This window comes from Corallococcus aberystwythensis (assembly GCF_003612165.1).
Lineage (GTDB): Bacteria > Myxococcota > Myxococcia > Myxococcales > Myxococcaceae > Corallococcus > Corallococcus aberystwythensis.
Genome location: NZ_RAWK01000016.1, coordinates 1 through 56392, shown reverse-complemented (window position 1 = coordinate 56392; position 56392 = coordinate 1). Strand labels below are relative to the sequence as shown.

Below are 56392 nucleotides of genomic sequence, written 5' to 3'. Positions count from 1 at the left end.
TGGACGGCGAGCCGCGCCTGGAATTGCCGGGCGGCGCGGCGGTAGGCCCGGGGCGGCGCACGGTGGAGCTCACCAAGGGTGACGCCGTCCTGGTGCGGCGCGAGGTGGACGTGGCCCGGGGCGACCGCCTGCCCCTGGAGCGGCTGCTCGCGGACGCCATCCCGCGCCGCGCGCTGTCGCTCGTGGGCGGCATGATCTCCTTCGCGGACGGCAAGAGCCAGCGCGAGCTGTTGCCCGCCGCGCCCCAGGTGGGCGTGGTGCTGCGCCTGGAGGACCTGCCGCTCCAGGACCTGGGCCTGATGCTGGACGTGGGCGTGGGACACGGGAGGAAAAAGCTCCAGGTGGCGCCCGGCAGCGAGGTGCCCTTCGGCTACACCGCGCTCACGCTGGGCGCGGCGGTGCCGTACCTGTGGCGCTGGGAGCGGCTGACGCTGTTCGCGGGCCCGCGTGTGGCCGCGCTGTACCTGGGCAGGTCTTTCGACGTGGAGGCCTTTTCGGGAGGCCAGCGCTACTTCACCGTCAGCCCCGGTGTGGTGGGCGGACTGGCCTGGCGCCTGGGTGAGCGGTTGGAGCTCACCGCTCAGGGCCACGGGATGTTGACGTACGTGGTGGTGGACGGACAGGGACAGGCCGTGGGCTTCATCGGCGGAAACGCCGGCGTGGGGTACCGCTTCTGATGCGTCGCCAATGCCTGCTCCTGATGCTGTCATCGCTCGGCCTGGGCGCATGCGGAGGCCTGGACAACGAGCCCTTCCGCGAGGGCACCGTGCGCGGCCGGCTCACGGAGTTCGACCCCGCCGTCGCGCTGGTCTCCGTGGTGGGCGCGCCGGACGTGCGCAGCGGCGTGGACGCTCAAGGCCGCTTCACGCTGAAGGGTGTGCCCGCGGGGCCCGCGGAGCTCTTCGTCCTGGCGACGGAGGACAAGGCCGCGCGCGTGCCGCTCACCGTGCAGGGAGGCCAGTCCGTGGACGTCCCGGACGTGGCGCCTCGTGCCGCCGGGATGTTCTTCCTGAAGCTCCACGCCAGGGGCAGCCTGAAGGTGACGGACGCGAAGGCGTCCGTGGACGGCACGCCCATCGAGGCCGCCTCGCTCGATGACAGGTCCCCCCGGCGCCTGGGGCCCCTGCCGGAGGGCTGCTATGGCCTCAGCATCTCCGCGCCCGGCTTCGTCTCCACCGCCCTCCTGGGATGTGTGGATGCGGGCAAGCAGACAGCGCTGAACGTGGAGCTCGTCCCGGAGGAGTCCTACGTCCAGCAGGGCTGCGCGCGGACGGGCTGTGCCGATGACAGCCATTGCGCGCCGGATGGCTGCTGCGTGGAATGCGTGGACGACAGCCATTGCAGTGCGTCCGAGGCCTGCAGCGGCTTCCGCTGTGAAGCAAGCTTTCCGTAACGCCCCCTCTTTCAATACAACGCGTGTCCGCGCCCTGCTCCGCGCGTCTGGAGTTGTGGCCACCGCGCGAGCCCCCGGGTCTTCCTGACAACGAGGCACTCCCGCTCATTCAGGGGAACCCCCACCGCCTCGTCTCACAGGAGAGATGAAAATGCGTAACCCGACCGCTCCCTCTTCCGCGGCATGGATGGTGTTGTGCGCGGCGCTGCTGTCCCTGGGCTGCGGCGGCGGCCCCACGCCGTCGGAGGATCCGTCGCTCGGCACCGGCGATGACAACCTGGGCGGCGCCCCCACGGAGGCCCCCGCCACGGATGGCGGCACCGCGCCGGGAGGCGATGGACGCGTCACCCTCTGCCACATCCCGCCTGGCAATCACGCCAACGCGCACACCATCACCGTGGGCGCGCCCGCGATGGCCGCGCACCTGCACCACGGCGACACACTGGGCGCCTGCGACGACGGCGGTGAAGCGCCCACGGATGGCGGCACCTGCGAGTCCGACGGCGGCACGACGGACGCTGGCATGGGCGGCGGCATCGACGCTGGCCCCCAGTGCATTCCCGAGGGCGGTGAGTGCCCCAGCGAGGGCGAGGAGAACTGCTGCGGCTCGCTGGCGTGCATGGAAGGGCAGTGCTGGCCGGTCATCGGCTGAACCACGACGTGGCCACTTTGGACCCTGACGGGTCCTGGGTGGCGTTCCCCTTGATTCCAACAAAGGCTCTTCCATGCGAAACCTGCGTCAACTGACCTCCACCCTGCTCCTGGCCACCGGCCTGCTGTTCGTCGCGGCCTGCGGCGACGGTGGCAAGGCCCGCGTCACCCTGAAGCTCACCGACGCCCCGGGCGACACCCTCGAGAAGGCCGTGGTGACCATCTCGAAGGTGTACCTGAAGGGCAGCGTGGACGGAGAGAAGGACGGCAAGGGCGACGTGGTGCTCCTGAGCGAGCCCGTCACCACCGACCTGCTCACCCTGGCCAACGACACCGCGGACCTGGTGAAGGACGCGGAGGTGCCGCCGGGCACGTACAAGGAGCTGCGCTTCGTCATCACCGGCGGCTACATCCAGGTGAAGGGGGACGGGGGCAGCCGCATCTTCGCCACCTCCAGCGACTACGAGGGCCTGCCCGACGGAGCCCAGGTGGACGGCGAGCTGCACATGCCCAGCGCCAGCAGCTCCGGCCTCAAGGTGAAGTTCGACAAGGACGCCGACGTCACCATCACCAGCGATGACGACCAGAAGGTCATCCTGGTGGACTTCGACGTGGCGCAGAGCTTCGGCAAGGAGGCCGGCGGCTCCGGCCGGTGGGTCATGCGCCCCATCATCAAGGGCGCGGACCTCCAGTTCTCCGGCAACGTGGAGGTGACGCTGGAGGCAGGCAGCGTGTCGCTGCCCATGGGCCCCACGCAGCTGGGCAGCTTCTCCGCGGTGCTGATCAACTCCGACGGCAGCCGTGAGACGATGGCGTTCACCGCCCGCACGCCCACCCAGTACGTCGCGGACTTCAAGTACCTGCTGCCCGGCACCTACCAGGTGGACCTGACGGCGGCCGCGGGCGTGTCCTTCAGCACGGACATTCCGCGCCCGGCGACCGCGACGGTCAGCTCAGGCGCGGAGTCCGATGTGCACTTCGTCCTGACGTCCTTCAACGTCGAGTAGGACTCTCGGGCTTCGCGGGTTCAGGCCGCCTTCTCGCCCGTCTGCGACTGGGCGGCCTGGACCTCGAGGGCGATTTCAATCTTCTCACCCACCAGCACGCCGCCCGCCTCCAGCGCCTGGTTCCACGTCAGGCCGAAGTCGCTGCGGTTGATGGACGTCTTCGCCTCGAACGCGGCCTTGGTGTTGCCCCACGGGTCCTTGGCGATGCCCAGCTGCTCGGCCTCCAGGACGACCTCGCGGCTGATGCCGCGGATGGTGAGCTGCCCCGTCACCTTCAGGTGCTTGCCGGCGGGCTCCACCTTCGTGCTCTGGAAGGTGAGGGCCGGGAACTTCGCCACGTCGAAGAAGTCCGGCGAGCGCAGGTGGTTGTCGCGCTGCTCGACGCCGGTGGTGATGCTCGCCGACTCGATGGAGACGGAGACCGCCGAGGCTGCGGGGTTCGCGTCGTCCAGGGTGATGGTGCCGCCGAACTTCGTGAAGCTGCCGCGCACCTTCGCGACCACCATGTGCCGGACGCTGAAGTGGATGCCCGTGTGCGTGGTGTCGATGTTCCAGGTGGTGGTGGCCATGGTCGTCTTCCTTGTCGTGAGCGCCGCGGCAGCGGCGGTGTGTTTCAACGAGGCGTAAGGTAGCGGCCCCCCACGTTCCGGATTAGACGGGACGGACAGGAAGCACTGTTCCACCGCTGGAACAGTCACCTCTCCGCGCGAGGGCACGGCCATGGACCTCAACGAACTCCTCGTCTTCGCCCGGGTGGTGCAGGCAGGCAGCTTCACGGCGGCGGCGAAGGCGCTGCGCATGCCCAAGTCCACCGTGAGCCGGAAGGTGTCCGAACTGGAGGAGCGCGTGGGCGCGCAGCTGCTCCAGCGCACCACGCGCACGCTGCACCTCACGGAGGTGGGCCGCGCGTACTACGCGCACTGCGAGCGCATCGTCGCGGAGGCGGAGGCCGCGGAGCTGGCGGTGACGCGCCTGCAGGCGGGCCCGCACGGGCTCTTGCGCGTGACGACGCCCCTGTCCGTCCATTTCCTCGCGCCACTGGTGTCGCGCTTCATGGAGCAGTACCCGGACGTGCAGGTGGAGCTGCTCTGCACGGACCGCGCTGTGGACCTGATGGAGGAGGGCTTCGACCTGGCGGTGCGCGCAGGCCGGCTGCCGGACTCGTCGCTGATGGCACGGCGGTTGGGGGACATCGAGTGGCTCGTGGTGGCTTCGCCCGGGTATCTCCAGGCGCGGGGTGCCCCGAAGACGCCAGCGGACCTGGCGAAGCACGACTGCCTTTTCTTCGGCAAGTCGGTGCAGGGAAACGTCTGGACGCTGCATGCGGGCGGGCGCTCTGTCGACGTGAAGGTCTCCGGGCGGCTGGTGGTGAACGAGCCGGACATGCTGCGCGCGGTGACGTCGTTGGGCGCCGGGGTGGCGCTCATCCCGGGCCAGCAATGCATCGAGGACCTGGCGTCCGGGCGGCTCCAGCGCGTGCTGCCGGACTGGAGTTCCGCGGGCGCGCCGGTGCACGCCGTCTACCCGCCCACGCGCCACCACGTGCCCAAGGTGATGGCGTTCGTGGAGGTGCTGCGCGAGCACTGGCCCCAGAACAACCCGGAAGCACCCAAGCGAGCGAAGCGCTGAGACAGTGCGGACGTTTCGTTCCGTGGATGGAACGATGTGTCCCGAGGTTCGCGTCTGGTCAGGTGGGCTTCCGGAGCGCATGTTGTGTCTCGAAAGGAAGCACACACCATGATGAACGTTCGCCCCTCCGAAGCACGCGGTCACGCCAACCACGGCTGGCTGGATTCGCATCACACCTTCTCGTTCGCGAGCTACTTCGACCCGGAGAACATGGGCTTCCGCTCCCTGCGCGTCATCAACGAGGACCGCGTGCAGTCCGGCGAGGGCTTCGACACGCACCCGCACCGGGACATGGAGATCATCACCTACCCGCTCAGCGGTGCCATCGCGCACCGGGACAGCACGGGAGGCCAGGGACTCCTGCGCGCCGGAGAGGTGCAGCGCATGACGGCCGGCACGGGCGTGATGCACAGCGAGATGAACGGCTCCAACGAGGACGTCCACTTCCTGCAGATCTGGATCATCCCGGACAAGAAGGGCCTGAAGCCGGAATATGAGCAGAAGTTCTTCCCGGAGAAGGACCGGCAGGGACGCTGGCGTGTGGTGGCCAGCCCCGACGCTCGCGACGGCAGCCTCACCGTGCACCAGGACGTGATCCTCAACAGCACGCTGCTGAGCCCGGGCGAGAAGGCGGAGTACACGCTGCCCAAGGGGCGTCACGCCTGGGTGCAGATTGCCCGCGGCACCGGCACGCTCAACGGCGTGGCGCTGAAGGCCGGTGACGGCGTCGCCGTGACCGACGAGTCGAGCCTCGTGCTCACCGCCTCCGAGCCGCTGGAGGCCCTGCTGTTCGACCTGGCCTGATGCGCCGGGCACGAAGAAGGCCCCTGGATCCCTGAGTGGGAACCGGGGGCCTTGTCGTTTGCAGCGGCTTACGGCGTGAACGACGTGGGGTTGGGGACAGGGGGAATGGCGACGGCCTGTCCGTACACCAGCGTGTTGCCTGTCACCGTGCCGGTGGCGTTGAGCTTCGCCGCATCCAGCAGCGTTCCCCGGAGGCCCTCCGCGTTGAACGTGCACGGGGACGACGATGAGCAGTCATAGGCCACGAGCTTCGCGGCATTGCTGGAGTACACGGCGATGTCCTTCGCCGTGGTGGTGCCGGTGTGCATGAAGAAGTGGCCGTCGCGCGGCTGGTAGCTGCTCACCCCTTCGACACGCGGGCCCGGCGTGACGGACTGCCACAGCCGGAAGTTGCGCTTGCACTCGGCGGCGACGGTGTCGCGGATGAGCATGTTGCGCACCTTGGTGTCCACGCAGCCGTCCTCATGGCCCCGGAAGTAGCTGTCCTCCAGGACGACGTCGCTCGCGGTGCTCTCCCCGTCGATGCCGTCCCCTTGCGTGTAGCCCGTCTGCATCCCGGTGACGTTCAGCACGGTGGCGCGGCGCAGGGTGACGTTGTGGGTGGTGTCGTAGAGAGCGATGCCCACGGGGTAGTCACTCCCCTGCCCGCCAATCTGGTCCGGCTCCATGTCCACGTAGACGTCCTCCACGAGCGACTGGTTGGTGCCGGACGCGAGGAAGATGCCGCCGCGCGTGAACTGGAGGATCATCGCGTCGCGGATGGTGAGGTCCGTGAAGGCGGTGGTGCTGGAGCGCTCCACATCCACGCAGGTGGCCACGTTCTCCGCGCGGAACCGGCTGAGCGTCACGTGAGACACGGACGTCGCGGCCTTGAAGCTGAAGCACGTGCCCACGTGGCGGAACTCCAGGTTGTGGAACACCAGGTTGCTCGCCTTCACCGTGAAGGCCACGGGCCCGGACTTCGCGCGCGTGGAGGCCTCGAAGGTGGACTGGAAGACGGGCCGGCCCTCCACGCCCTTGAGGGTGACGGGAGCGCCCACTGCGCCGCCCTGGGACACGGTGGTGCCGGTGCCGTAGGTGCCGCCGTGGATGCACACCTGGCCGCCAGGGCCCACCGCCTGGATGAACGCGTTGAGGTTCGCCAGGGTGCCCGCCGTTCCCGCCGTCAGGCCATCCCTCGTCCCCGCGCCGGTGACGGTGATGTGGCGGACGGCGGTGCCGGCGCATTCGTCCGCGGTGGGCGTGGCGGACAGGCCGTTGGAGTACCCGGAGGTCGTGTCCCCCGTGGAGCCCTTGATGCGCACGTGGAACTCGTACTTCGTGCCGTTGGTGAGCCCGGTGACGGCGTAGGCCGTGTTGTTCCCCGCGCCCCGGTACACCCAGCTGCCGGAGCCCACGCGGAAGCGCACCTGGTAGCCCTGGGTGCCCGTGGGGCCCGCCGTCCACTGGAGCGTCACCTGCCCGTCGCCGGGCACGGCCTGGAGCAGCGTGGGGGCCGCGAAGGCCGCCTGGGAGACCTCGCCGGTCTCATCCGGCTCCAGGGATGGGTCGCCCTGGGGACCACAGGCCAGCGACCACAGCAGGGCTCCCGTGAAACACAGCATGCCCTGTCGAACAGGAAGGAATTTCTTCATTTCCCTGTTTTATCAGGGCTCCCACTGGATGCGGTAGGAGCACGCGTGGCCGTCGAAGTCGAAGGGCTCCACGCGCAGGTTCCTGGCCCCCGCCTTGGCGAGGCCCGCCTCGATGATGCCGCGCAGGTAGCCGGGGTTGCCGTTGCACTCGCTCACCCGGAGCACGTGGTGCGCGCGGCCCTGGGTCTCCAGCTCGGTCCGGATGTAGTTGTTCACCGTCGCGAAGCTCTCCTGGATGCGCACCACGACGCGCTCGGGGCCGAAGATGGGCCACATCGCGACGAGCGCCTTGCCCAGCAGCGTCTGCTCCACGCCCTGGATGATGCCCACGCCCAGGCGCCGGTAGCCCTCGTCGATGCCGACGTCGGGGTACAGGTGCTGCGCGGTGATACGCAGCGCCTCCGCGAAGACCACCCGCGGGGTGTTGCGGGGGATGGGTGCGTCCAGGTCCAGGCCGCTCTGTTTCAGCTTGTCCTTCAGCTCCGGCGTGAGCCGCCTGCCAATGGAGCGAAAGAGCCCTTCAATCGTGTGACGATAGACAACCTGCTCGGCCATGGATCCGTCCAGGGGTCGGATGTGATTGCGCGCGGCCCTAACGACAGCCTGCCGCGATGTCATCATGAATCCACGGACGGCCGCCAGCCGTCACGTAACTCCAATCAAATCCATCTGTCTTTCCCAGACAACACAACTGAGTGAGTGTTCTGGGGTTGCCCGGCTCCAGGGGACTTCCCGGGTCCGGCGGTCAGCCGCCCCACCGGATGCGGTAGGAGCACGCGTGGCCGTCGAAGTCGAAGGGCTCCACGCGCAGGTTCTTGGCGCCGGCCCGGGCAAGGCCCGCTTCGATGAGGCCGCGCAGGTAGCCGGGGTTCCCGTTGCACTCGTTGACGCGGATGATGTGGTGGCCGGGGCCCTGGGTGAGCAGCTCCGACCGCATGTAGTTGTTCACGGTGGAGAAGCTCTCCTGGATGCGCACCACGACGCGCTCCGGGCCGAAGATGGGCCACATGGACACGAGCGACTTGCCGAGCACGGTCTGCTCCATCCCCTGGATGATGCCGACCCCCAGGCGCCGGTAGCCCTCGCTCACGTCGAGCTGCGGATACAGGTGCTCCGCGGTGACGCGAAGGGCGTCCGCGAAGATGGCCCGAGGTGTGTGGTGCGGAGACTGCGCGTCCAGGTTCAGGCCCACGTCAACCAGCTTCGCCCGGAGCTCCGGAGTGAGACGGTCACCGATGGAGCGGAAAACGCCCTCCACCGTGTGGCGATAGACGATCTGCTCTTCCACGAATCACCCCAGCAACGGCCCGGCGGTCCCATTCCGCCCGGTCACGGTGAAGTGTAACCCATTCTCATCGTGAACCCTAAGCCCCCCTGCCCCGCCGCCGGATCAGGGACGTGCAACCCGTGTTTCACGGCTGACCGTGATGATTGAGAATACATGGATTACACGTCCTCAACGGCTCAGCGGAGGTGGGTGACCTCCGTGATTCCGTCCGTGGAGACGTGGAACACACCGAAGCACTCGGGCCCCTGTCGCACGCTGGCCAGGCAGGCCACGTCCGACACCTGGCCGGAGGAGTGCGGGATGGCGGCGCGATACGCCCGGTGCATGTGGCCGCAGAGGACAAGGCGGGGTTGGAGCGACTCCACGAGCATGCGGGCGTACTCGTTCCCCACCGTGTCGTGGCTCACGCTGCGCCGCTGGTGCTCGAACGCCCCGGCGTCCTCGGCCGCGATCAGCCCGGAGGGCCAGTCGTGCAGCAGGAGGACATCGACGTCCTGGAGCGCCAGGGCGCGGTCCACGTCCTCCTCGTTGAAGTACGCGAAGGCCTTGTGCGGCACGTCCTTCGAGTCCTTCAGGGACGGGCGGGCGGTCCGGAACGCAGCCTCGCGATGGATGCCGGAGAGACCGGCGACACGCAGGCCCCGCAGTTCCACCTGACCGACCCGTCCCAGGTAGTGACAACCGGGAGTGACCTCGAAGCCCCGGGGTGCCTGCGCGTCCAGGAAGCCGTACGGCTCATGGTTCCCGCCAATGAAATACACCGGCCAGGGGAAGCGCGCATGGCGGCGGTGGTAGGCGGGGAAGTCCCCCAGCTGTTTGTATTTCGCGGGCGCGTCCATCGTGGCCAGATCCGCGTCATGGCGGTGGGGCTCGAAGTCGCCCACCTGGAGCACGAACGCCAGGGGCTTGCCCGTTTTCGCGGACCAGCCTTCCAGCAGGCGCACCATCGCGTGCATCTGACCGTGCACGTCACCCACGGCCGCGAAATACCATCCTCCTTCGCTCCTACCCATTGCCGCCTCCTGGCGCGCCGGACGGCAAAGGACCGGCGCCGCCGCCGACGGTTCGGGGCGGACGCCCCTGACAACGTGGGCGACGGACGTTCGTCCTCATGCCACGGGCTCGAAGACGAGGGAAGGTTTCCGGCGGATTGTCGCCGCGCTCGAGACTGAGAAGTTCCAACGTGTCCAGCAGGAGATCCAACAGGGCATCGCCGCCATCCCATGCGCGAGGACGGGCGCTGTAGCGCTAACGGTCGGCGCGGTGGGCGGGAGGCGCATCCGGCGCCCACCACCACCAGTGGGACGCGGGGATGCCCAGCGGCACGGATGCGTCGGGCGCAAACCCCTCGAAATCAGCGACCTGCCGCAGAACGTCGTCAACCAGTTCTCCGGTCATCCCCAGCACGAATTCCTGGAGCGAGGTGTCCATGTACAGCTCCCGGAAAAACTCCCAAGCGGAGCGCTGAATGCACGCTTTGGAATAGCTCCATTCGAACGTACCCGTCAGCCGGTGTTCAAGCAGGCTCAGCCACTCATACATCGAGCGCCACCCCTGTTCCAGCAGCGGCGCGGTGCGCAGCACTGTGGCGCGAAGGCGGGTAGAGTCGCGAAAAGAGGCATCACGCCTCGCGCGAAGGCCCACCGCGTAAAGGGCTTGCATCAATGGATTTGCGTATTCCCGCCCCTTGTTCCAATCCGGCTCTCCTGCAAGATCGTGCGCCGCGGATTCAACACTGGCGAGTTCGATGTCCACGGCGAGTGCTCTCTCATTGCCTGGGCCCTCTTGCTCCTCTGGATTCCTATCGGGAACGGAGATCGAGGCAGGGGCACGAGATGCGGGAGGCGAACAGGGAGCCCACCACCACCAGTGCGACGTGGGAATACCCGCAGGGACGGCGGCGTCGGGAATATACCCTTGGTGACAATCAAGCTGACGAAGCCGATCGTCTGTCTTTTCCGAACTCACTTCTTCGGACAGACGCTTCAAGAACGTGCCGCCATACAGCTCGAGCAGGAACTCCCACGCGGACCGGGCCAGGCATGCTTCTACCCAAGACCAATCAAAGCGGCCGGCAAGACGGGCCTCCAGTGCGCACATCCAGTGCACCAGCGCTGGCTTCCCCTGCGCCAACAGTGGCGCGGTGCGCACGACCCACTCGCGAAGTCGAGGAGAGGTGTGGAACGCGGCATCGCGTCTCGTTTGGAGCCCCACTTCGTACATGGCAGACATCAGTCTGCGCGCAGGTTCCTGGCCTTTGTCCATGTCAGCCATCGCCGCCAGTTCGCGCGCAGCGGATTCAATGGTGGCGAGTGCCGACTCCAGGGCCAGGGCTCCGCGCATGCGCTCCGCCTTTCACCCCGAGGTTGGCACATCATCCTCGGGCAGGTCCTTGAGTCTTGCCCGCGAAGGACGTGCCCTCGGACACGACCACTGGCTCCCCCGCCACGTCCACCCTCCGGATGCTGCGCCCGGCGGTGATCTCCGCCACGTTGACTCGCAGGCTCAACGCGGTGAGGCCTCCCGTGACGGCGAGTTGCCCCAGCAGGCGGAGCCTTGCGTTCTGTCTTGCCTCCACATTCATGGGAAGGTCTCCGGCAATCGGATCATCTTCGACAAGGTCACCCCCACTGAGGACAAAGCCATGGACTGGACGCACGTGATGGCCGAACTCGACGCACACCTGTCGGACGACAAGGTCCGCCGGGACGTGGAGGCGTTCCTCGAGTCGGTGGGCCACCGCCTCGAACTCGATGACGAGGAGGTCCGCTTTCCCCTGGGGACCCAGGTCCACGTCGAGGAGCGGATGCTGGTCCGCAATTCCCAGGTCCGCGGAGGCGGTCTCTTCATGGTGAAGGCCGTCCTCGACCCCATCCTCCAGGACGGCAAGCCCACCGGTGGCTCGCGTTCGGGGACGCTGAAGATCATGTACGACCTGGAGGGCCGCTGGTTGGACGAGTTCTATTCGCGCCCGCTCTGAAACGACAAAAGCCCCCGAGGCTTTCGACTCGGAGGCGGAACCGGGCCGGGGGGATGTACCTGTCTCAGCCCCGGGCCAGGTGCGAGCGGTACAGTCGCGTGAGGAAGTCGTACAGCACGAGCTCGTGGGCCCGCGCGTCGTCCGGTAGCACGCGGTTGACGTGCATGTGCATCAGGCTCGTGGCCAGCGCCTCCACGGGAAGGGTGAGCCGGCCTTCGCGCTCGGCGGCCTGGAGCTCACGGCCCACGGGGGCGAGCCGCTCGCTGCGTCGCTGGAGCACCGTGAGCCCTTCTCGCCACGGGTCCTCGGTGGCGGGCGTCGCGTCCAGCAGCGCCTCCAGCTTCGGGCGCTCGGCGCGGAAGCGCGCGCTCAGCTGCGTCTCCAGCACCTTGCCCATCTTGAACTCGGACGCGAAGCCATCCCGTACCCGTTCGGCCACCCGGGCCATCGCGGCCAGCGGCAGCCCCAGGTCCGAGAGCAGCAGGTCCAGCCCCTTCAGCGCCAGCCGCCAGCGCAGGTCCGCGCCCGCATCGCCCTCGCACGTGAGCAGCAGGTCCAGCGTCGCGTCGCTGTCCGCGGAGAAGAACGCCTCTGACAGGACGGCGCCCATCGGCCCGCCGTAGCGCTCCACCTCGCGCTCGTAGGTGTCCAGTTGCAGCTTCCAGCCCGTGCCCTCGTCCAGCAGGGCCGCGCACGCCGAGCGGAGCACCGGCCACACTTGGGACTCCAGCCGCGCGGGCTCGCCGTGGAAGCGCAACCGCAGGTGGAAGTACGGGTCGCCGTAGCGGATGAAGAACCAGCGGTCCACCGCGCCCGAGGCCAGCACCTGCCGCACGGTGTCGCCCAGCCCGCCGCGCAGCAGCCGGTCGGCCGTCGCCGTGCCCGTGTAGAGCTTGAGGTACAGCCACTCGGAGCCCGGGGGAAACCGCCGGGCCACATGCGCCGGCGGGGCGGGAGGCAGCGCGGGGCTCGCCACCGCCGCAGTGGACGACTCGCGCACGAAGGGCACCACCACCTCGTGCACCTTGCGCCCATCGCCGCCCTCCACGCACAGCCCTTCCGGCCCGGGATACAGCTCCTCCAGCACCGCAAGCGGGCGCTCCTTGGCTCCGCGTGCGTGCCACGCTCCACCAGCCGGCCTCCGTTCATCACCAGGATGAGGTCCGCCTCGCGCACGGTGCTCAGCCGGTGGGCAATCACCACGCGGGTGCAGCGCAGCTTCGCGATGGCGTCCTGCACCGCGCGCTCCGTCTTCGCGTCCAGCGCGTTGGTGGCCTCGTCCAGCAGGAGGATGGCGGGGTTGCCCACCAGGGCGCGCGCCAGCGCCATGCGCTGCCGCTGGCCCCCGGACAGCGACGAGCCCATCTCGCTCAACACCGCACGGGCCAAATGGGGACCTTGTAAGCCGCTACACGACGGTCCCCGCAGAGTCGATCCGCGCGAAGGTGGCGAAGCAGAGGTAGAACTCCGACCCCGGTCGACGCTGCCGGAATGAGGTGCACTCCCCGGCAAGCCCCCGGAGGCAACAGCCCCCAAACGACAAAAGCCCCCGAGTCTTTCGACTCGGAGGCTCTTGTTCGGAGTGCCCAGGGCGGGATTCGAACCCGCACACCTTTCGGCGCCACCCCCTCAAGATGGTGTGTCTACCAGTTCCACCACCTGGGCGTTTCGGCGGGGTCCATGTACCGGACCCCGTGGATTCACGCAACAACCAATTCAACCGTCGCGCGAATCCGATGCTTCCTGACGACTACGGCGCGGGCGTCGTCGGCGCGGGAGCCTGCTGGCCCTCCGCCGGCGGCGTCGCGGACCGCTCCTGCTCCACCGCGCCCGGGGGGGCCGGAGGCGGCGTCGTGGCACCCGGGGTCGCCGGGGCCGTCTTCGCCGGCGTCGCCACGGAACCACCCGCGGCCACCGAGCCACGCAGGCCCACGAACGACAGGCCCAGCGAGGTGAGGAAGAACAAGGCGGCGCAGATGCCCGTCAGCTTGCTCAGGAAGGTCACCGCGCCGCGCCCACCGAAGGCGCTCGTCGCGGCGCCGCCACCAAGGGCGGAACCCATGCCGGCGTCCTTCCCCGGCTGCAGCAAGATGACGAAGATCATGAACACGCAGAGCAGGACGTGCACGATCGTAAAGAAGGTCAGCATGGGTGTTCCAAACGCTCCGTGAAAAGAGGGCGCAACCTACACAAAGTGGTCAACGGGTGACAACTTCTAACGGGGATCCCTGCTTCAGCCCGCCGCCTTCACGATGGCCACGAAGTCGGCCGCCTTGAGGCTCGCCCCCCCGACCAGCGCCCCGTCCACGTCCGGCTGGCCCAGCAATTCCGCCGCGTTGTCCGGCTTCACGCTGCCGCCGTACTGGATGCGGACCCTGCCGGACGTCCCCTCGTCGTACATCCGGGTAAGCAGGCCCCGGATGGCCGCGTGGACCTCCTGGGCCTGCGCCGTCGTCGCCGTCCGGCCCGTCCCAATGGCCCACACCGGCTCGTACGCCATGACGAACGTGGCCACGTCCGCCCCGGAGAAGCCCTCCAGCGCGCCGCGCACCTGGCGCTCCACCACCGTGAGCGTCTGGTTCGACTCGCGCTCGGCCAGCGTCTCACCCACGCAGACGATGGGCGTCATGCCGGCGGCCTTCACCGCCTTCGCCCGCTTGTTCACCGTGGCGTCCGTCTCCCCGAAGAACTGCCGGCGCTCCGAGTGCCCCACGATGACGTAGGCACACCCGAGTTCCGCCAGCATCGGCGCGGAGACTTCACCGGTGAAGGCGCCCGAGGACTCCCAGTGGCAGTTCTGCGCCGCCAGTTGGAGGGGCGCTCCCTCCAGCGCGATGTGCAGGGGCTGCAACGCCACGAAGGGCGGCGCGATGGCCACCTCCACGGAGTCGCCCAGCGCCGCTACCGCGCCGCGAAGCTCCCGCACCAGCGCGAGCGCTTCCGGCACCGTCTTGTTCATCTTCCAGTTGCCAGCGACGATCTTCCGACGAGCCATCGTGGTGTCTCCCCCGGTGCGTACCGCGTGGGTGCCCTACTTCGTCTCCAGCGCCTTGATGCCGGGCAGCTCCCGGCCCTCCAGGAACTCCAGCGACGCGCCACCGCCCGTGGACACGTGGCTCATCTTGTCCGCGTAGCCCATCTGCTCCACCGCCGCCGCGCTGTCGCCGCCGCCAATCACCGTGATGGCGTCCTTGTTGATGGACATCGCCGCGGCCACGGAGCGGGTGCCCTCCGCGAACTTCGCCACTTCGAAGAGGCCCATGGGCCCGTTCCACACCACCGTCTTCGCGTCGCGGATGCGCTGCGTGAACATCGCGCGCGTCTTGGGGCCGATGTCCAGGCCCATCATGTCCACGGGGACGACCTGATCCGGCGTCTCCTTCACCGGCCCCTTGCCCTCCAGGTCCGCGCACACGATGTGGTCGATGGGCAGCACCAGCGGCGTCTTCAGGCGCTTGGCCGTGTCCAGCAGCTTCGCCGCCAGCGCCAGCTTGTCGCCCTCCTCCACCCGGCTCTTGCCCACTTCGATGCCCTGCGCCTTCAGGAAGGTGTACGCCATGGCGCCGCCCACGAGCAGCGCGTCCACCTTGGGCAGCAGGCTCTCGATGACCTTGATCTTGTCGCTCACCTTGGAGCCGCCCAGGATGGCCACGAAGGGCTTCTGCGGATTGCGCAGCACCTTGTCGCCCAGGTACTCGATCTCCTTGCGCATCAGGAAGCCGGCGGCCTTCTCCTTCACGAAGGGCACCATGCCGGCCGTGGACGCGTGCGCGCGGTGCGCCGTGCCGAACGCGTCGTTGACGTAGACGTCCGCCAGCGCCGCCAGCTCGCGCGAGAAGGCCTCGTCGTTCGCCTCCTCCTCCTTGTGGAAGCGCAGGTTCTCCAAGAGGAGCACCTGCCCCGCCTTCAGGTCGTTCACCTGCTTGCGCACGTTGTCGCCCACGCAGTCGTCCGCGTGGATGACCTCGTGCTTGTCACCTGGCTTCTTGGGCAGCAGCTCCGCCAGCTTCTCCGCGACGAGCACCGTGGAGAGCTTGGGGTCCGCCCCCTTGGGCCGGCCGAGGTGGGACGCCAGGATGACCTTGCCGCCCATCTCCAGCGCGCGCCGGATGGTGGGGAGCGCTTCCCGGATGCGGGTGTCGTCGGTGATGCGGCGCCCCTCCAGCGGGACGTTGAAGTCCACGCGGATGAAGACGCGCTTGCCGGTCAACTGCAGGTCATCGATGTAGCGGATCATCTTGGTGTCCCTTGTGCCTGTCTCGGTCAGCCCAACGTGCCGGAATGCGGGTGCGGACTTAAGCCACGCCCTTGGACACGAGGAACTTCGCCGTGTCGACCATGCGGTTGGAGAAGCCCCACTCGTTGTCGTACCAGGCCATGACCTTGAGCAGGTTGTCGCCCATCACGAAGCAGTTGGTGGCGTCGAAGATGGCCGAGTGCGGGTTGCCGTTGTAGTCCACGGACACGGTCTGCGCGTCGCTGAACTCCAGCACGCCCTTGAGCGGGCCCTCGGCGGCGGCCTTCATCGCGGCGATGACCGCTTCGGCCGTGACCTTCTTGGTGGTGTTCACCGTCAGGTCCACCAGCGACACGTTCGGGGTGGGAACGCGCACGGAGATGCCGTGCATCTTGCCCTTGAGCTCCGGGATGACCTCACCGATGGCCTTCGCGGCGCCGGTGCTGGTGGGGATCATGGAGAGCGCGGCGGCGCGGGCGCGGCGCATGTCCTCGTGGGTGAGGTCCAGGATGCGCTGGTCGTTGGTGTAGCTGTGCACCGTCGTCATCAGGCCCTTCTCGATGCCGAAGTTGTCCACCAGCACCTTGGAGATGGGCGCCAGGCAGTTGGTGGTGCACGAGGCGTTGGACACGATGTGGTGCTTGGCCGGGTCGTACTCGTGGTGGTTGATGCCGTACGCGATGGTCATGTCCGGGCCCTTGGCCGGCGCGGAGATGATGACCTTCTTGGCGCCGGCGGCCAGGTGCTTGGCGGCGGCGTCGCGCGCGGTGAAGCGGCCGGTGCACTCCATCACCACGTCCACGTTCATGCTCTTCCACGGCAGCACGGAGGGGTCCTTCTCCGCGGTGACGGCGATCTCCTTGCCGTCCACCACGATGCCTTTGTCCGTGGCCCGCACCTCGCCCGGCCACGTGCGGTGCACGGAGTCGTACTTGAACAGGTGGGCCAGCGCCGACGGCTTGTCGAGGTCGTTGATGGCGACGATCTCGAGGTCTTCCTTGCGGCTGAGCGCGGCGCGCAGGATGCAGCGACCGATGCGACCGAAGCCGTTGATGGCGAGCTTGATGGCCATGGTGTTTTCCGTCTCCTAAGAAGGGGTGGGCCTTCGCGGCCCACCGTCATGAGTCTCGTAAAGAAGGCGGGCGACCGTAGGCAGGTGCCCCCGCCGAGTCAACGCTTCGCGTGGGCCGCTTTCGAGCGCGCACGCCGGAGCTGAACAATCACCCCGGCCAACAGCCAGAGCCCGGAGGCCGTTCCCGCCCCGGCCCCGCAGCCGCAGCCGCTGTCGCCCTTGGGGGAATAGTCATCCGGCAGCACCGGAACGACCGTCGGTTCCGGCGGCGGCGGAGGCGGAGGCGGCTTCACCGGCGGATGCGGATCCACCTCGCGCACCGCCACGCAGGAGGACAGCGGACGGGGGCTGACCGCGGGCGTCACGTCCGCCGCAGGCAGGGCCGGCGCCTGGGCGAGGAGCCCCGAGCGCACCAGGAACTCGCCCACCAGCCGCGACCGTTCGCGGTTGGACGCAAGGCCCTCGAACGGGAAGCCCAGCACCAGCACCTGCCCTGCGGGTGCGGTACCGGACAGGACGGCCGCGCCCAGGCCCGTATTGGGGTAGCGGAGCACGTCCGTCCCCGGGGTCGTGGGGAGCAGGATGTCCGTCACCCCCACGGGGTAGGCCCCGAGCGTTCCGTCGTCCAGCGGCGTGGCCGGCAGGTCGCGGAGGATGCCGCCGTCGAAGCCCTCCACCCGGCCGAGCGCCGAGCCGGCGCTGAAGGAGGTCTGGAGGATGTCCGCGAGGAACGCCTTGTCCGCCGCGCTGCCCTGAGACAGCGTGAACACCGTGCGGCTGCCCGAAAGCATCAGGTGCCCGCCGCCGGTGACGAACTCGCGCAGGAAGTCCTGTTCGGTCCGCGTCAGGCCCGCGCCCGCCATGCCGCCGCGCCCGGTGGACCATTCCACCAGCCGGTAGTCCGTGGGCGACACCAGCCCCTCCGCCACCGCGTTGCCCGTCACGCTGTCGAAGGCCACCGCGGAAGGTGCGAACGCCGCGCCGTGCTGGCGCAGGTAGCTGCCGTCGTTCATCGCCTCCAGGTAGACGCGCAGCGGCGCCTCCAGGTCATACGGCGTCTCCAGCTCCTCACCGCACGCCACCGTCGCGTCCAGCCGCTCGTACGTGTTGACGAGCAGCACCGGCGCCGTGTTCCCCACCCGCACGCCCACCGTGGCGGACGGGAAGGACTCGCCGCCCGCGTTCACCGCGGCCACGCGGAAATAGCGCAGCGTGCCGGGCGACAGCGTGACGGTGGCCGCCGTGCCCAGGACCTCCGAGCCCTCGTCCCAGCCGAAGCCGTCCGCGCTCTGGTACAGCCGGTAGCTGGTGGGGGCATCGCGGCCCTCCTCCGAGGCGACCTGCGGGGGCGCCGTCCACCTCACCTCCACCGCGCCCGGCGTCGCGTTGCGCGCCGCCACCGCGCCCGGAGCCTCCGGCGGCAGGTGCACCGCCACGGCGTCGCGGGTCGCGAAGTACTTGATCAACCCCTGCACGATGGCGCGCGCGGCCACGTGGCGGAAGCGGGCCTCCTTGAGGGTCCCTGCGTCCGCCGTGTTGTCGTGGTACGCCATCTCCAGGAGCACGGCGGGCGTCTCCGGGTTGTGCGTGGGGTTCACCTCGCCCAGGTTCGCCGAGCGCAGGCCGCGCACCCGCCAGGCCGGATCCACCTCGCGCTTCAGGTCCGTTTCAAGCTGCGACAGGAGCGCCCGGCCCAGCACGTCGCTGCCCGCCACACCGGTGAAGTTGAGCGTGCCGTCCACCGGGTTCGGGCCGTAGACGTAGGCCTCCGTGCCCCGGATGGTGCCGGACGTGCCTGCATTGGTGTGCCACGCGACGTAGACCGCGTCCTCGCCCTCTTCATGCAGCCACGCGGCGAAGCGCGGCCGGGACGTCACGTCCGCGTTGCGCTCGTTGGACAGCGCGTTGGCCCCGGATGGCGCGTACACGCTGAAGGGCGCCCCGCTGTACTGCACGTGGTAGCGCCCGCTCTCCTCAAAGCGCGGACGCAAGAGCGGCCCCTGCGCCGCGTCGCCCATGAGGCCGCGCCCGCCGCCCAGCCGCACCGCGTCCACGGACAGCGTCGCGCCCGTGCCCGCCGCCGAGTCGTTCTCCAGCACCACCGCGCCCGATTCCGGATGCTGCCCGGCCTTGAAGTAGAAGCGCCCCAGCAGCACCCACGTCCCGCCATGGCGCTGCTGGTTCACGCGGAAGTGGCTCTCCCCGCCCGCGTGCTTCACCACGTAGTGCGCGTCCGTCGCGCGCGTGGGGTCGGAGCCGTAGGAGACGTAGACGTTGTAGGCCGCGTCCGCCGGTACGTCCGGGGTCCACGTCACCTTCGCGGTGGACGTGGCCGCCGTGTCCAGCGTGCGCGTGGTGCCCAGCGTGAAGGGCTCCACGTTGTTGCCCATGGGCACGGGCGGTGGGGCCCAGCCCTTCTGCTCGGAGGCGTGGAAGCGCGCCGTCTCCCCGCCTTCCGCGTAGCCCGTGCCGCCGTTGTCCACGGTGGCGAGGAGCGGGTTCAGGTCCGTTTCGCGCACGGACACCACCGTGGCGCCCGCCGCCATCAGCATGGGCTGCAGTTCCTGCGACACCACCTCCGCGGAGATGAAGTCCTCCACCACGCCCCAGGAGTTGGGCCGCTGCGTCGCCCAGCGCTTGAGCCCGTTGTCGCGATAGAAGCCGTGGCCCGGACTCAGGTAGATGACCTTGCCGGACAGCGCGCCCTCGCCCCGCCGCGTCTGCGGTACGCCCGCGGCCTTCACGTTGGACTTCGCGGCGCGGACCTCGCGGCGCACCACGGCGGGTGCGTCCGGCGACAGGCGGCGCTGCTCATGCGCCCTGGGCGCCGGAGCTGGCAGGTAGTGAACACCTGGCGGCTCCAGCCCCAGGTCGTCTCCCTCGAAGGCTTCAGGGGTGTCCTGCGCCTGGGCGAGGACGGAGGTGCACAGCAGGGTCAGCGCCAGCGTGCGCGACCACGACGGAAGGAACGTTCGCATCACGCGTCCGACCTTACCCGTTCACTCCTTCGCATCAATCGGACTCGTGGGTGCTAGCCTGCCCACCCCTTCACCTTCCGATGACCGTTCCTGCACCCTCCCGTCCCCAGTTTCCCTCCCGCCGCAGCAACGGACTGTTCGCGTCGTTCGGACATGCGTGGGCGGGCCTCATCCACACCGTGGCCTGGCAGCGCAACATGCGCATCCACCTCATCTCCGGCGTGCTGGTGGGGCTGGTGGGCAGCGGCATCCCGCTGGGACTCGCGGAGAAGGTCACGCTCATCTTCTGCGTGCTGCTCATCTTCTTCGCGGAGATATTGAACAGCGCGCTGGAGCAGCTGGTGGACCTGGCCGTGCAGCAGTTCGACGAGAAGGCCCGGCTCACCAAGGACGCGGCGGCAGCGGGCGTGCTCGTGCTCGCGGGCGGCACGGTGGTCATCTTCGCCGCCATCCTGATCAACTACTGGGAGACGGTGCGCACCAACACCGACGCCATCTTCCGGCAGGTCGCGCTGGGCGTGCCGCTGGCCGCATGCGCCACGGTGCTCGTGCTGCCGCAGCCGAGGCCCGCCGCCGTGGACGTGCTCGCGTTCCTGCTGGCCATGGGGCTGCTCGCGTTGACGGCGCCCACGTCCGCCAGCCTCGTCTTCACCGCGCTCACCGCCGCGCTGCTCGTCATCGCCGGTGCCGCCGCCCGCGAGCGCAGGCGCCATCCACAGCACTGAGTGACACAACGCGTCAGGGATGAAGGGGGGAACAAAAAAACCGGCGGCTGCCGGTTCGCTCCCGTCACCTCGCGGGCGGGGACTCCGGAACCAGTCCGGGCCCGCTCACCCGCGGAGGGTCTACACAGGGGATTCTAAAGGGCTACACGCGCGGCTGAAAGCCCGTCCCCGCGTCCGAGGCCGGTGTCGCCTGGGCGGCAGCGGCGACCGCCTTGTCGCCTTCCTTCAGGTCGGTCGTCACCAGCTCCAGGAGTTCCGTGGCGATACCGATGACCTGGTGCGGCGTGTAACCGCTTGCGCGCAGCTGGTTGAAAAACGTGCGCGCGAGGATGCGGGTGCCCTTCTGGTCGGTGCTCACGGGAATGCCTCCGGAATGGGCGCCCCGTTTCCGGGCACCACGTCTGCTTGGGAATCCGGTCTTCAACCTCCGTGCCAGTCGTTCTCTTCCAAACGGATTCTCCAGCAGTCCTCAGGGGTTGAAGGCCGAAACCGGACGGCACGGAACGTGGAAGGTGCGAAGGGGGTTACGCACCCGGACGTCCCACCTGCCCGGAGCGCGGCGGCGGGTGCATCGGCGGGTTCGCACCGCCCCAGGGTCCCATTGCAAGCCGTCCCGTCTTTTCAAGTGCTTGCATTCCCTCCCGGGGGTGGAGCACATACGCGCCCCCATCGAGGAGTCAGAACACAATGGCGTACCGGGTGAACAACATCGGGCTGTGGCTGGACGAGCCGGAGGAGCTGCTCGGCCAACGCGCCGCGGAGAAGCTGGGGGTCACCCGGAGTGACCTCGCCTCCGTGCGGGTGGTGCGCTCGGTGCTGGATGCGCGCAAGAAGGGCAGCCCGCGCTACATCTACACGCTGGAGGTGGAGCTGGCCCCGGGCCGCAAGGCGCCGCGACTACCCCCGGACGTGAGCGAGGCCCCGCCGCCGCCGGAGCTGCCGGCGCGCGTGAAGGAGCCGGAGAAGCTGCCGCTCATCATCGGCACCGGACCCGCGGGGTTGTTCTGCGCGCTGGGCCTGCTGGAGCGCGGCGTGCGCAGCATCCTGCTGGAGCGCGGCAAGGAGGTCGTCACGCGCCGCAAGGACGTGGCGAAGCTCATGCGCGACGGGTCGCTCGACCGCGAGAGCAACATGAACTTCGGCGAGGGCGGCGCGGGCGCGTACACGGACGGCAAGCTGTCCACGCGCATCAACCACCCCATGGTGCGCAAGGTCATTGAAGCCTTCGCGAAATACGGCGCGCCGGATCACATCCTCATCGAGGGCAAGCCGCACATCGGCTCCGACCTGCTGCCCGGCGCGGTGGCGAAGCTGCGCGACGAGCTCATCGCCGGCGGCTGCCAGGTGTACTTCGAGCAGCGCGTGGACGACCTGCTCTACCGCGACGGCCACATCGCGGGCGTGAAGATGGCGGACGGGCGCACGCTGGAGAGCGACCGCGTCATCCTGGCGCCGGGCAACTCCGCGCGTGAGCTGTATGAGCGCTTCGCCGCCGACGGCCGCGTGAGCGTGGAGGCCAAGCCCTTCGCGCTGGGCTTCCGCGCGGAGCACCCCCAGTCGCTCATCAACGGCATCCAGTACGGCGCCGCCGCGAAGCACTCCAAGCTGCCCCCCGCGGACTACAAGCTGGCGGAGAACCTGGACGTGGATGGCGAGGTGCGGGGCGTGTACTCGTTCTGCATGTGCCCCGGCGGCATCGTGGTGCCCACGCCCACGGAAGAGGGGCTGCAGTGCACCAACGGCATGAGCAACTCGCGGCGCAACGCGAAGTTCGCCAACGCGGGCATCGTCGTGTCGGTGTCCGTCGCGGACTTCGCGCGCGAGGGCTTCCACGGGCCGCTGGCGGGGCTGGAGTTCCAGCGGCACTGGGAGGGCGAGGCCTACAAGCTGGGCGGAGGCCGCTTCTTCGCGCCCGCGCAGACGATTCCGGACTACCTGGCCGGCCGCGTGAAGAAGGACCCGGGCGACACCAGCTACCGCCCGGGCCTGGCGCACACGGACCTGAACCAGCTCTTCCCGGAGCGGCTGACGCAGTCGCTCAAGGCAGCGCTGCGCACGTTCGACCGGAAGATGAGGGGCTTCATCAGCGACGAGGGGAAGCTCATCGGCATCGAGAGCCGGACGTCCTCGCCGGTGCGCATCACCCGGGGTGACGACCTGCAGTCCGTGTCCATGCGCGGCCTGTACCCGGTGGGCGAGGGCTGCGGCTACGCGGGCGGCATCGTGTCCTCCGCCATTGATGGACTGCGTGCCGCTGAGCAGATTGCCACCGAGCTGGCTTGAGGTCCCCGCCCCCACCGGGCAGGGTGGGCCGGGAGGGAGGAAGACCCATGGCGTACCGCGTGCGCAGCCCTGACGGTGAGCTGATGTTCCCTTCGATGGGGGACATCGAGCGCGCATACCTGCAGGGCCTGGTGGACCCGGACGACGAGGTGCGCGAGGACGGCGCGGAGAAGTGGCGCAAGGCGTCCTCGCTGCCGGTGCTTGCCCGGGCGAAGAAGCCCCAGGCCGGGGGCACGGGCAAGCGCGCCCAGACGCTCACGGTGGTGGGCGCGGTGGCGGCGGGCCTGCTCGCGCTCGTGCTCCTCTTCACGGGTGCGAACTGGAACATCCGCATGATGGGTATCGCGTTGGCCCTGGTGGTCAGCGGATTGCTCACGCGGGTGACCTTCAAGGCCTACAAGCGGCCGCCGCCCGTCCTCTAGCGCCGCTCCCTCCCCTGCCCTCCGGGGCAGCGGCACGGCCCTCGCCGCCAGCAGGCCCCACACGGCCCATGTTTGGCGGAAGGCACCCCGCCGGGTGCCCTCCATCGCGCTGGAGGAGGACCGCACCTTGCTCAGCACCTACCTGTCCCGAGAAGCCGCCCGGAAGCTTCGCCATGGCGCCCCCTGGCTGCGCCGCGAGGACATCGTCTCCATCGAGGGCGAACCGCAGCCCGGTACCCCCATGCAGCTCAAGGACGAGGACGGGCAGTTGCTGGGACTGGGGGACGTGGACCTCCAGTCCTCCTACGCCGTGCGCCGCCTGGGCCTGCCGGACGAGGCCGTGGAGGGGCTCATCCCGCGCCACGTGCGCCACGCCTTCGAGCGGCGCGGCCGGCTGGTGGATGATCCGCGCTTCTGCCGCATCGTCAACGATGACGGGGACGGGCTGCCGGGCCTCATCGTGGACCGGTATGATCAGCACTTCGTCGTCCAGACGCTCACCCGCTCCATGGACGCGCGGCAGGAGGAGATCACCCGCACGCTGGGCGAGGTGACGGGGGCTGCCTCCGTGCTGCTGCGCAACGACACGCTCCGGCGCAAGGCATTGGGCCTGCCCACGCAGCGCCCGCACGTGATGTACGGCACGCCGCCGCGCTGGTGCCGCCTGCTGGAGATGGGCGCGCGCTTCACCGTGGACCTCACCTACGGCAAGGGCACGGGCTATTCGTACGACCACCGCGAGCTGCGCCGCTTCCTGGGGCGCACCGGCAACGGGGACCGCGTGCTGGACGTGGCCTGCAACGTGGGCGGCCTCTTCGTCCACGCGGGGCGCCACGGGGCGAAGCAGATATTGGCCTTCGACAGCAACGCGGACTCGGCGGACCTGGCGCGTGAGAACGCGGAGGCCAACGGGCTGCTCGGCCGGGTGACGGTGGAACAGGGCGAGCCGCTGGCCGTGCTCCGGGCCCTCAAGGAAAGCTTCGACCTGGTGCTGCTCGACACGCAGGGCGTGGCGTCCGAGGAGGACTTCATTGAACAGGTCCGGCTGGGCCTCAGGCGCACCCGCCATGGGGGACGGCTGCTGGTGGTCGGATACCACCCACCACTGGGGTTGGGCTCGTTCACGGAGTGCGTGGCCACGGCCTGCGAGCAGGAGGCGCGCATTGCATTCCGGCTGGTACGGATGGGACTGCCGCCGGACCACCCGGCGCCGGTCGGCTCCCCAGGGGCCGAGTACCTGGAGGCGGTGGCGCTCGAGGTGAGCTGAAAAGCAGTGCACCGGAGGCCTGTCTTGTTTCGCCCTCGACGGGCCTCCTCGGTGTTAGTGTCCGCGCCGCGATGACAACCGAAAACGAATCCCAGGCCGCGACCTCTTCCACCCCGGAGGCTTCCGTCGAGACCGTCCGCAAGGTGTACGCGGCGGATCTGCGCGAGAAGGACCCGGTCAACACCGTCTTCCGCGTCACCAAGAAGGAGAAGGTGAACGCGCGCAGCGGCAAGGTGTTCCTGTCGCTGTCCCTGGCCGACAAGAGCGGCACGGTGGACGCGCGCGTGTTCGACAAGGTGGACGCGCTCGAGCCCCTCTTCCAGAACGGCGACTACGTCCTCGTGCAGGGCAGCGTCATCGTCTTCCACGGCCGCACCCAGGTCGTCGTGGAGGCCGTGGAGCGGCTGGATCCGGAACCGCTCGACCCCAAGGAGTTCGAGCCGCCCCCTGCCCCGCCCACCGAGGCGAAGGCCGCCGAGTCCAGGTCCGGCGAAGCGAAGTCCGGTGAAGCGAAGGCCGAGTCCAAGTCGGGCGAAGCGAAGGCCGAGTCCAAGCCGGGCGAAGCGAAGCAGACCGAAGGCAAGCCCGAGCGCCAGGAGGGCGGCGGTGGGCCGCGCGCGGTGGGGCAGATCCGCGAGCTCATCACCGAGCGCGTCAACGACCCGTTCGTGAAGCAGCTGCTGCTGGCGTTCCTGGACGACTCGCAGGTGTCCGCGGCGCTGCCCGTGGCCCCGGCGGCCAAGGGCGTGCACCACGCGTGGCGCGGCGGCCTGGCCGAGCACGTCCTGTCGGTGATGCGCCTGACGCTGCGCGTGTCGGACCACTATCCCATGGCGGACCGCGACCTGCTGCTGGCCGGCGCGTTCCTGCACGGCGTGATGAAGAGCGGCGACGGCGCGTCCGACAAGGGCTTCGACACCTCCGACGAGGGCCGGCTGGTGGGCCACGCGGTGCTGGCGGCGCAGAAGATCCGCGAGAAGACCCTGGGCATCCCGGGCTTCCCGCCGCTGCTGGAGCAGCACCTGACGCACCTGGCGATCTCCCAGCAGGGACCGTCCGGCGCCCCCGGCGCGAAGGTGCCGGTGACGCTGGAGGCGCAGATCGTCGACACGCTCAGCGCGCTCGACGCGCGCATCGCGTCGTGGGTGGAGGCCATGCAGCGCGACCCGAACGAGCGCTGGACGGACCACCTGCGCGCGTACGACCGCTCGCTCTGGAAGGGCTTCGTGCCCACCGGCCGCGGCCGGGCCCCGGTGGAGGGTGGCCGCCGCAAGCACCGCGAGGAGAAGCGCAAGGCGCGCGCCGACAAGGGCCCGCCTGCCCAGGCCGGTGAAGGCGCTTCCGCCCCCGCGGCCCAGGAGGCGCGTCCGGAGCGTCCGCCGCGTCCTCCTCGCGAGCCCCGCGCCGAGCGTCCGCCGCGTGAGGACCGTCCGCCGCGTGAAGACCGTCCGCCGCGTCCGCCGCGTGAGGACCGTCCGCCGCGCGACCCCAAGAGCCTGCCCGGCGAGCTGACCTTCAAGCCGTTCAGCGCGCTGGCGCCGACCCCGAAGTCCGGTGGTGAGGGTGGTGGCTCCTCGGAGGGCTGAAGTCCATGGCGAAGCGGCTGGGAGAGCGGTTGATTGAGGCCGGCCTCGTGACACCCGGGGCCGTGGAGCAGGGTCTGGAGCACCAGAAGATCACCGGCCACAAGCTGGGGGACTGTCTGGTGGAGCTGGGCCTGCTCCAGGAGGCCGCGCTGCTGCGGCTCCTGGCCAACGAGTTCCAGACCCGCTTCGTCACCGCGGACAAGCTGGCCAAGGCCCGCATCGACACGAAGGTCCTGGACAAGCTGCCGGTGCGGCTGGCGGAAGCGCAGAACGTGCTCCCGCTGGCCGTGGATCCGGAGCGCAAGCTGCTCTCGGTGGTGGCCGCCGAGCCGCAGAACAAGTCGCTGCTCGACGAGATCGCCCTCGTCACCGGCATGTCGGAGGTCTACGCGTACATCGGCCTGCGCAGCGCCATCTCCGCGGCCATCCGCAAGCACTACTACGGCGACCCCACGGCGTTCACCACGCTGCTGGAGGGCCCCAACACCTCCAACGGCCCCCGCCGGCCGGACACGCCGTCCAACACGCACGTGGGCGCGGAGCCCGGGCGCAACGGCACCTCCGCCGGGCGGAGTCCCACCAGCCTGAGCATGCGTCTGGAGACGGACGCGCGGATGCGGCTGCAGCGCTCCGGCAGCGGCACCAACGTGGCGCGCGTCTCCACGCAGCGGCGTGAGCCGGGCGGCCCGCGCGGGCTCATCAGCGACACGGACTACGTGGAGACGCTGAGCCTGATGGTGGGGCTGCTGGAGCAGGACCGGCCCCGGCACCGGGGACACTCCGCGCAGCTGGCGCGGCAGGCGGGCATCGTCGGCCAGCGCATGGGCATGCCGCACAAGGAGCTGGCGGCGCTGTCCATCGCCGCGTACCTGCACGACCTGGGCAAGCCCCCGGAGCGGCACTTCTCGCTGGCGAGCAACGCGGCCAACGCGGAGTGGAAGGCCCAGGCGAAGGCGGTCTGCCGCGCGCCCACGAAGCTCTTCGAGACGGTGCACCTGCCCGCGCAGGTGAACACCATCCTCGCGCAGCTGTATGAAGCCTGGGACGGCTCCGGCACGCCCCAGGGCGCCAAGGGCGAGGACATCACCCTGGGCGCGCGCATCCTGGCGGCGGTGGACAGCTTCCTGGAGCTGACCAAGAACCCGGGCAACGCGCACGGCCGCGTCCTCACCAAGCAGCAGGCGCTGGAGCACCTCAAGCAGAACGCGGGCGTGCTCTACGACCCGGTGGTGGCGGACATCGTCGGGCAGCTCCAGAGTGGTTCCCTGCTGGCGCACCGGCTGGCCAGCGAGGGCCGGCAGGTGCTCATCGCGGAGCCGGACGAGGCCACGCGCGGAGAATTGCTGGAGGCGGTGCTCAAGCAGGAGCTGGTGGCGCACGCGCTGTCCACGTTGGATGGCGCGCTGGACGGGCTGGCGCGGCAGGACTGCGACGTGCTGGTGGTGAGCCTGCGGTTGGGCCAACAGGAGGTGATGGACCTGCTGGAGGCCGTGCGCGCGACGCCGGAGAGCGCGGGCCTGCCCATCGCCGTGGTGGGCGAACCGGATGCCCAGGCGCGCGAGCGGCTGCTCATGGCGGGCGCGACGGCGGTGCTGTCCCCGAGCGACAAGGCGGAGGTCGCCCGCACGGTGCACGCCCTCTTCCAGGACCGCGTGCAGCACAACGGCCCGGGCCGGGTGGTGCGCGGCAGCTTCGACGAGCTGCCCCCGAAGGAGCTGTTGCGCACGCTGGGCGGCGGCAAGAAGAGCGGGAAGCTCCAGCTGCGGAGCCACACGCTGGAGGGGTCGCTGCACCTGGAGCGCGGCCGGGTGGTGCACGCGGCCTTCGGTGGCCACGCCGGCGAGCCCGCGCTGCAGGCCCTGCTCAAGCTGAAGCAGGCGGACTTCGTCTACGACCCGGACGCGCTGCTCATGGACCTGCCGCAGTTGGATCAGGACCTGGAGGCCCTGGCCAACGCGCTCAGCCCAGCGTGAGGTTGAAGAGGCGGACCGCGTTCTCGGTGGTGACGCGGGCCACCTCTTCCAGCGAGACGCCCTTCAGCTCCGCCACCTTCTTCGCCGTCTCCAGCACGTGCGCGGGCTCGTTCTTGCGGCCGCGGTGGGGCACCGGCGCGAGGAAGGGGCTGTCCGTCTCCACCATCAGGCGCTCCAGCGGCGCGAAGCGCACCGCGTCCTGAAGGGCCTCCGTCTTCTTGTAGGTCACGACGCCGGACAGCGAGATGTAGAAGCCCCGGTCCAGGTACTTCCGGGCCGCGGCCGTGTCGCCGGTGAAGCAGTGGATGACGCCGCTCGTGACGTCCTCCGCCGCCAGGGCCGCTTCGCAGTCGTCATGCGCGTCGCGCACGTGTACCACCAGCGGCTTGGACAGGCGCTTCGCGAGCGCGCACTGGCGCCGGAAGACGGTGGCCTGCACCTCGCGCGGGGAGTGGTCGTAGTAGTAGTCCAGCCCGGCCTCGCCCACGGCGCGCAGCTCCGGGCGGGCGCAGGTGCGCTCCAGCATCTCGAAGTCCGCTTCCGTGGCGCGTGCGGCTTCGTGCGGGTGGATGCCCAGCGTGGGCGACAGGAAGTCCGGATGGCGCGCGGCGACCTCCAGCGCGTGGCCCCAGTCCCCGGGGCCATGGAACTGCCCCACCAGCACCGCGTGCACCAGCCCCGCGGCGCGCGCGCGCTCCAGCACCGGCGCCACGTCCGCGTAGTCCTTCGGCTCCAGGTGGCAGTGCGCATCAACCAGTTTCATGGGCTCTCCTGAAACAGCTCTTCCAGCTCCGTGCGTGCCTCTTCCGAGGCGAAGGTGGGCACGGCGGCGCGCACGCGCTCCTTCCCCTCCGCCACGCCCAGGCGCCACACGCCGTCCGCCGCGTCCAGCCGGTCGTCCTCCGGCGCGCTCCGGTCCTCCAGCACGGTGAGCAGCCAGGGCAGCGCCCGGGCATCTCCCAGCCGTCCCAGCCCTCGCGCTGCGGCGCCCCGGCACGGGTCCTTCGCGTCCGCGAGGATGTCCTTGAGCCGCTCCAGCGCGCCCGGGACCTTGAGTTCGCCGCACAGCTCCACCGCGAGCGCCCGGTCCGCGCTCCACTTCTTGCGCGTGCGCTGCATCAGCCAGTCCGCGCCCTCCGGGTCGCCCAGCTTCAGCAGCACGCCCGCGGCCTGCGTCTTGTCGAACGCGGGCAGCAGCCACTTGCCGAAGAGCTTCTTCACCGCCGACAGCGCGCGCGTGTCCTCCAGCTCCGCCAGCGCGCCCAGCGCCCGGAAGCGCAGCGTGTCCACGTCCAGCGCGGCCACGAGCACGTCCAGGCCCGCCGGGTGCTTGAGCGCGGCGATGCCTCGCGCGGCCTCGAAGCGCACTTCCGGCGTGGGGTCCTCCAGCATCCCCGCCAGGGCCCCGCGCGAGTGCGGCAGCGCGAGGTCCGCGAGCCGTCCGGTGGCCTCCAGCCGCACGCGGGTGTCCTCGTCCCGCAGCCGGGGCAGGAGCATGTCCGGCAGCTGCTCCGGCGGCAGAATGACGGACGCGAGGCTCACGCCCGAGCGGCGCACCTCCGGCTGCGCGTCCGCGAGCAGGCGCACGAGCACGTCCGTGAACTCGCCAGCGTGCGCGGGCTCCTCGGAGGCCACCTGGAACAGCAGGTCCGCCGCCTCGGCCCGGGCCGCCGGACGCTTCTCACGCTCCAGGGTCAACAGGGCGCGGTCCCGCTCGGCACGCCAGTCCGCCACGTCTCGTCACCTCGCTCGTCGCCGGGCCTTCTCCGTCCTGGCGCGTCCTTGAGTCCCTGCCGCTGCATCACAGGTGGGCCCTGCCGCCCCACCCGTGCTTGAAACCACCCTCGAGCCGCCCACCTTCAACGCGAAGGGCGCGGCCCGGCCGGATGACGCCTTACCCGCCTCCGGTGAAGCCCGGAAGCGACCGCCCGCGCTACTTCACGTCGGCGCCGGGCGGCACGTCGCCCGGCTCCAGCAGGGACAGGTCCTTGCCGCCCGAACCCGCCGTCAGCAGCATGCCGCGCGACTCGATGCCCTTGAGCTTGCGCGGCTTGAGGTTCGCCACCACCACCACGCGCCGGCCCACCAACGCTTCCGGCGCCGGGTAGGCCTCCGCGATGCCGGACACGATGGTGCGCGGCGCTCCCTCGCCCAGGTCCACGTCCAGCTTGAGCAGCTTGTCCGCGCCCTTCACCTTCTCCGCGGCCACGATGCGCCCCGCCTTCAGCACCACCTTGGCGAAGTCCGCGTACTCGATGTCGGCCGCGGGCGCGCCTTCCGCCGCCCCCGCGCCAGGGGACGCCTGCGTGGTGGGCGCCGCTTCGGGGCTCTTCGCTTCCACGGGCTTCTTCTCCGTCTTCTTGTCCTTGCCACCGGCCTTCGCGGGCTCGGCGGCAGGCGTCCCCTCGGGGACCTTGATGATGGCGTTGACGCGCTCCTCCTCCAGCCGGGGCAGCAGCGGCTCCGGCGTGCCCAGCGGACGGGTGCGGTCCAGCAGCGGGTACTTCGCGGTGGCGAGCGCCTGGAACGTCAGCGGCTCCGCCCCCAGCTGCGCGAACAGCTTCTCCGACACGCGCGGCGTCACCGGCGCCAGGAGCGCGCCCACCAGGTACGCCACGTCCGCCGCGTCCGACAGGTCCGCCCGCGCCGCTTCCGCGTCCTTCTTCACCAGCGCCCACGGCGCGGCCGTCTGCAGGAACGCGTTCGCGCTGGAGGCGATCTCCGTGATGACCCGGATGGCGTTGCGGTACTCCAGCTTCTCGAACGCCTCGCGCACCTCCGGCACGCGCGCCAGCGCGTCCTCCACCAGCTTGCGCCCCGCCCCTTCCGCGCGGCCCGGCGCGAGCTTCTTCTCCAGCGGCCCGGCCAGCAGCGACAGCGCGCGGTTGGCCAGATTGCCCACGTTGTTGACGAGCTCGCCGTTCACCCGCAGGCGGAAGTCCTTGAGGTTGAGGTCCAGGTCCTCCACGCCCGCGCCCAGGTTGGCCGCGTAGAAGTAGCGCAGGTAGCTGGGGTCCAGGAGGTCCAGGTAGTCGCGCACCGGCACCATGGTGCCGCGCGTCTTGGACATCTTCTCCCCGTTCACCGTCAGGTGCCCGTGCACCTTGATCTCATTGGGGACGTGCAGCCCCGCGACCTTCAGCACCGCGGGCCAGAACAGCGCGTGGAAGTAGACGATGTCCTTGCCGATGAAGTGGACGATGCGCGTGGGCGCGTCCTTGCCCCAGTACGCGAGCGCGTCCGGGAAGCGGCCGGACTCCTTCGCCCACTTCTCCGTCGTGGCGATGTACCCGATGGGCGCATCCAGCCAGACGTAGAAGAACTTGTCCGTCTCACCGGGAATCGCGAAGCCGAAGTACGGCCCGTCGCGGCTGATGTCCCAGTCCGCCAGGCCCTTTTCGAAGAAGCCCTGGAGCTGGGTGGCGAGGCCCGGGTGGATGAAACCCGGGCGCTTGAGCACTTCCTGAAGGAAGTCCGCGTGGCGCGACAGCCGGAAGAAGAGGTGCTCGGAGTTGCGGCGGACCGGAGGCGTGCCGCACAGCGCGCACTTCGGGTCGATGAGGTCCGTGGGGTTGTACGTCTTGCCGCACTTCTCACAGGCGTCGCCGTACTGCTCTGTCGACTTGCAGTTGGGACAGGTCCCCCGGATGAAGCGGTCCGGCAGGAAGCGCTTGTCCTTCTCGCAGTAGGTCTGCTCGATGTCGCGGCGGTCGATGTCGCCCGCGTCCTTCAAGCGGCCGTAGATGAGCTCCGCGTAGTGGCGGTTCTCCGGCGAGTTGGTGGAGTGGAAGTAGTCGAAGCGGACATCCAGGCCCTGGAAGTCGCGCTGGTGCTCGTCGTGGAAGCGCGCGACGAACTGCTCCGGTGCGACGCCGTGCTTCGCGGCGTTGAGCTCGATGGGCGTGCCGTGGGTGTCATCCGCGCAGAAATAGACGACGTCCTGGCCGCACGAGCGCAGGAAGCGGACGTAGATGTCCGTCTGGATGTACTCGACAGCGTGGCCGAGGTGGATGGCGCCGTTCGCGTACGGAAGGGCGCTGGTGACGAGGGTTCTCTCCGCCATGGACTCTCCTGAGGGCGGCGGACCATAGCCGCTCGGGGAAACGAGGTCATTCGCCAACATGCACGCCCGGGGGTGCATGGCACGAAGGTGGATGTTATCGACCGGACGCCATGTGCACCGTCCTCATCCTCCGGAATGTCCATCCCGAGTGGCCGCTGGTCCTCGCCGCCAACCGGGATGAGCTCTACGCGCGTCCGGCCCACGGGCCGAAGCTCCTCTCCGAGTCCCCACGCGTGGTGGGCGGCCAGGACGTGGAGCGGGGCGGAACGTGGATGGGGGTCACCCACGAGGGAACCGTCGTCGCCCTGACGAATCAGCGCGGCGCGAGGAGCCTGGGCCTGGCCCCCCGCTCCCGGGGCGAGGTGGTCCTGCGTGCCCTCCAGGCAGGGTCGGTGGAGGCCATCGAGCGCTACCTCGGCACCCTGCCCGCCCCGGAGTTCCTCCCCTTCAACCTGCTCTACGGGGACGCGCGCACCCTGCGGGTGGCCTATGCGCGCCCGGGGCACGCCCGCCTGCTGCACGAGGACGTCCCGGCCGGCGTGCACGTGCTCCCCAATGACAGCCTGGACAACCTGGCGCTGCCCAAGGTGCGGCGGGCGCATGCCCTGGCCGAAGGCGTGGCGAAGCGCCCGTGGCCGGAGCTGGTGACGGGGCTCCAGGCGGCCCTGGCCGACCATGCCCTGCCGCCCCGGGAGGCCGCGACGGGGCCGCTCGCGGAGAACGACCTGCCCGCGGACTTCCTCCAACAGTTGCAGGCCCTGTGCATCCACACGGAGGGCTACGGGACGCGCTCGTCCGCCATCGTCGCGCTCGGGCCGGGCCACGTGGGGCACTACCTGGCCACGGACATCGCGCCCTGTCAGGGCGGCTGGCGGGACGTGACGGGCCTGCTCAAGCCCACAGTTTAAAGGTTCAACAAAGGCAGCACCGCAGAGTCTTTACACGTTCAATAGCACTCTCACCCCATTCAAAATCAAGAGCAATCCCCATGCCCAGCAAGCTTACCAGCGACAAACCCATCATTCTTCCCGAACAAGACCTTTACAACAGGGTGAGTTTCGCGGAGGCCCTTGCACAGCAAGTTTCTGATCTTGAGCACTACGAAAGCATCGTCATCGCGCTTGTCGGCGGGTGGGGCACAGGCAAGAGTTCAACCTTGAATCTTGTTAGAAATTCGCTTGAGCGGCGCAAGCTCAGGGTCCTTCGATTCAACCCCTGGCTGTTCTCCGGCACGACCCAGCTTGTATCCGCATTCTTCGAAGAACTCGCGGCGCAGTTTCGAGAACAAGGAAGCGAGAAGTTTCTGAATGTAGGGAAGAAGCTGGATGGCTACGGCAAAGCGCTCGCTCCGCTCCGAATACTCCCCATTTTTGGAACAGCGTTGGGAGAAGGCGCCAACACGCTTCAGGCGACAGCCGAAATTGCAAAACGGATAGGAGGTGCGTCTGACAGCAGCCTCGAAAAGCAGAAGCAGGATCTGGAGAGCCTGCTCCAAGGCGTGAACGAGCGCATTGTCATCGTGATTGACGACATCGATCGCCTCCGTGGCGAGGAAATTCGTGACGTCATGAAACTGGTCCGCTTGGCAGCGGACCTGCCAAACATGACATACATCCTATCTTTCGACCGAGAGCGTGTCGAACAGGCGCTAGGAGGGGCGGAAGTGTCAGGTCGTGCGTATCTCGAAAAGATCGTCAACGTGACATTTGACATACCCTCCATCCGAAAGTCAGAACTCGCCGGCGCACTATCGCGGCAACTCAAGTACGTACTTCCCGAGTCTTTCGATGGGGAGAACGACTTCCACTACAAGGCCATCTTCAGAGATGTCCTCCTTCCACTGATCCGCACCCCTCGCGACATCAAGCGTTATATCAACGCACTGCCGCTCCGCCTGAGCATCGCATCCCAGGAAGTGGCCATTTCAGATATTTGCGCCATGGAAGCAATCCGCATTTTCCTGCCAGATCTCTTCAAGCATCTGGCTGATCATGTGGACCTGCTGACGAATGTCGTGTCCCCGCCTCATTCGATGTTAGCCGCCAGAGAGCTAGAAACAACAGCCCTGCTCGAATGGATAGAGAGTTCACTACCGGGCCCGACAGAAAAGCCTGCCTCGCCGAGCATAAGCACATTGCTCATTGCACCGGCCGCAGAACGCATCCTCGCCACAGCCCATCGGCTTTTTCCGCAGCGCATTGAAAAGCTTCGCCTTGAAGCAACATCAACACTCAGCGAGCTTCAGACCAAGGATCTGGCAAAGAAGGCATACTTAAAGAAACTCGAACATGCACAAGGCAGGTTCGAAGCCCTTCAGGCATATTCTGGCTTCAACAAAAAGGCAGTCGAGACAATTCTCACCCTGCTCTTTCCAGTAACCACACGCCTTCTTTCGCCCCCTCATGCCTTCGGCGTATATGGTGAGGGCGCATTGCGAAGCTGGCGCAGGGACCGTCGGGTCGCTCACCCTGACGTGCTTTCGTTTTATCTAGAGACTCTCTTGCCGGGAGGAGTTGTCCCACACCAAAAATTTCTCAAGACATACAATAAAATCCAGGACCCTCAATCACTACAGAACGAACTGGACAGTTACTCCTCGGATAGTTTCAGCATCTTCTTGGATCGGCTCATCGACTACTCTCGCGAGATCGGCCACGACTCCATCGAACCACTCTTGAAGGTTCTTTATCATCAGGTGAACAGGCGACTGGTGGATGCGGATGCCGTTCCAGGCTGGAGCGCTGAATCCAAACTCGCGGAACTTACGCGCGATCTTTTCCATCGTTTCGATTCGGAAGAGGATCGAGACCGACTCGCCACTGCGGTCCTCGGAAAGGTCGAGCGGCTTTCCATGCGTTCTGATTTCATTCGACTCGTAGGAAGAGCGGAGGTCGGAGGAAACATGCTGATTTCTGAAGAGAGAGAGCACGAAATGTGGCGCTCCCTGCTCAACGAAATTGAATCCTGGAACGGTGAGGATTCCGCAGGTCGCAATGTTCTCGCTGCTGTGGAACTGCTCGCAAAAGACTCAATCCTTGGTCTGCGGTGCCAGCAGCACTTTTCAAATCCTTTCAGGCTCTTGCTACTCCTGCGCAACTCGAAGACTGATTTTCCATCAATGCGTGGAATATTCCCCTCACTCCCATGGGAACGAATGGAGAATTGCTTAGGCAAAGAATTTCTACGCCAACAGATCACGGCCGCGCTCCAGAGCTACTCGGCGGGATTGATGCATGGCGCAGACGAAATTGATTTCGAGTTACTGCAACTAGCGAATCGCTACGTCAAGGGTTACCGAGATGATGACAACAACATATGCAGCCACTGACTCATCACAACAAACACAAAAAATAGGATAACGGAGAAGCATCTGACTGCCGACAGGTGCGAACAACCAAAGTTGGTTGAAAGAGCCGTTGCCCCGAAGTCGTCGCTAGAGACAGCGATTGCGACTGCTTCATCCGGTCCGCAGAGCATTCAGGCGCTGTCATTTCAGTCCAGCCGCGCCCGCATCACCGCGTCGTGGCCCGCGTCGTAGGTGGCCTCGAAGGCAGGGCCCCGGCCGGTGAAGGCCTCCGCCGGGGGCATGGCCACGTCCACGCGGACCTCCTGCACGTCGCAGCCCAGGTCGGAGCGGTAGAAGGCCGGCTCGCCGGTGACGTTGATGGCGATAAGCCGCGCGCCCGGAAACAGCTGACACGCGTCATGGACCGGCGTCGCGGACACACGGTCCGCGCCCGGGTCGATGCGCTCCAGCGTGGCGTCCTCGAAGAGGAGCGGGTTGGCGGCGCTCGCGGCCACGGCCTCCGACAGCGGGCCGCGCGTCACTGTGACCAGCCGGATGCCTCCGTCCCAGGGCGCCTGATGGAAGGTGGCGAAGGGCACGGGCAGGTCCTCCACGTGCGCGCCCGCGTAGAAGCGCTCCAGCACGTGCGTGAAGCGCTCGTGGCTCAAGCGCGGCACCGACGCCGCGCCACCCGCCGCGCCCAGCGCCCCCGCCGCCACGGCCGGTCCCAGCGCGCCGCCCGACATCAGCACCGCGAGCAGGCCCACCGCCGCGCCCACCGCGCCACGCGCCGCCGTCGTCTTGCGCGTCTCGTCTTCATAGGCCGCGAAGAAGGCCCGGTAGCGCTGACGCAGGTTGTCCCCGGGCGAGGACGCGTAGAGGCCGCCCACCACCGCGCCCATGCTGTTGCCCACCACGCAGTCGATGGGCACGCCCCGGGCCACCAGCGCATCCAGCGCGCCCAGGTGCGCGAGCCCCTTCGTGCCTCCCACCGACAGCACCACGCAGGTGCGCGACGCCGCGCGCGTACTCCGGTGGCACGACACGCTCCCGGAAGCCACCACCACCGCCAGCAACACCCACCCCAGCCGCCGCCCCATGCATCCTCCCGTGCGAAGTCGGGCAACCCTACCCCGTTCCCGCGCGGTGGGTCCCACGCGGGCCCTGGGATGCCCACGAAACACGACCGCCCCCGGGACAGGAGCCCCGGAGGCGGAAGGTGACCTTCACTCGGGCCCGGCGTGGACTCACGCCGGACCTGTGCGAGGGCTCAGTACGTGGCCTTCAGCGACACGCCGCTGTACGCGGAGTAGCCGCGGACCATGATGTACATCTTGCCCGCCGAGGTCTTCGCCGCCGCGCTGCACGTCTCGTTGTTGCCGGAGAGGTACGGACGGCAGTCGTAGGACGTCGTCGTCGGGGCGGAGCCGAACTTGATGTACAGGTCCGCGTCACCCGTGCCACCGCTCATGACGTACGAAGACGCTTTCGAGACCGGCAGGTCGATGCAGTACATCGTGTTGGAGCTGGTCGCGCCGGACAGGCCCGTCTTCGCGACGCCGTTGGTCAGCGTGGTGCAGGTCGGCGGCGTGACCGTGCCACCCACGCCCACCGCTTCCCAGGCGGCCGTCACGGCAGCCTGCTCGGCCGCGGTGTAGCCCAGCGCCGCGGCGGCCTGGACGGTCCACGTCTTCGCCTGCGCGAACGTGGTGCTGGCCGTGAAGAGGTTGGTGTTGGCGTAGTACCAGATGCGGGCGGCCTTCTCGACGCCGATGGCCGGCACGTTGATGGTGCTGCGGCCGCGCGGGTGCACGCCACCCTTGGAGAGCAGCGCGAACGCCAGGTTGGGCACGCCGGAGCTGTAGTGCACGTCCGTGCTGGACGTCACGTTGGCCGCCCAGTCCTTGGACGCGCCGTCCTTCGCCGGGTCATCCATGTAGCGCAGGGCGTCGTTCGCCGTGCCGGGCGTCCAGACGTCCTCGCCCACCATCCAGATGGCCGCCGCGGTGCTCCAGCCGTTGACGCGGCTCTCGCAGACGGCGCCGAAGGTGTCGGACATCGCCTCGTTGAGGCCGCCGGACTGGCCGGAGTAGATGAGGCCGGACTCGTACTCCGTCACGGCGTGGGTCAGCTCGTGGACGGTGACGTCCGCGTCCTTGCCCAGCTCGATGGAGTTCACCCCGTCGCCGTCGCCGTACACCATCTGGGTGCCGTCCCAGTAGGCGTTCACGTAGTTGCGGCTGTAGTGCACCGTGCTGATGAGCGCCGTGCCCGCGTTGTTCAGCGAGTCGCGGTTGAAGAGCACCTTGTAGCAGTCGTAGGTGTAGCCCAGCATGTCGTAGTTGGTGTCGACGTGCGAGTCACCGATGGCCGCCTGGCCCTCGCTGCGCTTGAGCGTGCCCGGGGTGCTGGTGCCGTTGTTCGCGCTGTACACCTTGCGGTTGAGCGCGGTGTGGATCTCCGGCACGCGCAGCAGCGTGGCGCCGTTGAGCGCGTCCACATAGACGCGGTCGCGCAGCGGCATCATCGCGCTCTCGCCCGTGACCTTCACCTCGTACGCGAGGCGCAGGCGGCTGTCGTCAGCCTTCACGTACACCAGGCGCGCGCCCTCCGCGGCCAGGCCCGTGCCCTGGGTGTCACGCAGCGCCGCCGTCTGGGCCGCGTCCGCGGCGACCAGGGGACGCGCGGACACCGCGCCACCGGAGCGCGAGGAGCCGTTCGCACCGAAGATGGCGCCGGAGCTGTCCACGTGCACCACCAGCTCCTCGCCCACCACCGGCAGACCGTTCAGCGTCTGCGCATAGCGGATGTGCGACGTGCCCTGCTCGTCCACGGTGATGCGGCGGACCTGCAGGTCGGACGCGCTCAGGCGGAACAGCGAGGCGATGGAGGGCAGCGACCCGGCGATGGCCGAGTGCACGTCCGCGGCGGCGAAGCCCACCAGCGGGCGGTCCGCCTGGCCCAGGCGGCCCTGGATGGTGTGCGGCGTCCCATCCTCGTTGGTACCGACAATCTGGGCGCCCGGGATGACGCTCAGGGCGTTCTGCACTTCAGCGACTTCATCCGGCTTCTGCTGATCATTCCGCGTGTTGGAGTCCATCTCACCAACGCCGCAAGCGGCGAGGGGAAGGGCCAGCAGGGCTGAAACGAAACGAGTGCGAACCAAGGTACTGCCTCCTGCCCGGCGCAAGGGGGTGGTCGCCGGGGCAGCGCTCCTTTCAGCATCATTCAGGCCAACTCATTAAGTCCGCGAAATACCTCGTAGTAAGGGAAGGCATCGAAAAGCGGCTGGCACATCAGCGCCCAGTACATCTTCTGAAATGTGGAAGAGGACGTTACACGCCTGCCACAAGCGCCTGTTTTTACAGGGGATTCCGTCCGCCACGCGCCCCTGTCCTGAACCATGACAGTGCACACCGGGTGTGTCCTCTATTCGGGCAATCCAAGGCTGACAGCTTTTTCTTGGTGCGCAAAGGATGACCGCGAATTCGCGGCCCGTGCGTCACCGCCACACGCCGAGCAGCACCCGCGCGCGTCCGTCCATGGGGAGCTCCGCTTCCTCCACCGTGGGGAAGCCGGCGTCGCGGGCCACGTCGGCCAGGTGCCGCATCCACGGTTTGTAGGGCATCCCATTGTCGGAGCAGCAAGGGACGACGGCGAAGCCCAGCCCATGGCGCGCGGCGTACTCGATGATGATCCGCGTGGCGCCGTCCGGGTGCATGCCCACGACGAGCTCCGCCTCACAGGGCTCCTCCAGCGTGAAGATGCGCTGCTCGTACCGCACGGGCAGGTGCTTGTGGCGCAGGTCGAAGGTGGTGACGGTGCGCCCGCGCTGGGTGAGGGACTCGTTCAGCTTCCCCATGCCGCCCGCGACGTCATAGACGCGCACGGCCTGGGGGAAGCGAGTGACGAGCAGGTCCGCGAAGAGGTCGAAGCGTCGCTTGTCCGCCATGGCGGCTCCTTCCACCCGGGCCCTGTCAGGCGCGGGTGCACACCGTCCACAACAGCCGTTCAATGACGAGCTTCCCGCTGGCGGAGGACTTCAGGGCCAGGTCCGCGTCCGCGCACGCCACCAGGGCGTTGAGCAGCTCGCGGCGCTCGTAGCGGGCGGCGGCCTGCATGCCGAACGCGAGCGCCCACGCGTTGGGCGTCTTGCGCTTGGTGGCCTTCAGCTCCGCCTCCAGCTTGGGGAGGATGCGCGCCTCCACGTCGCGGCCGGTGCGCGGCGGCTGGCCGCCGGCGTACTTCTCCAGCCAGGCGTGGTTCTCCAGCAGGGAGCGGACGATGGACGCCACCGCGCCCAGCAGCTGGAGCGCGTGCGTGCCCTGCCCCATCGCGTCCTCGGCGTAGGAGAGCGCGTCGCGCAGCTCGCGCTTCTGGAGCGCCTCCGTCAATTCGAAGAACTCCTCCTCGCGCGCGTGGTGCACCAGCAGCGCCACGTGCTGGGCTTCAATGGTGGGCCCTTCCGCGTAGACGGCCAGCTTCTCCAGCTCCGACTGGAGCAGCCGGATGTTGCCGCCGATGCGCTCCTTCAGCCCCTCCAGCGCGCCCGGCCCCAGCTTCTTCTTGAAGGGGGCGAGGAACTCCCTGGAGATTTCGCTGAGGTCCAGGTCCTTGTGGCGCGCGGCCACCTTGCGCTCGAAGAGGCGGCCCTTGTCCTGCGCGAACTTGAGCAGCGGGCTGCGCGAGTCCACGTCCGTGGCCGCCAGCACCAGCGCATGCCCCGCCGGCACGCCCTTCTGAAGCAGCTCCAGCAGCGCGGACGCGTCCCCTTCCGGCGCGCTGATCCGCTCCTCACGGCAGAAGGCCGCCGCCTCCTGGAGGAAGGCGAGGTCCGCTTCCGCCAGGTCCACGTTGAGCTCGTCCTTCCACTGCTCCACCGAGGGCGCGCCGGGCACGCGGGGGTCCAGCTGATCCACGCCCCAGCCCGCGCGGCCCGCGAGCGCCAGGAGCCGCCGGGCCCCTTCCTTGCGCTTGCCCGCCTTCCACGCGTCGCGCGCCTTGGCCAGCGCGTCGCCCTTGCCCTTCTTGGGCGCGAGGAACTCCGGGTCGCGCACCAGCACCACCTTGCGCCCGGGGAACAGCGGCATCGTGGCCAGCTCCTGCGCCACTTCACGAGGCGAGGCCGCGTCCAGCACCGCGAGGTTCAGTCCCATGGAGGCGTCCGGCACCAGCGTCTTCACCAGCTCGTCGGCGCCCTTGCGGACCAGGAACTCCTCGCCCCACAGGAGGTACAGCGGCCACACCTTGCCGCCCTTCACCTCCGCCAGCACCTCGTCCATGTCCGCGCTCATCGGCCCTCCACGCACAGTTCGATGAGCAGCCGCTCCAGCTGCAACCGGGGCGCGCCGTTGCGCGAGCCGATGGCCGTGCGCGCGGCTTCCAGCAGCGAATGCCGCCGGTGCAGCGCGGCCTCCGACGTGCGCTTCGCCGCCTCCTGCGCCAGCGCCTTCAGGTCCCGGTTCGCCATCGCGTCTTCCGCCCCAGCCTTCGCGAGCGACACGTCCCGCGTCCACAGGATGAGCAGCTCCAGCGCCGTGTCCGCGTCCTCGCGCGAGCCGCCGTGGGCCTCCGCGAAGCGCAGCAGCGCCGGGATGTCATCGCCGCTCAGGGCTTCGAAGGCGGTGAGGACGTCCTTGCGCTCCTTCAGCGCGTCCATGTCCAGCGCGAGCGCGCGGCCCAGGCTGCCCCCGGACATCACCGCGGCCAGGGCGGCGGTGTCCGCGTCCAGCTTGCGCTCCTGCTGCACGTGCTTCGCGACCAGGTCCACCGGCAGCGGGCCGAAGTACACCTTGCTGCACCGGCTGCGGATGGTGGGCAGCAGCCGGTCCATGGCGCTCGCCACCAGGATGAGGGTGGTCTCCGAGGGCGGCTCCTCCAGCGTCTTGAGGAAGGCGTTCTGCGCCTGGACGTTCATCTGCTCCGCGCTGACCAGGATGGCCACCTTGCGCTTGGACTCCAGGCCGCGCAGCGCCAGGCGCTCCTGGAGCTGCCTTATCTGCTCCACGCGCAGCTCGCGGCTGGGCATGCCGGTGAAGTCGGAACGGCCCGCCAGTCCGCGCGACACGCGCTCGTCGTCCGGCATCACCCAGGTGACGTCCGGGTGCAGCCCCTTGGCCAGGCGCACGCAGCTGGCGCACTTGCCGCAGCCCACCTCCGGGGCCTCCGGGCACGTGAGGGCCTGGGCCAGGCCCACCGCGGCCAGCTCCTTGCCCACCCCCTCTGGCCCGGCGAACAGGTAGGCGTGATGCACCGAGCCAGACCGCAGGGCGGAGTGGAGCGCGTCCATCGCGCGGGGCTGTCCCTGCACCGAGGCTAGCGTCATGGGGGGCGTGTATCTCCGCTCGGAGGGCACCCGTCAACCGCCACCTTGACCCGTGCGCGCGCCACCGGTCTGATTCACCGGCGTGCTGAACTTCCTCGAAGGCCATCTCCCCCTGCTGGCGGGCTCCGTCCTGACGGTGCTCCTGCTGAGCGTCCAGCGCACCACCCGCGACCCGGACCTGCGCGACGACCTGCGCGGCGCGGTGCGGATGCTCATCGCCTTCCTGGTGCTGCGGCTGGCGGAGCGCCTCCTGCCAGAGGCCACCACGCCGCCGGGGCTCTACAAGTTCGTCCACGTGGGCTGGATGCTCACGTTCGCCTACGGCGTCATCCGCGCCGCGGTGGCGTTCGCGCTGAAGCTGGTGCGGATGCGCTCGCCGGTGACGACGCCCAAGATTCTTCGCGACGTCATCGACTTCACGCTGTACGCGCTCGCCACCCTGCCCATCCTCCAGAGCCAGCTCAACCTGGACCTGGCGGGCCTGGTGGCCACGTCCGCGGTGCTGACGGTGGTCATCGGTCTGGCGCTCCAGGAGACGCTGGGCAACCTCTTCGCGGGCCTGTCGCTGCAACTGGACCGGCCCTTCGAGGTGGGCGACTTCATCCGCATTGGCGAGCACACCGGACGGGTGGTGCACATCGGGTGGCGCTCCATCCGCATCGCCAACTTCCGGCGCGAGGTCATCACCCTGCCCAACAGCATGGTGGGCAAGGAGCACGTGAAGAACTTCACCCAGCACCGCGAGCCCGTGGGCATCGAGATGCAGGTGGGCGTGTCGCTGGACGCGCCGCCCAACCAGGTGAAGCAGGCCCTGCTGGACGTGGCGCGGGAGATTCCCCAGGTGCTGGTGCAGCCGCCGCCCCTGGCGCGCACGGTGGCCTTCACCGACTCCAACGCGCAGTACATGATCCGCGTCTTCCTCAATGACTTCGCGCTGTCGGACACCGTGCGGGAGGAGCTGCACACGCGGCTGTGGTACCGGCTGCGCCGTGAAGGCCTGGAGCTGCCGCACGCCCAGCGCACGGTGACGCTGCGCCGCGAGACGGCCCACCGCCGGCGCGAGCTGGCGGACGACACGGTGCGGGACCTCCTGCGCCAGGTGGACCTCTTCGCGCCGCTGGGCCCGGAGGAACTGGAGCGCCTGCGCTGCGAGGTGGTGGTGCGCCGCTTCGGCCGCAACGAGCGCATCATCCTGGAGGGCGACGAGGGCGGCACGTTCTACGTCGTGGCCTCCGGCGAGGTCAGCGTGCGCGCCGGCACGCTCCAATCCGAGATCACGCGCCTGGGACCGGGCCACTACATCGGGGAGATGTCGCTGCTCACCGGAGAGCGCCGCGCCGCCACCGTGGTGGCGCTCGAGGACTCCGTGCTGCTGGAGCTGGACCGGCCCACCTTCGCGCGCCTGTTCTCCGATTACCCGGGACTCGCCCGGCAGCTCTCCGCGCTCCTCGCCCAGCGCCGCACCCAGCTGCGCGCCGTGGCCCAGGCCTCCGGGGGCGGACCGGACCACTCGCCCGAGGCGGGCCGCATCCTCGGAAGGCTGCGGGCCCTCTTCGGCCTCACCCACGAATAGGGGTTTTCCCGCACGCGACTCCGGGGCAATCACGACCCTCTTGTCCCTGGGTTCAAGGCGGCCTGGGAGGCATGCATCCAGCCGTGCCATCCAGGGCTTTGACGCTCGGAGCTGGAAGGGTCTAATGGTTCACATATGCATTCAATTCGTGGCATTCCCGCGCGATTCGGGGCCCTGCTCCTTCCAGGTGCGCTGTTGATGGCCCTGCCCCAGAGCGCGGCGGCCACGGCCCAGGTGAAGCCAGACACGACGCTCGCGGGACTGGAGCGGCTGACGCACCGCAGGGTGTTCTTCGGCCACCAGTCGGTGGGCGGCAACATCCTGGACGGCGTGCGCGGCCTGCTGCCTTCTTCCAACCCGGTGGCGCCCGCCATCGTGGAGGTGAAGGACGCGACCGTGACGTTCGCGCAGGGCACGCTGGCGCACGCGTTCGTGGGCCAGAACGAGCAGCCGGAGACGAAGCTCGCGCACTTCGAGCAGCTGCTGGACGGCGGCGTCGCGAAGCAGGTGGACGTGGCGCTGATGAAGTTCTGCTACATCGACTTCACCTCCAGCACGGACGCGAAGACACTCTTCGAGAAGTACCGCACCACGCTCGCGGGGCTGAAGTCGCGCCACCCGGGCGTCACCTTCGTGCACGTCACCGCGCCGCTGACGACGGTGCAGCGCGGGGCGAAGGCGTGGTTCAACGAGCTGCGGGGACGCCCTGTCTTTGGCGTGGGGGAGAACGTGTCGCGCGAGGCGTTCAACGCGCTGATGCGGCAGACCTACGGCGGCAAGGAGCCGCTGTTCGACCTGGCGGCGCTGGAGTCGTCGCGGCCGGACGGCACCCGCGAGACGTACGAGGTGAACGGCCGCGCGTATCCGGCGCTGGTGCCGGACTATTCGGATGACGGTGGGCACCTCAACGCGCAGGGACAGGCCCGCGTGGCCTCCGCGCTCGTCGCCTTCCTGGCGGCCCTGCCCGAAGCGCCTGCCTCCGCGAAGGCCGGGCCCTGAGCCATGCGCGCTCCGTTGATGATGATGCTCGGCCTGGGGCCGGCTGTCGCACGTTTGAAGTTGCGCCGCTGCGGGTCCGTGGGCGCCACACCCACCGTCTGGGGGCGGGTCTGGATTCACGGTGAGGGAGAGATAGTGATTGGTGACCGCGTGGTGTTCGACGCGCGGATGGCACCCATCGAACTGCATGCGCAGCAGGGGGGACGCATCGTGATCCAGGACGACGTGACCATTGAGGGAGGCAGCTCCATCGAAGCGCAGTCCTGCGTGACGCTGGGCGCGCGAAGCCACCTGGGCATGTGGTGCAAGCTGATGGACAACATGTACCACCCGGTCCGCGGCAACAGGCACGAGCGCCCGCGGTCGGTGCCGCTGATGGTGGAGGAAGGCGTCACGGTGGGCAGCCGCTCCATCCTGCTGCCGGGCGCTCATCTCCAGAAGGGCGCGAGCGTGGCCTCCGGCACGGTCATCTCCCGGCGCATCCCGCCGGGCGTGACGGTGGGCGGCTCTCCGGCCCGCGTGCTGCGGCGCGAGGTGGCGCGATGAAGCCCGCCATCCCCTCCAGGGAAGAGGCGCTCCAGCTGGCGCGCGCGAGCCTCCAGATGGTGCGCACGGAGGTGTTCCCCCGCGCCGAGCGCATGGTGGCCGTCGCGCGGGCGCGCTGGATGTTCCGCGCCTTCCGCATGGGCCGGGACGTGGCGGCGTATGGCCCGGTGAGCGCGCGCAATGACGGCCACGCGGAGCTGGGCGACAAGCTCACGTTCCTGGGCGGCATGCTGCCCACGTCGGTGGTCTGCTACGAGCACGCCCGGCTGCTGGTGGGCAACGAGACCCAGTTCAACTACGGCGCGTCGGTGGAGGCCTGGGAATCGGTGCAGATTGGCGCCCGGTGCATGTTCGCGTCGTTCGTGCGCGTGAGCGACCGGGACGGCCAGCGCATCGCCCCCATCATCATCGAGGACGACGTCTGGGTGGCCCACGGCGCCATCCTGCTGCCGGGCGTGCGCATTGGCGCGCGGTCGGTGGTGTCCGCCGGCAGCATCGTTTCACAGGACGTGCCCCCGGACTCGCTCGCCATGGGAAATCCGGCGCGCAGCATGAGCCTGGACCTGGTGGCCCGCGACGCCACGGGCACCTGACAGACGCCGTCATCCTTTCGCCCGGCGCTCAGCGAAACGCGCCGGGCGCGTTCTTTTCCGCATCGCCCTTCCACACCCCGCTTCGAAAGACAGGACCCACCCATGAGCACGCGTGACACGCTTCGCACCTTCATCGTCGACACCTTCTTCGTGGACGACTTCGCGGACGACGACTCGTTCCTGCGCAAGGGCCTCATCGACTCCACGGGCATGATGGAGCTGGTGGCCTTCATCGAGACGGAGTTCCACATCAAGCTCGACGACAAGGAGCTGGTGCCGGAGAACCTGGACTCGCTGTCGCGCGTGGTGGCCTTCGTGGACCGCAAGCAGTCGCTGGCGAAGGCGAGCTGAGACGCCCATGTGCGGCATCGCGGGGTTCACCTTCCCGGCGGGTGACGCCGCGGGCCCGGCGCTCCATGCCGGCCGCCTGCGCCGCATGACCGCCAGCATCAAGCACCGGGGCCCGGACGCGCAGCGGGCCCTGCTCCTGGACGGCGCCGCGCTGGGGCACGCGCGGTTGTCCATCGTGGACCTGGCCTCCGGCCACCAGCCGATGCGCGACGAGGCCACCGGCCTCACCGTGGTCTTCAACGGCGAAATCTTCAACCACGTGGAGCTGCGCGAGCAGCTGGCCGGGGCGTATGCCTTCCGCACGCGCTCCGACACGGAGGTCATCCTCGCGGCGTTCCTCACGTGGGGCATCGACTGCGTGCGCCGCTTCGAGGGCCAGTGGGCGTTCGCGTTGTGGGACCCGCGCGACCGCACGCTGTGGATGTCGCGAGACCGCGTGGGCATCTGCCCGCTGTTCTACGCGCACCTGCCGGAAGGACACCTGGCGTTCGCGTCGGAGGCGAAGGCGCTCTTCGCGGGTGGACTGGTGACGCCCGCGCTGGACGCGCGCGGGCTCAAGCAGACGTTCCAGCTCTGGGCGCCGGTGGCGCCGCGCACGTCCTTCGAGGGCGTGTCGCTGCTGCCGCCCGCGCACGTGGCGAAGTGGCGCGATGGGGTGATGACGCTCCAGCGCTACTGGGACCTGGACTTCGGCGTGACGCCGGACGCGGCGGAGGCGCCCCGGCTGCTGGAGGAACTGGGCGAGGTGCTGGACCGGGCGGTGCGGCTGCGGCTGCGCGCGGACGTGCCGGTGGCGGCGTACCTGTCGGGCGGGTTGGACTCCAGCCTCCTGTGCTCGCTGGCGCAGGAGCAGCTGGGCGGCACGCTGCGGACGTTCTCCGTGGGCTTCGCGCACGCGCGGTTCGACGAGCGCAAGCATCAGGCCACGGTGGCGGAGCAACTGCGCACCGAGCACCGCGTGGTGGAGATGCGCGACGGGGACATTGGCGCGCTGGTGCCGGGCGTCATCTTCCACGCGGAGCAGGCGATGATGCGCTCCGCGCCCGCGCCGTTCCTGCGGCTCTCCGGCTGGGTGCGCGACCAGGGCATCAAGGTGGTGCTGACGGGTGAAGGGTCGGATGAGATGTTCCTCGGCTACGACCTCTTCAAGGAGACGCAGGTGCGCCAGTTCTGGGCGCGCCAGCCGGCGTCGAAGTACCGGCCGCTGCTCCTGCGCCGGCTGTATCCGACGCTGTCGGTGAGCCAGCAGAACGTGGAGCTGCTGCGCGAGTTCTTCGGCACGGGGCTGGAGACGCCGGACGCGCTGGGGTTCTCGCACCTGGTGCGGTGGGGCAACAGCGGACGCATCCTGCGCTTCCTCGCGCCGGAGTTCGCCGCGAAGGTGGCGGACGAGGACCCGGTGGCGTCGGTGCTCGCGACGGTGCCGGACGCGGTGGCGAAGTGGAGGCCGCTGGCTCGGGCGCAGTACCTGGAAGCGCGCACGCTGCTGTCGGGCTACCTGTTGTCCGCGCAGGGCGACCGCATGCTCCTGGGCAACGCCGTGGAGGGGCGCTTCCCGTTCCTGGACACAGGCGTGATGGAGTTCGCCGCGAGGGTGCCGGAGCGGCTGCGCCTGCGGGGCCTGGACGAGAAGCACCTGCTCAAGCGCTTCTCGAAGGGCCGCGTGCCGGCGTCCATCCTGGAGCGCAGCAAGTTCCCGTACCGCGCCCCCATCGCGGGAGCGCTGGTGGGCCCGGATGCGCCGGCATGGGCACGGGAGCTGCTGGCCCCTGAAGCCGTGGCGGCGACGGGCGTCTTCGATGCGCGCAAGGTGGAGCGGCTGGTCGCGAAGCTGCGGGCGCCGAACTCCGCGGAGAGCGAAGCGGACACCATGGCCCTGTTCGCCGTGGCGTCCACGCAGTTGCTGGCGCACCACTTCCTGAAGCCGAAGCCCGTGCCCCAGGCGGACGTGGACGCCGTGCAGCTGGAGGCGGCGTGAGCGCGGACACCGCACCCTCGTGGGTGCGTACCCACTCGGCAGCAACGCCTGAGGCCCCTGCGGTGGACTCGCCCTGGGCACGGCTCACCTACGCCCAGCTCGAAGCGCGGATGCTGGCGCTCGCGGGGCAGCTGCGCGCTTCGGGTGTCGAGCCTGGTGCTCGTGTCCTCATCGCCCTGCCCCTGGGCTGCGCGGCGGCCGTGGTGGGGCTCGCGGTGCAGGCCCTGGGCGCTTGCGCCGTGGAGCTGGACCGCGAGACGGGGGCCGACACACTGGCCAACATCCTCGCGCAGACGGGTGCCCGCCATGCGGTCATCTTCGGTCAGGACGCGCGGCGCTGGACGGGCCGCGCCCAGCTCACCCACTTCTTCGTCGTGCATGGCTCCCGTCCACCGGAGCGCATGCTGGGGCTGCTGAAGCCCGCCGCGTGCACGTGGCTCCAGGAGGACGGTGCGGTGGATCCGGAAGCCGTCCTGGCTCCACTCGCCGCCCTGCCCTCCCTGCCCCCGGACGCGCCCGCGTCCATCGTCTACACGTCCGGCAGCACGGGCACGCCCCGGGGCGTCGTGCAGACGTTCGCCAACATCGCGGCGAACACGCGCTCCATCGTGGAGTACCTGGGCCTCACGCCGCGCGACCGCGCCATGCTCATCCTTCCCCTGCACTACTGCTACGGGAAGAGCGTGCTCCAGACGCACCTGCTCGCGGGCGGCTCCGTGTTCCTGGATCCGCGCTTCATGTACCCGCAGGTCGTGCTGGAGGCCATGGCCACCGAGGCGTGCACCGGCTTCGCGGGCGTGCCCCTCACCTTCGAACTACTGCGCCGCCAGGCCGCGCCGGACTCGCTCGCGAACCTCCCGCTGCGCTACCTCACCCAGGCCGGCGGCGGCATGTCCCCGGACACCGTGCGCTGGACGCGCGAGGCCTTCCATCCGGCGGAGCTGTTCGTCATGTACGGCCAGACGGAGGCCACCGCGCGGCTGTCCTACCTGCCGCCCTCGCGCGCCACCGACAAGGCGGGCTCCATCGGCCAGGGCATCCCCGGCGTCACGCTGGCCGTGGTCGCGGACGACGGCACGCCCCTGCCCGACGGTGAAGTGGGCCAGCTGGTGGCGAAGGGCGCGAACGTCACCCCCGGCTACCTCAACGCTCCGGACGACACCGCCGCCATCCTCCATGACGGCTGGCTGTGGACGGGCGACCTCGCGTGGCGCGACGCGGAGGGCTTCTTCTTCCTCGTCGGCCGCGCCAAGGAGATCCTCAAGGTGGGCGGCCACCGGGTGAGCCCCGCGGAGATGGAGCACGTCCTCGCGCGCCACCCGGCCGTGCTGGAGGCCGCCGTGGTGGGCGTGCCGGACGACCTGGGCGGCGAGGCCGCGTGCGCCGCCGTGGTCCTCCACCCTGGCGCCACCGCGAAGGAGGACGACCTCCGCCGCTTCTGCCGCGAAGCGCTCCCGGCCCACAAGGTGCCGCGCCACGTGCTGTTCACCGAAGCGCTCCCCCGCGGGCCCACCGGCAAGGTGCTCAAGGCCGACCTGCGCACGCGCGTGCTGTCTTCACTCTCTTCCCCTGAATCGAGGTCGCCGTGACGATGAAGTTCTCCAAGCAGGTGCTGGAACTGGACTGGGAGGCCAAGGCCGCGTCGCTGTCCGACGGGCTCAAGGAGGCCGTCCTCAAGAAGCTGCGCAAGCGCGGGCTGGTGATCGCCGTCTCCGGCGGCATCGACTCCGCGTGTGTCGCCGCGCTGGCGGTGCGGGCGCTGGGACCGGACCGCGTGTTCGGCCTGCTGCTGCCGGAGCGCGACTCCAGCGGCCTGTCCTCCAAGCTGGGCCGCGAGCTCTGCGAGAAGCTGGGCATCCAGTACACGCTGCACGACATCGCGCCCGTGCTGGAGGCCGCCGGGTGCTATTCGCAGCGCGACGCGGCCGTGCGCTCCGTGTTCCCCGCGTTCCAGCCGGACATGAAGTGGAAGATCGTCATGCACGGCGACCGGCTCAACACGGACGCCCTCAACGTCTTCTACGTGGTGGTGCAGGTGGACGGGCAGGAGCAGCGCTTCCGCCTCACGCCCCAGGCCTACGTGCAGATTGTCGCCGCCACCAACTTCAAGCAGCGCGTGCGCAAGATGATGGAGTACTTCCACGCGGACCGGCTGAACTTCGCCGCGTCCGGCACGCCCAACCGCCTGGAGTATGACCAGGGCTTCTTCGTGAAGCTGGGCGACGGCGCCGCGGACGTGAAGCCCATCGCCGGCCTCTACAAGACGCAGACGTACAAGCTGGCGCGGCACCTGGGCGTCATCGACGGCATCCTCAACCGCGAGCCCACCACGGACACGTTCAGCCTGGAGCAGTCACAGGAGGACTTCTACTTCTCCGTGCACTACTCGCAGCTGGACCTCATCCTCTGGGCGAAGAACCACGGCATCACGCCCGAGGAGGCCTCCCCGGAGATGGGCCTCACGCCGCAGCAGATCCAGCGCGTCTACGACGACATCGACCAGAAGCGCCGCACGACGGCCTACCTCCACGCGCAGCCGCTGCTCCTGGAAGAGGTCAGCGAGCTGAAGCCCTTCAAGATCTCCTGAAGCGGCCTCACCCGCCGCCAGAGCCGGGGGCCCCGGAGGCCGCGTCGATGGTGTCCGCGGCCTCCACCCGGAGGCGCTCCTCCGGGGTGAAAGAGTCGAACAGCAGCCGCTGCACCGCGGCCTGACGCCGGGCCGCATCCGGCTCGGTGCGGCCCAGCGCCTCGCGCTTCGCGCGGAAGTCCGCCAGCCGCTGCTTCCACTGCGCGCGCTCCGCGTCCAGCGACTCCAGCCGCTCGGTGGCCTCCGGCCCCACGGTGGACAGCCGGTGCTGGTGCAGGTCCTCCGCCGTCGCGCCCGCGGCCAGCAGCTCCTGCTCCACGGCCTGCTGCCGCAACGGGCGCACGGCCTCCTCGCGGTTGGCGCGCACGTCCGGGGGAAGCCGCTCCTCCAGCGCCGCCATGCGCTGCTCGCGCTCCTCCTTCGTCAGCGACGCGTCCTTCTGGAGCTTCAGCCGCTCCACGGCGACGGCGTCCACCGCCTCCTCCTGCCCGAAGAGGCCGTCCGCCACGCCCGGGCCCAGGTGCTCGCGGCGCAGCTTGCGCAGGGACTCCAGGCGCTCGGCGGTGTCTGGCATGGCCGCGGCCCCCTTCGACGCCAGACCCCGGGCCGCTTCCAGATAGGCCAGGTAGTCGTCCAGCACCTGCACCGCTTCATCCATGGCGGCCGGGGGCAGCTTCTTTGCCCGCAGCGCCGTGAGGATGCGCTCGCGGATGAGCGACGCGGACTCCTCGCCGGTGGCGGACAGGTAGTAGTTGAAGAACCGGCGCAGGTCCGCGTTCGGCACCAGGTGCCCGGAGGCATCCACCAGCACGGCGCCGTCCTCCTCCGTGTCCTGGAGCGAGCCGGGCAGCGGCGGCAGCGGTGAACCTGGAGCCGGGACACGGGCCGTCATGGCGGCACCGGGAACGGCGGGAGACGCCGCATGCGGCCGGGCGCCCTGCGCGGCGGGAACAGCGGACGGCGGGACAGCGGGTCCGGGCGCATCCTCCGCCCGGACCTTCCACCACGAGAAGACGCCGGCACCCAGGAGGGCGCACAGCGCGACCACGAGAATGACGGCGCGGCTCTTCATGGCGGGGCGCTCCTACGGGATTACAGGCCCGCGGTCTTCAGGCGGTTCGCCTGGGTGCGGAACACGGCCTTCGGGTCGGTGAAGAACGCGGTGAGGCCCAGCACCTGGTTCACCTCGTCCAGGTGGTTCATGTCGTAGTTGTCGCGGATGACCGTGCCGAAGTGCGAGCTGCAGCGGCCCACGAGGCCGTCGTTGGACGCGCTGTAGAAGAAGGACGACAGCTTCATGGCGTAGTCAGACGCGTCCAGGATGTTGGTGAAGGGGTCCGTGCCGGACCAGGAGTAGTAGCGCTGGCCCTGGGTGCCCGTCGCCGCGCCGCTGCCGCAGGACGTGGTGGGGATGCCCGCGGGGAACTTCGCGGTGAACGCGGAGGTGCCCGTCTTCGTCAGTGCCCCCAGCGCGGCAATCGCGTCCTGCGGCTGCGTGTGGCCCGACAGCAGGCCCAGCACGGTGCCCAGGTTGCTGGCGAAGTAGCCCAGCACGCTCTCCGTGAACGAGCCGCCCTTGATGTTGGTGCGCAGGTAGTCCGCCAGGTCCGCGCCCTTGTGCGGCGAGCCCACCGTCGTCACGGACGCCACCAGGTCCGGCCGCACCGCCGCCACGTAGCGCACGTCCAGGCCGCCGTGGCTGTGGCCAATCAGGTTCACCTTCTTCGCGCCGGAGCGCGCGAGCACGTCCTGCACCTGCGCCAGCAGCGCCTCGCCGCGCGCCTCCGTCGTGTTGAACTGCGGAACGTGCGTGATGTAGACCTTCGCGCCGCCCGACTTCAGCGTCGACTCGATGCCGTAGAAGTAGTCGAGCACCCCGAACAGCGAATCGAAACCCGCCATGCCGTGCGCCAGCACGATGGGGTACTTCGTCTGCGTGTACGTATCCGCGCGGGCGGGCTGCGCCCAGAGGGCAAGAACCGCGACAGTCAGAACGAGGGTCCGGACGGCGTTTCGCATACAGGCTCCTGATTGGGGAGCGGATCATCGAAGGGTTGACCCGCGAATCAGCCCATAAAGCGAGACACCGAGAAAAAGCAAGCCAACCTCAGGATTAACTGAAAAGCGTGTCAGCTCCGGGTCAGGTCAGACTTTAACGCCCCGCGTTGGAGTGGCAGCATGCGAGCCCTTCCAGAGGAGTCCGCGCTTGGACACCACCGCCTATCAGGCCTTCACCACGGAACTGACGCGCAGGGCTGAGGCGGATGGCCGCTTCCGGGGGCTCGTGGCGCTGGGCTCAATGGCGGCGCGCGACTATCCGCCGGATGACTTCAGCGACCACGACTTCTTCGTCATCGCGTGGCCTGGACACGCTGAAACATTGAGACAGGAGCGCGGCTGGCTGCCCCGCGCGGACGACGTCGCGCTGGCGTTCCGGGAGACGGCCCATGGCATCAAGGTCGTGTACCGCGACGGGCACCTGCTGGAGTTCGCGGTGTTCGACCTGGAGGAATTGTCGTTCGCGCGCGTCAACCGCTACCGCGTGCTGGTGGACAAGGGCGGCGTGACGGAGCGCATGGACGCGCGCGCGGGGGACACGGCCTCGGAACTCCAGCGCACGGCCCCGGATGACGCGTGGCTGTTTGGCCAGTGGCTCACCCAGGTGCTGGTGGGTGTGGGGCGCCACGCTCGCGGCGAGGGACTCAGCGGGCGCTCGCGGCTGGACGACGCGGTGCGCCTGTTCTGCCTGCTGCTCGCGCGCCACGTCCCCGCCCCCGCGGCTTCCCTGCTGGACGGACTGGATCCGGTGCGGCGCGTGGAGCGCGTGTATCCGGAGACCGGCGGCGAGCTGGCGCGGGCCCAGGAGGGCGACTCACCGGGCCTGGCGCGCACGCTGCTGCGGCTGGCCGAGCGCGAGCTGTCCCACGTGCCCGCCTTCCCGCGCGACGGAGTGACCGCCGTGCGGGCGCGGCTCGAAGCGATGCACCGGTAGGCACTCGCGAACCTCAGGCCGCCCGGGCGGAGTCCGGTTCCCGGGCGTTGTGCGCGATGATGAGGATCCGCTCCGGATGGGGCTGCCGGCGCGCATAGTCCATGAGCGCGGCGAAGGCATCCGGCGCGGGTGCGGCCGTGGCCAGGAGCATGCGCGGCTGGTGTTCGAAGAACAGGTCCTCCGCGCCCAGGTTCTGGGCCGCCCACGTGCGCCAGCCGGGCACCGGCTTGCCGGACGCGGGCTGAAGGCCCGTGACGGTGTAGCCGCCGGCCATGAAGATGCGCGTCAGGCCCACCAGCGTCGCGCCCGTGCCGAAGCCGCACACGACGTGCCGCACCGTGGGGAAGCGCTCGCGCACCTGCGCGCGAAGCCCCGACGCCCAGGCCTCCACGCACGACACCATCGCGCGGTTGGTGAGCTGCCGGGGCCAGCTCCAGCCGTCGCGCTCCAGGGCCTGGGCCTGCATGAACAGGTCCGCCATCGAGTCCGACTTGCGCACCTCGCCCTGGAAGCCGTGGTCGCGCAGATACACCTCGCCCGCCGCGTCCGTCAGGGCCACCGTGGGCAGGCCCCGCTCGCGGCCCAGGACCTCCAGCGCCAGCGCGCTCGAGGCTCCGGACAGCTCCACCAGCCCACGCGAGCCCGGCGGCATCGCGGCCAGGTAGCGTGCGAAGGTGAGGTACTTGAGGCTGCCGGATGGCTGCGCCCCGCCCCACAGCACCACCGGCCCGCCCGCACGCGGACGGGACAGGGAAAACACTCCACGCATGGCGGCCCCCTGGCGCGAAACACCTTCCGCGCCCGACATGCACACCAGTCTTCCGGAGGGGTGCCCCCTCGGCCATTGCCCCCGGGGCGGGGCGGATGTCCCCCGGTGGACGGCGCAACGCCCTGCGGGGACGTGCCGGGCGGTTATGCTCCGCGCCCATGTCTCAAGCCCCGCGCGTCCGCATCCTCCTGTCGGAGACCTACAACCCCTGGTTCAACCTCGCGACCGAGGACTGGATCTTCCGCGAGCTGGACCCCGCCACCCAGACGCTCTTCCTGTGGCGCAACGACAACACGGTCGTCATCGGCCGCAACCAGAACCCGTGGTCCGAGTGCAACCTCACGCGCATGGAGGAGGACAAGGTCTTCCTCGCGCGGCGCACCAGCGGCGGCGGCGCGGTGTTCCACGACCTGGGCAACACCTGCTTCACGTTCCTGTCCGCCAAGGAGGGCTACAACAAGACGGCGAACGTCAGCATCCTGCTGGATGCCCTGTCGCGGCTGGGCGTGACGGCGCAGGCGTCCGGGCGCAACGACCTGGTGATTCCGCTGGAGGACGGCCCCCGGAAGATCAGCGGCAGCGCGTACCGCGAGACGAAGGACCGCGCCTTCCACCACGGCACGTTCCTCATCCACGCCAACCTGTCACGGCTGGCCAACTACCTCACGCCGCACCCGAAGAAGCTGGAGTCCAAGGGCAGCGCGTCGGTGCGCTCGCGGGTGATGAACATCCGCGACCTCCAGCCGGAGGCGTCGCATGACGCGCTGGTGAAGGCGATGATGGGCGCCTTCTGCGACTTCCACGGCGCCACCGCGGAGCCGGAGCTGCTGGACCCCACGTTCCTGGAGAGCCAGCCGTCGCTCAAGCGCACCTTCGAGCACTACGCGTCGTGGGACTGGCGCTTCGGCAACGCGCCCCGCTTCAACCACCAGATGGTGGAGTACCTGTCGTGGGGCTTCTTCGAGGTCCACGTCGACGCGGAGAACGGACACGTCACCCGCGCGCAGGTCTTCTCGGATGCGCTCTACCCGGACCTCGTGCAGGACCTGCAGACGGCGCTCGCCGGCAAGCCGCACAGCCGCAACGGGATGCAGCAGGCCGTCGCCGAGGTCCGCGCCCGTCACCCCTCGCAGGAGCGCGAGCTGGGAGAGCTGGAGTCGTGGCTGATGGGCCAGGTCGAGGTCTGACCCGGCCCATCCGCCGTCACTTCACTCAGCGGTGGCCACCACCGGAGCCACCGCCCCAGCCGCCGCCGTTGCCGCCGCCATTGCCGCCGCCGCGGCTGGAGCCGTGAGACGCGCCGCCGCTGGAGCCACGGGAAGAGGAACCGCCACCACCGCCGGAGCCGCCGCCCCAGCGCCCACCCCCACCGCCGTGGCTGCTGCTGGAGCCGCGGGTCTGGTGGACGCCGCCGGACGGACGTGAACCGCCGCTGGAACCGCCACCCCAACCGCTGGAGCCACCACTCGACTGGTGCGAGCCGCTGTTGGGACGCGCACCGCCGCTGGACGACGGACGCCCGCCGCCGGAACCGCCACCCCAGCCGCTGGAGCCGCCGCTGGACGGGTGCGAGCCGCTGCTCGAACCGCGGCCACCGGGGGGAGGATTGCGCGTGCCGCTCCAGCCTCCGCTGTTGCCATTGTTCGACGAGTGGACCCCGCCGCCGCTCTGCGGACGGTAGGGACCGGGACGGCTGTTGCCCCGGCCACCGGACGGGCCGTTGTAGCGGCCGGGCGACGCGTCATGCACGCGCGACCCGTACCGGTACGGCCCCGGGCGGGAGTAGTGGTGGTTCGGGCGGTAGCGGCTGTGCCCGTAGCCGTAGTAGCGCCACGACACGCCCGGATACCGGTACCACGAGCGCAGGAACAGGTTCGGGCGGCCGAAGGACAGCGAGATGTGCGCGTGGCGGTAGACCGGGACGATGACGCGCACCGAGCCGTTCCATCCCCAGCCGCCGCCCACGAACACCCAGGACGGTCCGCGGCGCACCCAGTGCGGTGACACGAACACCAGGCCCGGACGCGGCGGCTCCATCCAGGTGCCGGAGACCCACTCGTAGCCGTTGGCGCCCCAGTACCAGTAGCCCGGCGCCCACGTGTAGTCCGGGGCCGGCGCGGGGGGCGGTGCTTCCACGCGCAGGGCCGGAGGCGCCTGGGTCGCCGTCACGTCCTCGCTGGCGACCTCCACGGGGATCTCCACGTCGGTGGAGCCCTCCTGCGCCCAGCCGCCGGACACCCAGCGCCAGACGTCGCCGTCCTGCGCCCAGTAGCCGTTGACGTACTGGTAGCCGGGCATGCGCTCCACCCAGCCGCCGGACTTGAACTGCCAGCTGTCGCCGTCCCAGTACCAGTGCCCGGACGTCCACACCGCGCCGGCATAGGGGCGGGGGGTCGGCGAC

51 protein-coding genes, 1 tRNA gene and 1 pseudogene (1 of these 53 cut by a window edge) are annotated in these 56392 nt (G+C 69.4%); 25 read left to right on the top strand and 28 right to left on the bottom strand.

Annotated features, from left to right (window positions below; genetic code table 11):
• The 4 genes from D7W81_RS04475 to D7W81_RS04460 all read left to right on the top strand — a co-directional run.
• Window positions 1-677, top strand: the end of a protein-coding gene (locus D7W81_RS04475; RefSeq protein WP_120554058.1) for a caspase family protein. 970 nt of this gene lie to the left of the window's left edge; the window shows 677 of its 1647 coding nt (coding positions 971-1647); the start codon falls outside the window, past its left edge; its stop codon occupies window positions 675-677.
• Window positions 677-1393, top strand: coding sequence for a peptidase associated/transthyretin-like domain-containing protein (locus tag D7W81_RS04470; protein ID WP_120554057.1), 717 nt, complete (start codon window positions 677-679; stop codon window positions 1391-1393). Before D7W81_RS04475 ends, D7W81_RS04470 begins: the two co-directional genes overlap by 1 nt.
• A gap of 151 nt (window positions 1394-1544) precedes the next feature.
• Window positions 1545-2045: a hypothetical protein gene (locus D7W81_RS04465; protein WP_120554056.1), complete on the top strand. Its 501-nt coding sequence runs from the start codon at window positions 1545-1547 to the stop codon at window positions 2043-2045.
• A gap of 73 nt (window positions 2046-2118) precedes the next feature.
• Window positions 2119-3051: a DUF4382 domain-containing protein gene (locus D7W81_RS04460; protein ID WP_120554055.1), complete on the top strand. Its 933-nt coding sequence runs from the start codon at window positions 2119-2121 to the stop codon at window positions 3049-3051.
• 20 nt (window positions 3052-3071) lie between these two features.
• Here D7W81_RS04460 and D7W81_RS04455 read toward each other — a convergent pair whose 3' ends face one another.
• Window positions 3072-3620 (bottom strand): YceI family protein, encoded by a 549-nt coding sequence (locus tag D7W81_RS04455; protein WP_120554054.1) that lies wholly within the window; start codon window positions 3618-3620, stop codon window positions 3072-3074.
• 151 nt (window positions 3621-3771) lie between these two features.
• On the opposite strand from D7W81_RS04455, the gene D7W81_RS04450 reads away from it, so the two are divergent.
• Together D7W81_RS04450 and D7W81_RS04445 are read left to right on the top strand one after the other, a co-directional pair.
• A complete protein-coding gene (locus D7W81_RS04450; RefSeq protein ID WP_120554053.1) occupies window positions 3772-4680 on the top strand; it encodes a LysR family transcriptional regulator in 909 nt (302 codons plus the stop codon).
• Window positions 4681-4788: 108 nt separating this feature from the next.
• Window positions 4789-5484 (top strand): pirin family protein, encoded by a 696-nt coding sequence (locus tag D7W81_RS04445; RefSeq protein ID WP_120554052.1) that lies wholly within the window; start codon window positions 4789-4791, stop codon window positions 5482-5484.
• Between the two features lie 68 nt (window positions 5485-5552).
• Here D7W81_RS04445 and D7W81_RS04440 read toward each other — a convergent pair whose 3' ends face one another.
• From D7W81_RS04440 to D7W81_RS04415, 6 genes are all read right to left on the bottom strand, one after another.
• Window positions 5553-7118, bottom strand: coding sequence for a fibronectin type III domain-containing protein (locus tag D7W81_RS04440; RefSeq protein WP_120554051.1), 1566 nt, complete (start codon window positions 7116-7118; stop codon window positions 5553-5555).
• Window positions 7119-7130: 12 nt separating this feature from the next.
• The gene (locus tag D7W81_RS04435; RefSeq protein WP_120554050.1) at window positions 7131-7673 is read right to left on the bottom strand and encodes a DUF2378 family protein; all 543 of its coding nucleotides are present in this window, start codon (window positions 7671-7673) and stop codon (window positions 7131-7133) included.
• A 190-nt stretch (window positions 7674-7863) separates the two neighbouring features.
• A complete protein-coding gene (locus tag D7W81_RS04430) occupies window positions 7864-8406 on the bottom strand; it encodes a DUF2378 family protein (protein WP_120554049.1) in 543 nt (180 codons plus the stop codon).
• A gap of 176 nt (window positions 8407-8582) precedes the next feature.
• A complete protein-coding gene (locus D7W81_RS04425) occupies window positions 8583-9383 on the bottom strand; it encodes a metallophosphoesterase (protein WP_244226964.1) in 801 nt (266 codons plus the stop codon).
• Between the two features lie 271 nt (window positions 9384-9654).
• On the bottom strand, window positions 9655-10749 hold the full coding sequence (locus D7W81_RS41805) for a hypothetical protein (RefSeq protein WP_147445335.1): 1095 nt from the start codon (window positions 10747-10749) through the stop codon (window positions 9655-9657).
• A 31-nt stretch (window positions 10750-10780) separates the two neighbouring features.
• Window positions 10781-10990: a hypothetical protein gene (locus D7W81_RS04415; RefSeq protein ID WP_120554046.1), complete on the bottom strand. Its 210-nt coding sequence runs from the start codon at window positions 10988-10990 to the stop codon at window positions 10781-10783.
• A 60-nt stretch (window positions 10991-11050) separates the two neighbouring features.
• Here D7W81_RS04415 and D7W81_RS04410 point away from each other — a divergent pair, with 60 nt between their 5' ends.
• Window positions 11051-11386, top strand: coding sequence for a hypothetical protein (locus D7W81_RS04410; protein WP_120554045.1), 336 nt, complete (start codon window positions 11051-11053; stop codon window positions 11384-11386).
• A gap of 64 nt (window positions 11387-11450) precedes the next feature.
• Here D7W81_RS04410 and D7W81_RS04405 read toward each other — a convergent pair whose 3' ends face one another.
• The 8 genes and pseudogenes from D7W81_RS04405 to D7W81_RS04370 form a co-directional block, all read right to left on the bottom strand.
• A complete protein-coding gene (locus D7W81_RS04405; RefSeq protein ID WP_244226963.1) occupies window positions 11451-12473 on the bottom strand; it encodes a thiopeptide-type bacteriocin biosynthesis protein in 1023 nt (340 codons plus the stop codon).
• A gap of 20 nt (window positions 12474-12493) precedes the next feature.
• Window positions 12494-12898, bottom strand: a pseudogene (locus tag D7W81_RS04400) (ATP-binding cassette domain-containing protein); the annotation flags it as partial.
• Window positions 12899-12969: 71 nt separating this feature from the next.
• Window positions 12970-13051, bottom strand: a tRNA-Leu gene (locus D7W81_RS04395).
• 85 nt (window positions 13052-13136) lie between these two features.
• Window positions 13137-13535 carry a preprotein translocase subunit SecG gene (gene secG, locus D7W81_RS04390; RefSeq protein WP_120554044.1) on the bottom strand — a complete coding sequence of 133 codons (399 nt, stop codon included), beginning with the start codon at window positions 13533-13535 and terminating at the stop codon, window positions 13137-13139.
• An 84-nt stretch (window positions 13536-13619) separates the two neighbouring features.
• Entirely contained in the window at window positions 13620-14381 is a 762-nt protein-coding gene (tpiA, locus tag D7W81_RS04385; RefSeq protein WP_120554043.1) for a triose-phosphate isomerase, read from the bottom strand.
• Window positions 14382-14417: 36 nt separating this feature from the next.
• Window positions 14418-15623, bottom strand: a complete 1206-nt coding sequence (locus tag D7W81_RS04380; RefSeq protein ID WP_120554042.1) for a phosphoglycerate kinase — start codon at window positions 15621-15623, stop codon at window positions 14418-14420.
• 58 nt (window positions 15624-15681) lie between these two features.
• The gene (gene gap / locus D7W81_RS04375) at window positions 15682-16695 is read right to left on the bottom strand and encodes a type I glyceraldehyde-3-phosphate dehydrogenase (RefSeq protein WP_120554041.1); all 1014 of its coding nucleotides are present in this window, start codon (window positions 16693-16695) and stop codon (window positions 15682-15684) included.
• Between the two features lie 98 nt (window positions 16696-16793).
• A complete protein-coding gene (locus D7W81_RS04370; RefSeq protein WP_120554040.1) occupies window positions 16794-19673 on the bottom strand; it encodes a golvesin C-terminal-like domain-containing protein in 2880 nt (959 codons plus the stop codon).
• Between the two features lie 80 nt (window positions 19674-19753).
• On the opposite strand from D7W81_RS04370, the gene D7W81_RS04365 reads away from it, so the two are divergent.
• Window positions 19754-20398 carry a diacylglycerol kinase gene (locus tag D7W81_RS04365; RefSeq protein WP_120554039.1) on the top strand — a complete coding sequence of 215 codons (645 nt, stop codon included), beginning with the start codon at window positions 19754-19756 and terminating at the stop codon, window positions 20396-20398.
• A 142-nt stretch (window positions 20399-20540) separates the two neighbouring features.
• On the opposite strand, the gene D7W81_RS04360 is transcribed toward D7W81_RS04365, so the two are convergent.
• Window positions 20541-20756 carry a hypothetical protein gene (locus D7W81_RS04360; protein WP_120554038.1) on the bottom strand — a complete coding sequence of 72 codons (216 nt, stop codon included), beginning with the start codon at window positions 20754-20756 and terminating at the stop codon, window positions 20541-20543.
• A 329-nt stretch (window positions 20757-21085) separates the two neighbouring features.
• Between D7W81_RS04360 and D7W81_RS04355 the strand changes: the two genes are divergently transcribed.
• The 5 genes from D7W81_RS04355 to D7W81_RS04335 all read left to right on the top strand — a co-directional run bounded on the left by D7W81_RS04355 (window position 21086) and on the right by D7W81_RS04335 (window position 27929).
• The gene (locus D7W81_RS04355; RefSeq protein ID WP_120554037.1) at window positions 21086-22681 is read left to right on the top strand and encodes an NAD(P)/FAD-dependent oxidoreductase; all 1596 of its coding nucleotides are present in this window, start codon (window positions 21086-21088) and stop codon (window positions 22679-22681) included.
• 47 nt (window positions 22682-22728) lie between these two features.
• Window positions 22729-23103 carry a hypothetical protein gene (locus D7W81_RS04350; RefSeq protein WP_120554036.1) on the top strand — a complete coding sequence of 125 codons (375 nt, stop codon included), beginning with the start codon at window positions 22729-22731 and terminating at the stop codon, window positions 23101-23103.
• Window positions 23104-23230: 127 nt separating this feature from the next.
• A complete protein-coding gene (locus D7W81_RS04345; RefSeq protein WP_120554060.1) occupies window positions 23231-24370 on the top strand; it encodes a class I SAM-dependent rRNA methyltransferase in 1140 nt (379 codons plus the stop codon).
• 71 nt (window positions 24371-24441) lie between these two features.
• Window positions 24442-25956, top strand: coding sequence for an OB-fold nucleic acid binding domain-containing protein (locus tag D7W81_RS04340; RefSeq protein WP_120554035.1), 1515 nt, complete (start codon window positions 24442-24444; stop codon window positions 25954-25956).
• 5 nt (window positions 25957-25961) lie between these two features.
• The gene (locus D7W81_RS04335; RefSeq protein WP_120554034.1) at window positions 25962-27929 is read left to right on the top strand and encodes an HD domain-containing phosphohydrolase; all 1968 of its coding nucleotides are present in this window, start codon (window positions 25962-25964) and stop codon (window positions 27927-27929) included.
• On the opposite strand, the gene D7W81_RS04330 is transcribed toward D7W81_RS04335, so the two are convergent.
• The 3 genes from D7W81_RS04330 to metG all read right to left on the bottom strand — a co-directional run bounded on the left by D7W81_RS04330 (window position 27916) and on the right by metG (window position 31992).
• Entirely contained in the window at window positions 27916-28692 is a 777-nt protein-coding gene (locus tag D7W81_RS04330) for a TatD family hydrolase (RefSeq protein ID WP_120554033.1), read from the bottom strand. The genes D7W81_RS04335 and D7W81_RS04330 overlap by 14 nt on opposite strands.
• Window positions 28689-29663, bottom strand: coding sequence for a HEAT repeat domain-containing protein (locus tag D7W81_RS04325; protein ID WP_120554032.1), 975 nt, complete (start codon window positions 29661-29663; stop codon window positions 28689-28691). Before D7W81_RS04325 ends, D7W81_RS04330 begins: the two co-directional genes overlap by 4 nt.
• Window positions 29664-29862: 199 nt before the next feature.
• Entirely contained in the window at window positions 29863-31992 is a 2130-nt protein-coding gene (metG, locus tag D7W81_RS04320; RefSeq protein ID WP_120554031.1) for a methionine--tRNA ligase, read from the bottom strand.
• A 110-nt stretch (window positions 31993-32102) separates the two neighbouring features.
• Here metG and D7W81_RS04315 point away from each other — a divergent pair, with 110 nt between their 5' ends.
• Both D7W81_RS04315 and D7W81_RS04310 read left to right on the top strand, forming a co-directional pair.
• Window positions 32103-32900: an NRDE family protein gene (locus tag D7W81_RS04315; protein ID WP_120554030.1), complete on the top strand. Its 798-nt coding sequence runs from the start codon at window positions 32103-32105 to the stop codon at window positions 32898-32900.
• An 80-nt stretch (window positions 32901-32980) separates the two neighbouring features.
• Window positions 32981-35320 (top strand): KAP family P-loop NTPase fold protein, encoded by a 2340-nt coding sequence (locus D7W81_RS04310; protein ID WP_120554029.1) that lies wholly within the window; start codon window positions 32981-32983, stop codon window positions 35318-35320.
• Window positions 35321-35484: 164 nt separating this feature from the next.
• Here D7W81_RS04310 and D7W81_RS04305 read toward each other — a convergent pair whose 3' ends face one another.
• The 5 genes from D7W81_RS04305 to holB form a co-directional block, all read right to left on the bottom strand.
• Window positions 35485-36378, bottom strand: coding sequence for a patatin-like phospholipase family protein (locus D7W81_RS04305; RefSeq protein ID WP_120554028.1), 894 nt, complete (start codon window positions 36376-36378; stop codon window positions 35485-35487).
• Window positions 36379-36548: 170 nt separating this feature from the next.
• Entirely contained in the window at window positions 36549-38444 is a 1896-nt protein-coding gene (locus tag D7W81_RS04300) for a M4 family metallopeptidase (protein ID WP_120554027.1), read from the bottom strand.
• Between the two features lie 336 nt (window positions 38445-38780).
• On the bottom strand, window positions 38781-39230 hold the full coding sequence (locus D7W81_RS04295; RefSeq protein WP_120554026.1) for a hypothetical protein: 450 nt from the start codon (window positions 39228-39230) through the stop codon (window positions 38781-38783).
• A 25-nt stretch (window positions 39231-39255) separates the two neighbouring features.
• Window positions 39256-40572 carry a DNA polymerase III subunit delta gene (holA, locus tag D7W81_RS04290; RefSeq protein ID WP_120554025.1) on the bottom strand — a complete coding sequence of 439 codons (1317 nt, stop codon included), beginning with the start codon at window positions 40570-40572 and terminating at the stop codon, window positions 39256-39258.
• Window positions 40569-41603, bottom strand: coding sequence for a DNA polymerase III subunit delta' (gene holB / locus D7W81_RS04285; RefSeq protein ID WP_120554024.1), 1035 nt, complete (start codon window positions 41601-41603; stop codon window positions 40569-40571). Before holB ends, holA begins: the two co-directional genes overlap by 4 nt.
• An 82-nt stretch (window positions 41604-41685) precedes the next feature.
• On the opposite strand from holB, the gene D7W81_RS04280 reads away from it, so the two are divergent.
• From D7W81_RS04280 to nadE, 8 genes are all read left to right on the top strand, one after another.
• The gene (locus D7W81_RS04280; RefSeq protein WP_120554023.1) at window positions 41686-43176 is read left to right on the top strand and encodes a mechanosensitive ion channel family protein; all 1491 of its coding nucleotides are present in this window, start codon (window positions 41686-41688) and stop codon (window positions 43174-43176) included.
• Between the two features lie 198 nt (window positions 43177-43374).
• The gene (locus D7W81_RS04275) at window positions 43375-44175 is read left to right on the top strand and encodes an SGNH/GDSL hydrolase family protein (protein WP_244226962.1); all 801 of its coding nucleotides are present in this window, start codon (window positions 43375-43377) and stop codon (window positions 44173-44175) included.
• Between the two features lie 135 nt (window positions 44176-44310).
• A complete protein-coding gene (locus D7W81_RS04270) occupies window positions 44311-44721 on the top strand; it encodes an acyltransferase (RefSeq protein ID WP_244226961.1) in 411 nt (136 codons plus the stop codon).
• Window positions 44718-45314: an acyltransferase gene (locus tag D7W81_RS04265; RefSeq protein ID WP_120554020.1), complete on the top strand. Its 597-nt coding sequence runs from the start codon at window positions 44718-44720 to the stop codon at window positions 45312-45314. Before D7W81_RS04270 ends, D7W81_RS04265 begins: the two co-directional genes overlap by 4 nt.
• 102 nt (window positions 45315-45416) lie before the next feature.
• Window positions 45417-45665 carry an acyl carrier protein gene (locus D7W81_RS04260; protein WP_014398060.1) on the top strand — a complete coding sequence of 83 codons (249 nt, stop codon included), beginning with the start codon at window positions 45417-45419 and terminating at the stop codon, window positions 45663-45665.
• 7 nt (window positions 45666-45672) lie between these two features.
• Window positions 45673-47643, top strand: coding sequence for an asparagine synthase (glutamine-hydrolyzing) (gene asnB / locus D7W81_RS04255; protein ID WP_120554019.1), 1971 nt, complete (start codon window positions 45673-45675; stop codon window positions 47641-47643).
• Window positions 47640-49232: a class I adenylate-forming enzyme family protein gene (locus D7W81_RS04250; protein ID WP_120554018.1), complete on the top strand. Its 1593-nt coding sequence runs from the start codon at window positions 47640-47642 to the stop codon at window positions 49230-49232. Before asnB ends, D7W81_RS04250 begins: the two co-directional genes overlap by 4 nt.
• Before the next feature lie 2 nt (window positions 49233-49234).
• Entirely contained in the window at window positions 49235-50230 is a 996-nt protein-coding gene (gene nadE / locus D7W81_RS04245; protein WP_120554017.1) for an NAD(+) synthase, read from the top strand.
• Window positions 50231-50237: 7 nt separating this feature from the next.
• Here nadE and D7W81_RS04240 read toward each other — a convergent pair whose 3' ends face one another.
• Window positions 50238-51302 (bottom strand): lipase secretion chaperone, encoded by a 1065-nt coding sequence (locus tag D7W81_RS04240; RefSeq protein ID WP_120554016.1) that lies wholly within the window; start codon window positions 51300-51302, stop codon window positions 50238-50240.
• Between the two features lie 20 nt (window positions 51303-51322).
• Window positions 51323-52249 (bottom strand): lipase family alpha/beta hydrolase, encoded by a 927-nt coding sequence (locus D7W81_RS04235; RefSeq protein ID WP_120554015.1) that lies wholly within the window; start codon window positions 52247-52249, stop codon window positions 51323-51325.
• 187 nt (window positions 52250-52436) lie between these two features.
• Here D7W81_RS04235 and D7W81_RS04230 point away from each other — a divergent pair, with 187 nt between their 5' ends.
• Window positions 52437-53222: a hypothetical protein gene (locus tag D7W81_RS04230; RefSeq protein ID WP_120554014.1), complete on the top strand. Its 786-nt coding sequence runs from the start codon at window positions 52437-52439 to the stop codon at window positions 53220-53222.
• Window positions 53223-53235: 13 nt separating this feature from the next.
• Here the strand turns inward: D7W81_RS04230 and D7W81_RS04225 are convergent, their stop codons facing one another.
• Complete coding sequence (locus tag D7W81_RS04225) at window positions 53236-53991, bottom strand: pyridoxal-phosphate dependent enzyme (protein WP_120554013.1); 756 nt, start codon at window positions 53989-53991, stop codon at window positions 53236-53238.
• 158 nt (window positions 53992-54149) lie between these two features.
• Between D7W81_RS04225 and lplA the strand changes: the two genes are divergently transcribed.
• The gene (gene lplA / locus D7W81_RS04220; RefSeq protein WP_120554012.1) at window positions 54150-55178 is read left to right on the top strand and encodes a lipoate--protein ligase; all 1029 of its coding nucleotides are present in this window, start codon (window positions 54150-54152) and stop codon (window positions 55176-55178) included.
• A gap of 25 nt (window positions 55179-55203) precedes the next feature.
• Here the strand turns inward: lplA and D7W81_RS43275 are convergent.
• Window positions 55204-56392: hypothetical protein (locus D7W81_RS43275; protein WP_244226959.1), on the bottom strand; the 1189-nt coding region annotated here is incomplete at its 5' end.

Excerpts from the sequence above, each read along its gene's own strand:
- D7W81_RS04470 (WP_120554057.1), top strand. The coding sequence starts at position 677 with ATGCGTCGCCAATGCCTGCTCCTGATGCTGTCATCGCTCGGCCTGGGC.
- D7W81_RS04465 (WP_120554056.1), top strand. The coding sequence starts at position 1,545 with ATGCGTAACCCGACCGCTCCCTCTTCCGCGGCATGGATGGTGTTGTGC.
- D7W81_RS04460 (WP_120554055.1), top strand. The coding sequence starts at position 2,119 with ATGCGAAACCTGCGTCAACTGACCTCCACCCTGCTCCTGGCCACCGGC.
- D7W81_RS04455 (WP_120554054.1), bottom strand. The coding sequence starts at position 3,620 with ATGGCCACCACCACCTGGAACATCGACACCACGCACACGGGCATCCAC.
- D7W81_RS04450 (WP_120554053.1), top strand. The coding sequence starts at position 3,772 with ATGGACCTCAACGAACTCCTCGTCTTCGCCCGGGTGGTGCAGGCAGGC.
- D7W81_RS04445 (WP_120554052.1), top strand. The coding sequence starts at position 4,789 with ATGATGAACGTTCGCCCCTCCGAAGCACGCGGTCACGCCAACCACGGC.
- D7W81_RS04440 (WP_120554051.1), bottom strand. The coding sequence starts at position 7,118 with ATGAAGAAATTCCTTCCTGTTCGACAGGGCATGCTGTGTTTCACGGGA.
- D7W81_RS04435 (WP_120554050.1), bottom strand. The coding sequence starts at position 7,673 with ATGGCCGAGCAGGTTGTCTATCGTCACACGATTGAAGGGCTCTTTCGC.
- D7W81_RS41805 (WP_147445335.1), bottom strand. The coding sequence starts at position 10,749 with ATGCGCGGAGCCCTGGCCCTGGAGTCGGCACTCGCCACCATTGAATCC.
- D7W81_RS04415 (WP_120554046.1), bottom strand. The coding sequence starts at position 10,990 with ATGAATGTGGAGGCAAGACAGAACGCAAGGCTCCGCCTGCTGGGGCAA.
- D7W81_RS04410 (WP_120554045.1), top strand. The coding sequence starts at position 11,051 with ATGGACTGGACGCACGTGATGGCCGAACTCGACGCACACCTGTCGGAC.
- secG (WP_120554044.1), bottom strand. The coding sequence starts at position 13,535 with ATGCTGACCTTCTTTACGATCGTGCACGTCCTGCTCTGCGTGTTCATG.
- tpiA (WP_120554043.1), bottom strand. The coding sequence starts at position 14,381 with ATGGCTCGTCGGAAGATCGTCGCTGGCAACTGGAAGATGAACAAGACG.
- D7W81_RS04380 (WP_120554042.1), bottom strand. The coding sequence starts at position 15,623 with ATGATCCGCTACATCGATGACCTGCAGTTGACCGGCAAGCGCGTCTTC.
- gap (WP_120554041.1), bottom strand. The coding sequence starts at position 16,695 with ATGGCCATCAAGCTCGCCATCAACGGCTTCGGTCGCATCGGTCGCTGC.
- D7W81_RS04370 (WP_120554040.1), bottom strand. The coding sequence starts at position 19,673 with ATGCGAACGTTCCTTCCGTCGTGGTCGCGCACGCTGGCGCTGACCCTG.
- D7W81_RS04365 (WP_120554039.1), top strand. The coding sequence starts at position 19,754 with ATGACCGTTCCTGCACCCTCCCGTCCCCAGTTTCCCTCCCGCCGCAGC.
- D7W81_RS04355 (WP_120554037.1), top strand. The coding sequence starts at position 21,086 with ATGGCGTACCGGGTGAACAACATCGGGCTGTGGCTGGACGAGCCGGAG.
- D7W81_RS04350 (WP_120554036.1), top strand. The coding sequence starts at position 22,729 with ATGGCGTACCGCGTGCGCAGCCCTGACGGTGAGCTGATGTTCCCTTCG.
- D7W81_RS04340 (WP_120554035.1), top strand. The coding sequence starts at position 24,442 with ATGACAACCGAAAACGAATCCCAGGCCGCGACCTCTTCCACCCCGGAG.
- D7W81_RS04335 (WP_120554034.1), top strand. The coding sequence starts at position 25,962 with ATGGCGAAGCGGCTGGGAGAGCGGTTGATTGAGGCCGGCCTCGTGACA.
- D7W81_RS04330 (WP_120554033.1), bottom strand. The coding sequence starts at position 28,692 with ATGAAACTGGTTGATGCGCACTGCCACCTGGAGCCGAAGGACTACGCG.
- metG (WP_120554031.1), bottom strand. The coding sequence starts at position 31,992 with ATGGCGGAGAGAACCCTCGTCACCAGCGCCCTTCCGTACGCGAACGGC.
- D7W81_RS04315 (WP_120554030.1), top strand. The coding sequence starts at position 32,103 with ATGTGCACCGTCCTCATCCTCCGGAATGTCCATCCCGAGTGGCCGCTG.
- D7W81_RS04310 (WP_120554029.1), top strand. The coding sequence starts at position 32,981 with ATGCCCAGCAAGCTTACCAGCGACAAACCCATCATTCTTCCCGAACAA.
- D7W81_RS04305 (WP_120554028.1), bottom strand. The coding sequence starts at position 36,378 with ATGGGGCGGCGGCTGGGGTGGGTGTTGCTGGCGGTGGTGGTGGCTTCC.
- D7W81_RS04295 (WP_120554026.1), bottom strand. The coding sequence starts at position 39,230 with ATGGCGGACAAGCGACGCTTCGACCTCTTCGCGGACCTGCTCGTCACT.
- holA (WP_120554025.1), bottom strand. The coding sequence starts at position 40,572 with ATGAGCGCGGACATGGACGAGGTGCTGGCGGAGGTGAAGGGCGGCAAG.
- holB (WP_120554024.1), bottom strand. The coding sequence starts at position 41,603 with ATGACGCTAGCCTCGGTGCAGGGACAGCCCCGCGCGATGGACGCGCTC.
- D7W81_RS04275 (WP_244226962.1), top strand. The coding sequence starts at position 43,375 with ATGGCCCTGCCCCAGAGCGCGGCGGCCACGGCCCAGGTGAAGCCAGAC.
- D7W81_RS04265 (WP_120554020.1), top strand. The coding sequence starts at position 44,718 with ATGAAGCCCGCCATCCCCTCCAGGGAAGAGGCGCTCCAGCTGGCGCGC.
- D7W81_RS04260 (WP_014398060.1), top strand. The coding sequence starts at position 45,417 with ATGAGCACGCGTGACACGCTTCGCACCTTCATCGTCGACACCTTCTTC.
- asnB (WP_120554019.1), top strand. The coding sequence starts at position 45,673 with ATGTGCGGCATCGCGGGGTTCACCTTCCCGGCGGGTGACGCCGCGGGC.
- nadE (WP_120554017.1), top strand. The coding sequence starts at position 49,235 with ATGAAGTTCTCCAAGCAGGTGCTGGAACTGGACTGGGAGGCCAAGGCC.
- D7W81_RS04240 (WP_120554016.1), bottom strand. The coding sequence starts at position 51,302 with ATGAAGAGCCGCGCCGTCATTCTCGTGGTCGCGCTGTGCGCCCTCCTG.
- D7W81_RS04235 (WP_120554015.1), bottom strand. The coding sequence starts at position 52,249 with ATGCGAAACGCCGTCCGGACCCTCGTTCTGACTGTCGCGGTTCTTGCC.
- D7W81_RS04225 (WP_120554013.1), bottom strand. The coding sequence starts at position 53,991 with ATGCGTGGAGTGTTTTCCCTGTCCCGTCCGCGTGCGGGCGGGCCGGTG.
- lplA (WP_120554012.1), top strand. The coding sequence starts at position 54,150 with ATGTCTCAAGCCCCGCGCGTCCGCATCCTCCTGTCGGAGACCTACAAC.